Annotated in this window: 46 protein-coding genes (2 of these 46 cut by a window edge); 29 read left to right on the top strand and 17 right to left on the bottom strand. The window is 60.5% G+C overall.

Features of this window, described 5'->3' with window-relative positions; genetic code table 11:
* Positions 1–1,078, top strand: partial view of an FAD-dependent oxidoreductase gene (locus ABEB25_RS20215; protein ID WP_345738254.1) — the 3' portion only. 995 nt of this gene lie to the left of the window's left edge; only the last 1,078 of its 2,073 coding nucleotides appear in the window; its start codon lies beyond the left edge, outside the window; it ends in the stop codon at positions 1,076–1,078.
* A gap of 67 nt (positions 1,079–1,145) precedes the next feature.
* On the opposite strand, the gene ABEB25_RS20210 is transcribed toward ABEB25_RS20215, so the two are convergent.
* Complete coding sequence (locus ABEB25_RS20210) at positions 1,146–2,057, bottom strand: TlpA family protein disulfide reductase (RefSeq protein ID WP_345738253.1); 912 nt, start codon at positions 2,055–2,057, stop codon at positions 1,146–1,148.
* 66 nt (positions 2,058–2,123) lie between these two features.
* Between ABEB25_RS20210 and miaA the strand changes: the two genes are divergently transcribed.
* A complete protein-coding gene (gene miaA / locus ABEB25_RS20205) occupies positions 2,124–3,035 on the top strand; it encodes a tRNA (adenosine(37)-N6)-dimethylallyltransferase MiaA (protein WP_345738252.1) in 912 nt (303 codons plus the stop codon).
* Positions 2,990–4,090, top strand: a complete 1,101-nt coding sequence (gene aroB, locus ABEB25_RS20200) for a 3-dehydroquinate synthase (RefSeq protein ID WP_345738251.1) — start codon at positions 2,990–2,992, stop codon at positions 4,088–4,090. Before miaA ends, aroB begins: the two co-directional genes overlap by 46 nt.
* A gap of 15 nt (positions 4,091–4,105) precedes the next feature.
* Here the strand turns inward: aroB and ABEB25_RS20195 are convergent, their stop codons facing one another.
* The gene (locus ABEB25_RS20195) at positions 4,106–4,840 is read right to left on the bottom strand and encodes a hypothetical protein (protein ID WP_345738250.1); all 735 of its coding nucleotides are present in this window, start codon (positions 4,838–4,840) and stop codon (positions 4,106–4,108) included.
* A gap of 300 nt (positions 4,841–5,140) precedes the next feature.
* On the opposite strand from ABEB25_RS20195, the gene ABEB25_RS20190 reads away from it, so the two are divergent.
* From ABEB25_RS20190 to ABEB25_RS20175, 4 genes are all read left to right on the top strand, one after another.
* A complete protein-coding gene (locus ABEB25_RS20190; protein WP_345738249.1) occupies positions 5,141–6,514 on the top strand; it encodes a sigma-54-dependent transcriptional regulator in 1,374 nt (457 codons plus the stop codon).
* 160 nt (positions 6,515–6,674) lie between these two features.
* Positions 6,675–7,379: an outer membrane lipoprotein-sorting protein gene (locus ABEB25_RS20185; RefSeq protein WP_345738248.1), complete on the top strand. Its 705-nt coding sequence runs from the start codon at positions 6,675–6,677 to the stop codon at positions 7,377–7,379.
* Between the two features lie 118 nt (positions 7,380–7,497).
* Positions 7,498–10,221: a DEAD/DEAH box helicase gene (locus tag ABEB25_RS20180; RefSeq protein ID WP_345738247.1), complete on the top strand. Its 2,724-nt coding sequence runs from the start codon at positions 7,498–7,500 to the stop codon at positions 10,219–10,221.
* Positions 10,222–10,278: 57 nt separating this feature from the next.
* A complete protein-coding gene (locus tag ABEB25_RS20175; protein ID WP_345738246.1) occupies positions 10,279–10,515 on the top strand; it encodes a hypothetical protein in 237 nt (78 codons plus the stop codon).
* 96 nt (positions 10,516–10,611) lie between these two features.
* Here ABEB25_RS20175 and ABEB25_RS20170 read toward each other — a convergent pair whose 3' ends face one another.
* From ABEB25_RS20170 to ABEB25_RS20155, 4 genes are all read right to left on the bottom strand, one after another.
* Positions 10,612–13,305 (bottom strand): secretin N-terminal domain-containing protein, encoded by a 2,694-nt coding sequence (locus ABEB25_RS20170; RefSeq protein WP_345738245.1) that lies wholly within the window; start codon positions 13,303–13,305, stop codon positions 10,612–10,614.
* 99 nt (positions 13,306–13,404) lie between these two features.
* On the bottom strand, positions 13,405–14,055 hold the full coding sequence (locus tag ABEB25_RS20165; RefSeq protein WP_345738244.1) for a hypothetical protein: 651 nt from the start codon (positions 14,053–14,055) through the stop codon (positions 13,405–13,407).
* Between the two features lie 19 nt (positions 14,056–14,074).
* Positions 14,075–14,626 carry a hypothetical protein gene (locus tag ABEB25_RS20160; RefSeq protein WP_345738243.1) on the bottom strand — a complete coding sequence of 184 codons (552 nt, stop codon included), beginning with the start codon at positions 14,624–14,626 and terminating at the stop codon, positions 14,075–14,077.
* A gap of 24 nt (positions 14,627–14,650) precedes the next feature.
* Positions 14,651–15,865, bottom strand: coding sequence for a hypothetical protein (locus ABEB25_RS20155; RefSeq protein ID WP_345738242.1), 1,215 nt, complete (start codon positions 15,863–15,865; stop codon positions 14,651–14,653).
* A 236-nt stretch (positions 15,866–16,101) separates the two neighbouring features.
* Between ABEB25_RS20155 and ABEB25_RS20150 the strand changes: the two genes are divergently transcribed.
* Positions 16,102–17,256, top strand: coding sequence for a galactitol-1-phosphate 5-dehydrogenase (locus ABEB25_RS20150; RefSeq protein ID WP_345738241.1), 1,155 nt, complete (start codon positions 16,102–16,104; stop codon positions 17,254–17,256).
* 95 nt (positions 17,257–17,351) lie between these two features.
* Here ABEB25_RS20150 and ABEB25_RS20145 read toward each other — a convergent pair whose 3' ends face one another.
* Positions 17,352–20,594, bottom strand: coding sequence for an efflux RND transporter permease subunit (locus tag ABEB25_RS20145; RefSeq protein ID WP_345738240.1), 3,243 nt, complete (start codon positions 20,592–20,594; stop codon positions 17,352–17,354).
* Between the two features lie 193 nt (positions 20,595–20,787).
* Here ABEB25_RS20145 and ABEB25_RS20140 point away from each other — a divergent pair, with 193 nt between their 5' ends.
* Complete coding sequence (locus ABEB25_RS20140) at positions 20,788–21,627, top strand: NAD(P)-dependent oxidoreductase (protein WP_345738239.1); 840 nt, start codon at positions 20,788–20,790, stop codon at positions 21,625–21,627.
* Positions 21,628–21,632: 5 nt separating this feature from the next.
* Positions 21,633–22,514 carry a CAF17-like 4Fe-4S cluster assembly/insertion protein YgfZ gene (gene ygfZ, locus ABEB25_RS20135; RefSeq protein ID WP_345738238.1) on the top strand — a complete coding sequence of 294 codons (882 nt, stop codon included), beginning with the start codon at positions 21,633–21,635 and terminating at the stop codon, positions 22,512–22,514.
* A 37-nt stretch (positions 22,515–22,551) separates the two neighbouring features.
* On the opposite strand, the gene ABEB25_RS20130 is transcribed toward ygfZ, so the two are convergent.
* Positions 22,552–24,261 carry an exosortase/archaeosortase family protein gene (locus ABEB25_RS20130; protein WP_345738237.1) on the bottom strand — a complete coding sequence of 570 codons (1,710 nt, stop codon included), beginning with the start codon at positions 24,259–24,261 and terminating at the stop codon, positions 22,552–22,554.
* A gap of 101 nt (positions 24,262–24,362) precedes the next feature.
* Between ABEB25_RS20130 and ABEB25_RS20125 the strand changes: the two genes are divergently transcribed.
* Positions 24,363–25,430: a hypothetical protein gene (locus ABEB25_RS20125; RefSeq protein WP_345738236.1), complete on the top strand. Its 1,068-nt coding sequence runs from the start codon at positions 24,363–24,365 to the stop codon at positions 25,428–25,430.
* 208 nt (positions 25,431–25,638) lie between these two features.
* Entirely contained in the window at positions 25,639–26,487 is an 849-nt protein-coding gene (locus ABEB25_RS20120; protein ID WP_345738235.1) for a PEP-CTERM sorting domain-containing protein, read from the top strand.
* A 9-nt stretch (positions 26,488–26,496) separates the two neighbouring features.
* Here ABEB25_RS20120 and ABEB25_RS20115 read toward each other — a convergent pair whose 3' ends face one another.
* Entirely contained in the window at positions 26,497–27,177 is a 681-nt protein-coding gene (locus ABEB25_RS20115) for a hypothetical protein (RefSeq protein WP_345738234.1), read from the bottom strand.
* Positions 27,178–27,256: 79 nt separating this feature from the next.
* Between ABEB25_RS20115 and ABEB25_RS20110 the strand changes: the two genes are divergently transcribed.
* The 3 genes from ABEB25_RS20110 (at position 27,257) to ABEB25_RS20100 (ending at position 29,098) form a co-directional block, all read left to right on the top strand.
* Complete coding sequence (locus ABEB25_RS20110) at positions 27,257–27,796, top strand: hypothetical protein (protein ID WP_345738233.1); 540 nt, start codon at positions 27,257–27,259, stop codon at positions 27,794–27,796.
* A 14-nt stretch (positions 27,797–27,810) separates the two neighbouring features.
* Complete coding sequence (locus tag ABEB25_RS20105) at positions 27,811–28,731, top strand: energy transducer TonB (protein WP_345738232.1); 921 nt, start codon at positions 27,811–27,813, stop codon at positions 28,729–28,731.
* Positions 28,732–28,810: 79 nt separating this feature from the next.
* A complete protein-coding gene (locus ABEB25_RS20100) occupies positions 28,811–29,098 on the top strand; it encodes a GIY-YIG nuclease family protein (RefSeq protein WP_345738231.1) in 288 nt (95 codons plus the stop codon).
* Positions 29,099–29,123: 25 nt separating this feature from the next.
* Here the strand turns inward: ABEB25_RS20100 and ABEB25_RS20095 are convergent, their stop codons facing one another.
* Entirely contained in the window at positions 29,124–29,354 is a 231-nt protein-coding gene (locus tag ABEB25_RS20095) for an SWIB/MDM2 domain-containing protein (RefSeq protein WP_345738230.1), read from the bottom strand.
* Positions 29,355–29,578: 224 nt separating this feature from the next.
* Between ABEB25_RS20095 and ABEB25_RS20090 the strand changes: the two genes are divergently transcribed.
* The 5 genes from ABEB25_RS20090 to ABEB25_RS20070 all read left to right on the top strand — a co-directional run bounded on the left by ABEB25_RS20090 (position 29,579) and on the right by ABEB25_RS20070 (position 36,076).
* Positions 29,579–30,706 (top strand): prenyltransferase/squalene oxidase repeat-containing protein, encoded by a 1,128-nt coding sequence (locus ABEB25_RS20090; RefSeq protein WP_345738229.1) that lies wholly within the window; start codon positions 29,579–29,581, stop codon positions 30,704–30,706.
* Between the two features lie 124 nt (positions 30,707–30,830).
* Positions 30,831–31,325 (top strand): redoxin domain-containing protein, encoded by a 495-nt coding sequence (locus ABEB25_RS20085; protein WP_345738228.1) that lies wholly within the window; start codon positions 30,831–30,833, stop codon positions 31,323–31,325.
* A gap of 130 nt (positions 31,326–31,455) precedes the next feature.
* Positions 31,456–33,321, top strand: coding sequence for an ABC-F family ATP-binding cassette domain-containing protein (locus tag ABEB25_RS20080; protein WP_345738227.1), 1,866 nt, complete (start codon positions 31,456–31,458; stop codon positions 33,319–33,321).
* Between the two features lie 37 nt (positions 33,322–33,358).
* Positions 33,359–34,771, top strand: coding sequence for a Gfo/Idh/MocA family protein (locus tag ABEB25_RS20075; protein ID WP_345738226.1), 1,413 nt, complete (start codon positions 33,359–33,361; stop codon positions 34,769–34,771).
* Positions 34,772–34,825: 54 nt separating this feature from the next.
* A complete protein-coding gene (locus ABEB25_RS20070) occupies positions 34,826–36,076 on the top strand; it encodes a PQQ-binding-like beta-propeller repeat protein (protein WP_345738225.1) in 1,251 nt (416 codons plus the stop codon).
* 504 nt (positions 36,077–36,580) lie between these two features.
* Here the strand turns inward: ABEB25_RS20070 and ABEB25_RS20065 are convergent.
* Genes ABEB25_RS20065 through ABEB25_RS20055 form a run of 3 tightly spaced genes read right to left on the bottom strand, consistent with a single transcriptional unit; the run spans position 36,581 to position 39,186 of the window.
* Positions 36,581–37,123: a cob(I)yrinic acid a,c-diamide adenosyltransferase gene (locus ABEB25_RS20065; protein ID WP_345738224.1), complete on the bottom strand. Its 543-nt coding sequence runs from the start codon at positions 37,121–37,123 to the stop codon at positions 36,581–36,583.
* 34 nt (positions 37,124–37,157) lie between these two features.
* Positions 37,158–38,375 carry an FtsW/RodA/SpoVE family cell cycle protein gene (locus ABEB25_RS20060; protein ID WP_345738223.1) on the bottom strand — a complete coding sequence of 406 codons (1,218 nt, stop codon included), beginning with the start codon at positions 38,373–38,375 and terminating at the stop codon, positions 37,158–37,160.
* Positions 38,376–38,406: 31 nt separating this feature from the next.
* Positions 38,407–39,186, bottom strand: a complete 780-nt coding sequence (locus ABEB25_RS20055) for an ABC transporter ATP-binding protein (protein WP_345738222.1) — start codon at positions 39,184–39,186, stop codon at positions 38,407–38,409.
* 321 nt (positions 39,187–39,507) lie between these two features.
* Between ABEB25_RS20055 and nusA the strand changes: the two genes are divergently transcribed.
* The 3 genes from nusA to rbfA all read left to right on the top strand — a co-directional run bounded on the left by nusA (position 39,508) and on the right by rbfA (position 43,586).
* Entirely contained in the window at positions 39,508–40,761 is a 1,254-nt protein-coding gene (nusA, locus tag ABEB25_RS20050) for a transcription termination factor NusA (protein ID WP_345738221.1), read from the top strand.
* A gap of 79 nt (positions 40,762–40,840) precedes the next feature.
* Positions 40,841–43,105, top strand: coding sequence for a translation initiation factor IF-2 (gene infB, locus ABEB25_RS20045; protein WP_345738220.1), 2,265 nt, complete (start codon positions 40,841–40,843; stop codon positions 43,103–43,105).
* A gap of 100 nt (positions 43,106–43,205) precedes the next feature.
* Complete coding sequence (rbfA, locus tag ABEB25_RS20040) at positions 43,206–43,586, top strand: 30S ribosome-binding factor RbfA (protein WP_345738219.1); 381 nt, start codon at positions 43,206–43,208, stop codon at positions 43,584–43,586.
* A 60-nt stretch (positions 43,587–43,646) separates the two neighbouring features.
* Here rbfA and araD read toward each other — a convergent pair whose 3' ends face one another.
* Entirely contained in the window at positions 43,647–44,345 is a 699-nt protein-coding gene (gene araD, locus ABEB25_RS20035; RefSeq protein ID WP_345738218.1) for an L-ribulose-5-phosphate 4-epimerase AraD, read from the bottom strand.
* Positions 44,346–44,490: 145 nt separating this feature from the next.
* On the opposite strand from araD, the gene ABEB25_RS20030 reads away from it, so the two are divergent.
* A complete protein-coding gene (locus tag ABEB25_RS20030; protein WP_345738217.1) occupies positions 44,491–46,371 on the top strand; it encodes an ABC transporter ATP-binding protein in 1,881 nt (626 codons plus the stop codon).
* A 70-nt stretch (positions 46,372–46,441) separates the two neighbouring features.
* On the opposite strand, the gene ABEB25_RS20025 is transcribed toward ABEB25_RS20030, so the two are convergent.
* The 3 genes from ABEB25_RS20025 to rimO form a co-directional block, all read right to left on the bottom strand.
* Positions 46,442–47,611, bottom strand: coding sequence for a class I SAM-dependent rRNA methyltransferase (locus ABEB25_RS20025; protein ID WP_345738216.1), 1,170 nt, complete (start codon positions 47,609–47,611; stop codon positions 46,442–46,444).
* Positions 47,612–47,722: 111 nt separating this feature from the next.
* Entirely contained in the window at positions 47,723–49,219 is a 1,497-nt protein-coding gene (locus ABEB25_RS20020; RefSeq protein ID WP_345738215.1) for a hypothetical protein, read from the bottom strand.
* Between the two features lie 156 nt (positions 49,220–49,375).
* On the bottom strand, positions 49,376–50,728 hold the full coding sequence (gene rimO, locus ABEB25_RS20015; RefSeq protein ID WP_345738214.1) for a 30S ribosomal protein S12 methylthiotransferase RimO: 1,353 nt from the start codon (positions 50,726–50,728) through the stop codon (positions 49,376–49,378).
* Between the two features lie 143 nt (positions 50,729–50,871).
* Between rimO and ABEB25_RS20010 the strand changes: the two genes are divergently transcribed.
* The 5 genes from ABEB25_RS20010 to ABEB25_RS19990 form a co-directional block, all read left to right on the top strand.
* On the top strand, positions 50,872–51,774 hold the full coding sequence (locus ABEB25_RS20010; protein ID WP_345738213.1) for a hypothetical protein: 903 nt from the start codon (positions 50,872–50,874) through the stop codon (positions 51,772–51,774).
* Between the two features lie 19 nt (positions 51,775–51,793).
* Complete coding sequence (locus ABEB25_RS20005) at positions 51,794–52,282, top strand: hypothetical protein (RefSeq protein ID WP_345738212.1); 489 nt, start codon at positions 51,794–51,796, stop codon at positions 52,280–52,282.
* 111 nt (positions 52,283–52,393) lie between these two features.
* The gene (locus ABEB25_RS20000; RefSeq protein ID WP_345738211.1) at positions 52,394–54,907 is read left to right on the top strand and encodes a protein kinase domain-containing protein; all 2,514 of its coding nucleotides are present in this window, start codon (positions 52,394–52,396) and stop codon (positions 54,905–54,907) included.
* 63 nt (positions 54,908–54,970) lie between these two features.
* Entirely contained in the window at positions 54,971–56,506 is a 1,536-nt protein-coding gene (gene malQ, locus ABEB25_RS19995; RefSeq protein ID WP_345738210.1) for a 4-alpha-glucanotransferase, read from the top strand.
* 39 nt (positions 56,507–56,545) lie between these two features.
* Positions 56,546–57,671, top strand: partial view of a right-handed parallel beta-helix repeat-containing protein gene (locus ABEB25_RS19990; RefSeq protein WP_345738209.1) — the 5' portion only. Its footprint extends 260 nt past the window's final position; the window shows 1,126 of its 1,386 coding nt (coding positions 1–1,126); its start codon is at positions 56,546–56,548; its stop codon lies beyond the right edge, outside the window.

Raw genomic sequence — 57,671 nt, 5'->3', positions numbered from 1 at the left:
CTATCCAGAGGCGGATTATGAAACTCGCGCCAAGATCTGGAAGGCGCATGAAGACTGGCAGAAAGGGCTGATGTGGACCTATGCGCATCACCCGCGTGTGCCGAAGCACATTCAGGAAGCGTTTCAAAAGCTGGGCCTGGCCAAGGATGAGTTCACCGACAATAACAACTTCCCCCGCCAGCTCTATGTGCGTGAGGCCCGCCGCATGATCGGCGACTACGTGATGACCGAGAAGAACTGCAAGCGCCTGGAGATCGTACAGGACAGCATCGGCATGGGTGCCTACAACATGGACTCGCACAACATTCAGCGTTATGTCACGAAGGAAGGCTTTGTGCGCAATGAAGGCGATGTGCAGGTGCGCAGCCGCCCTTACCCCATCAGCTACCGCAGCATCCGCCCGAAGGCTGAAGAATGCACCAACCTGCTGGTCCCGATCTGCCTCAGCGCTAGCCACATTTCCTATGGCAGCATCCGCATGGAACCTGTGTTCATGGTCACCGGCCAGAGTGCTGCCACTGCGGCGGTGCATGCCATCGAGCAGGGCACGAGCGTCCAGGGAATTGACTATGAGAAGCTGAAGGCACGCCTGCTGCAGGATGGCCAGATGCTGGACTTTGAATCTCCGCCGATCCCTGAAGTCACCACCATTAAAAAAGACAGCCTTAAAGGCATCGTGGTGGATGATGCTGAGGCCGACCTCACCGGTTTTGACTCTGAAGGCAGCAGCACTCCTGGTTATGTCGAGCACGGCTATCGCCACGACAGCAATGAGAACAAAGGCAAGGCCCGCGCCCGCTTCACCCCGGCCCTGCCCAAGGCAGGCAGCTACGAGGTCTTCATCTGCTACAGCGCCCTCAGCAACCGTGCGGACAATGTGCCCGTGACGATTCACCATGCCGGTGGCGATGCCAAGATCGTGGTGAACCAGAAGAAGCTGCCTTCCGGCAAAAACGGCTTTCACCGCCTGGGCGCCTTCAAGTTTGAAGAAGGCAAATCAGGCTGGGTGGAAATCACCAACGAAGGGACCAAGGGCCACGTGGTGGTGGACGCCGTGCAGTGGCTGCCTGCGAAGTGAGCGGTAACCAACTTTAAATAAAAAGGGGGCCTGTGGATTCCACAGGCCCCCTTCTTTATGCCCTCGTTTACGGGGCTTTGATGTCCGGGTTGATCTTTTGCAGCGCCACCCAGAGCGCGGGGTCCTGAGGGTGGCCGTTGAAGAGGACCTGGCCACCTGGGGCGATGAGGATCATGCGCGGGATGCTTTCGATCTCGAGCTGCTTGGTGAAGGGGCGCTCGGCGGGCTCGATGAGCCAGGGGAAGGTGATTTCCTGTTCCTCGCGTACCTTGGCCGTGACGGCGGGGGCATTCTGATCATCCTTGTTCATGCCCGCGACGACGATGCCATGCTTGGAAAGGAGCTCGGCTTTCTTTTTCAGCTCGGGCATCAGCTTCATGCACGGTCCGCACCAGGAGGCCCAGAAATCCACGAGCAGGGCCTTCTTGTCACCGAGTTGGTCGGCCAGGGTGGTGGCCTCGCCATCGTGAGTGTTGATGACGAGGCTTAGGTCCACCTTCATGTTGGCCATCTTGGCTTCCAGGCGCTGTTTTTGGATGACCTGGGTGAAGATCTGGGCCTGGCCTGGATTCAGCCAGATGGCCTCGAGGATATTGGTCTTAAAGGCTCCGTCGTCCTTCTTGTTCTGAGCGATGATGGCCTTCGTGTAAGAGATGAAGGAGCGGATCTCATCGGCGGTTTTAAAACCGGAGGACTGGGTGGCATCGAAGTTCCCGGCGAGCACTTCCAGCTCGGGCAGCATTTTTTCCAGCCAGGCAGCGTCCTGGTTGCGCAGGCCCCAGACGAGCCGGGCCTCGATGATCTGCTGTCGGGCGATGCCGGCCATGCCCGCCTTTTTGGCCGTTTCTTCGAACTGGGCTTTGGTGGCCTGCGGATCAAAGAGGCGCTGCATCATTTCCTGGGGGCTGCTCGCCGCCTCCTGGGCAGACAAAGGGGCGCAGAGAAGGGCGGTGAAAAGAAGGGGGCGCAGGGGTTTCATGGACAGGAGAGATTACGTCAGTTAGGTGCAGATATGTCGAGCCGGTTTTCGCTTCCTTTCTTTCTCGTGGGCCCCACTGCCAGCGGGAAGTCGGCGCTGGCCGTGGCCCTGGCGGAAGAAATCGGCGGTGAGATTGTGAACGCGGATGCCTTCCAGCTTTATCAGGGGATGGATCTGCTCACGGCAAAACCTGCCCCGGAGGACCTTCGGCGCGTGCCTCATCACCTGTATGGAGTCCTGCCGCTGATGGAGGCCTGTGATGCGCAGCGCTATCGGGAGATGGCGTTGCCCGTGATTGCCGAAATCACCTCACGGGGCAGGGTGCCCATCATCGTCGGGGGCTCTGGCCTGTACCTCAAGGCGCTGTCTCATGGGCTGGCGCCGCTGCCGCCGACGGACCCGGAAGTGAGGGCCAGGGTGGCCGCCATGACGGCGGAGGAGGCGCGGGAACTGCTGCTGAAGCTAGACCCGCAGGCAGCGGACAATGTGCCGCTGGCAAATCCGCGCTACGTCAGCCGCGCCCTGGAAATCTGCCTGCAGACAGGCCAGCCGCAGTCCGCCCTGCGCCAGACCTTTGCACAAACCGAACCCGCAGGCTGCGGTGTGGTGCTGACCTGGGAGCGGGAGGTCCTGTATGCCCGCATCAATGCGCGGGTGCATACCATGCTGGCCGCCGGGCTGCTGGCGGAGGTGGCCGCACTGCCGCCCCTGGGCCTGACGGCGGAAAAGGCCATCGGGCTCCGCGAAATGCAGGCGCATCTGCGGGGCGAGCTGGCCCTGGATGGCGCGGTGGAGGCCATGCAGCAGGCCACACGCCGCTATGCCAAACGGCAGGCCACCTGGTTCCGCCGCGAGACGTGGCTGCAAACGATTTGCCTGGATGCGCAGTCCACGGTAGAGTCCGTGCTCAACCCCATCCTTGCTTCCTTTCCATGTCTGAAGTCCCCGCCGCCATCCAGTCCGTCGCCGTCAACCTAGGCTCGCGCAGCTACACGGTGCAGGTGGGGCGCGGCTTGCTGGCGGGCATCGGCCAGGAGGTGGCCACCCGGCTGCCGGAACGGAAAAGCTGCGCCGTCATCACCGACTCTAACGTGGCCCCGCTGTATGCAGAAACGGTGCTGGAAAGCCTGCGTGCCGCTGGCAAGACGGCCCATCTCATCACGGTGCCTGCCGGGGAGGCGAGCAAGTCGCTCATCAGCGCGCAGACCGTGTGCGGTGAAATGGTGCGGGCCGGGCTGGACCGGAAAAGTTTCGTCATCGCCCTGGGTGGCGGAGTCATCGGGGATCTGGGCGGCTTTTGCGCCAGCATTTTTCAGCGCGGCATTCCCTATGTGCAGGTGCCCACCACGGTGCTCAGCCAGGTGGACAGCAGCGTGGGGGGGAAGACGGGCGTGAACCTACCCGATGCCAAAAATATGGTGGGGGCCTTTCATCAGCCTGTGCATGTGATCGCCGATGTGGCGACGCTGGATTCCCTGCATAAGCGCGAGTGGAACGAGGGCTTTGCCGAGATCATCAAACACGCCTGCATCCGCGATGCCGCGATGATGGACCTCATCGAAGCCGTGGCGAAAGGGCAGGGGGATATGGCCGAACTGATCCGCCAGAACATCGCCATCAAGGCCGCGATTGTGGAGGCCGATGAGTTTGAAGCGAAAGGCCTGCGCGCCTTGCTAAATTACGGACACACCCTGGGGCACGCCATCGAGGCCGCCGCAGGCTACGGCACCCTGCTGCATGGGGAGGCCATCTCGCTCGGGCTGCGGGCGGCGGGCTGGCTGTCCGTGCAGAAAGCAGGGCTGCCGCCGAGTGACCATGAGCGCATGATCGCCCTTCTGCATTTGTTTGAGCTGCCCACCCGCCTGCCGGAAGGTTTCGATACGGCGGAACTCCTGCGCATCACCCGCATGGACAAGAAGTTCGAAACGGGCAAGATCCGTTTTGTCCTGCTGCCTCGCCTGGGCGATGCCTTTGTGAGTAGCGATGTGACGGAGCAGGACCTAATGCAGGCCCTGGACGAAGTTCGCCGTTAATGGACCAAAGGCGGGCTAGGCCTGCTGCTTGCTCCGGGTCTTGCGGGGAGCATTGGCGCGGGGGCGAAGGCGTAGCCGGGTAGCTGCCAGGGTCTGCTGAAGGGAGATGTTTTTCCTTTCGGCCTCGGCCAGCTTTTGTTCCAGTGCGGCCAGCTTGCCGTCATCCAGGGCAGGCAGGGCTTCAGAGATGTCTGGGGCCGGGGCAATGGGGGATTCAAGCTCAGGCGTTTCCGGGGCAGGGGGGCTTGCCGCTACTTCGGGACCGCCGAGATCTGGCATGGGGCTCACGGGGGCGACAGGCGCTGTCAGGCCACCATCATTGCCACTTGCCGGTGGGCGGGGGCTGCCCAGCAGAGATTCCAGATGCAGGATGCGGGCCTTAGCGGAGGGCAGCTCGATGCACATGTCCTTGGCCAGTGCCAGGGCGGTTTGTAGTTCGTACTCGCGCCGGGTGGATTGGGCCAGGAGGTCGTTGAAGCGTCTTTCCTCCACCCCTAGCTGGTCGCTGGCCATGTGGCGGAAGAGGTCAAACTGGCGCTGCATTTCCACTCGCCAGGCATTGGATTCCTGGCGCACGGTCAAGAGGTCCTTTTGCTGCAGGACGATCTGCTTTTCCAAGGCATCCTTGTTTTTCAGCAGACGTTCTTCCACGCGGCGGAGCAGCCATAGCCGGACCATGGCGGCCACGAAAAGCCCTGCCATCAAAGAAATGGCAAGGATGTAGATCTGTTTTTCAGCGAGGCTCAGCATTGGGGTCCGATGCAAGCAGTTGCCAAACCAAGAGGCAACACTTCAATGCCTGAATCGCAATAATTTCTGCTAAAGACACGTCATCCTTTGAAAGTCAGGAGCTTCTAATCGTCTGACATGAGTCTGAGTCGAAATCTGAGTTGGAATGCAGAGGGTTCACCCTTAGGTTGCTCTCTCGACTTCAAGGTGTTACACTCTTCCTTACATTTTTACTATGTGAACGGAAACGCCGTTGACGGAAACAGGCTGCTCATTTAGCATATTTAATAATCAAAATTGACTCTCAATTTTTAACTAATTATGGCCAAACTGGTAATCATTGATGACGAAGCAGCCATCTTGGAGCTGATGAGCAAGCTTTGCCGTGCGGCAGGCCACACGGTTTTCGGGTGCACCACTGGCATTGACGGCATGGCGGCCATCCGTAGCCAGCAGCCTGATCTTGTCATTGTGGATTTGCGGATTGGCGATGTCAATGGGTTGGATCTGGTGAGCATGTGCAAGGAGCAGTTCCCCAGCACGGCGGTCATCATGGTGACGGGTCATGGCACGGTAGAAACAGCCGTGGAGGCCATGCGCCTGGGCGCCTTTGATTATCTCACTAAGCCTTTTGATCTCGGGGATCTGATTAAAACGGTAAACCAGGCTTTAAATCGGAACAATGTTTCTACAGCGGTCACTAACTCCATTTTGGGCAGCTCCGCCACCGTGCGAAGCGCAGCATCCTCAAAATTGATCGGCCACAGCGAAGCGATCCAGCGCATCTTTGAGATTGTGCGCCGGGTGGCAGACAATGACAGTCCCGTACTCCTGGAGGGGGAATTTGGCGTAGGGAAACACATGGTCGCCCGGGCTTTGCACGAAGCCAGCCGCCGAGGCGCAGCCCCTTACAAAGAACTGCAGTGCAGCGCCATGCCAGAAGAGGCGCTGGAGTCGGAGCTTTTTGGCCACACCAACGGTCAGGGCGGCATTTTCAGCCGGGCTAGCGGCGGCACCGTCCACTTGGCGGAAGTGCATGTGCTGCCTGCCCGCATCCAGGCGCAGTTGAACACCTTTTTGGACGAAATGCAGGCCCGCCGCAGCGCGTGGAGCAACAGCAACGGTTCCGATTTCCGCCTCGTGGTCAGCACGACCATCTGTCTGGAAGAGGCCTCGAAAAAGGGCACCTTCCGCGAGGACCTGTATTACAAGCTCTCCGTGGTTCCGCTGAAGATTCCGCCGCTGCGCGAACGCCGCGAGGACATCAAGCCCCTGGTGGATCATTTCCTCAAAGAACTCACAGACCGCACCGATTCACGCGCCAAGACCATGGATGCGTATGCGCTGGAGTTCCTGGAGAAGTATCCGTGGCCCGGCAACATCTCCGAACTGCGCAATGCGGTGGAGCGTGCCTGCGCCTTTGCTGAAAACGACCGCATCCGCCCGGCAGACCTGCCAACGAAGGTGACGCAGCAGATCGAGGTGCCCACCACCTCCTCCGCAGGTGGCATCACCCAGTTGCCTATCGGCTCCACTCTTGATGATTTCATCCGTGGCCAGGAGCGCCTTTTCATCCAGGAGACGCTGAAGTACAACAACGGCTCGCGCGAAAAGACCGCCTCCATGCTTGGGGTTAGCATCGCCACGCTCTATCGCAAGATGGGGCTGAATGTGGACCGCAAGACCACGGCGTAGGGCACGGCCCTGATAAAAGAAAGCGGCCTGGGGCATCGGTCACCTCCTCTTTGGGGTGGATCAAAAGGAGTGCATGGGTTTCCATGCCATCCAGCCTTTATGCCTGCTGCGATTTGACAATTGAATGAAAGCCCTGGCTTCAGGGTCTATGGATTATCTCATGAAACGCCGTCTTTTTCTTGCTTCCCTTGCCTTCGCCTCCACCGCCTTTGCCCAGGAGAAGCCCACCCCCACTGCTGAGGAAATCCTCGGCCTGGTGCGCCGTAGTTACGCCATGCAGGACCACAGGATGACCGGCAAGCTGCGCGATGATGACACGGGCAAGGAAGAGCCGCTGGAGTTGACGCTGACGAAGTCGGTGATGCGCTTCCGTTTTGCCAGCGAGCCACCAGAAATCATTCACCTGGATCTCACCACCACACCGGCCACTCTCTGGCAGGTGAAGTCGGGAGGCAGCAGCCAGGTGCCTCTGAGAAATGGGGCCGATCCGGTGCGCGGCATGGACTTTAACTACGAAGACCTTTCCCAGCGCTTTCTCTACTGGAAGAACGTGAAGCTGATGGATGCCAATGCCCGCCTCACCACCGCCCGCATCAAATGCTGGCTCGTCCGCGTGACGGCACCGGATGTCAGCGGCCCGTATTACACGGTGGACCTCTGGGTGCACCAGGACAGCGGCGGGGTGGCCAAGATGGAGGCCTACAACAAGGGCGGCAAGCTGGTGAAGCGCTTTGAAGTCTCCAAAGTCTGGAAAGTCGGCGGTGCCACTGCCCTGCGCGAGATGCGTGTGCAGTCCTTCAATCCTCTGAACGGTGACCGCAAAGGCATGACCTACATGACGATGGACAAGCCGGAGAAGCAGTAAGGCGAAACGAATTTCAAAGAGCCTGCCCGTGATTCAGCGGGCAGGCTTTTTTTGTGCGCGGTTCTTTTCGGAAAAGAACTTGGCAGGGCTGCTGTGCACGCTATTTCAGACGGTCCGCGTGCCTGACTCGTTTCCTTTCCCCCAGCTCTGGTCTCAAGTGCGCCGCAAATCCTGGATGTGGCTTTTCAAGCGGCAGCAGATCGAGGCGGCGACGAAGTGGGTGCGGTTCCATGCGAAGGTGAATGCGGTGGCCATCGTCAGTGCGCAGGAGCTGGAAATGGCCGGTGCCGTGGGCCGCAGCGACCTCACGCATGAGGAGGCCCGCCTGCGCCTGAAGCTAGCGGCGAACGGGGATCTGCATCTCACGACGGAGTGCAGCTGCCATGCGGGATCGCTGTGCGAACATGCCGCCGCCCTCATGCTCCTGTGCGAGGTGGAGGCCGGTCGCCAGCACATCGAAAAGATCGCCCGACCCGGCAGCAGCACCGTGGGGGCCCAGGCACCGGGGGGCACGGCCAGTGGGGCGGATGATGCGGTGCAGGTGGACAATGACAAACCGCGCCCGCAACTGCGCCTGCGCCGCCTCACGGTGGTGCGGCCCCAGATGAAAATCGGCCGTAGCCAGCCCATTCAGGAGCGCATCAGCATCGGCGTGGCAGAGCTCTTCGTTAGCTATGAGGGCTGTGCAGAGACGTTCCAGCTTCCGGGTCGCCAGTCGGGGGCACGTTGGCGGGGGGAGGATGGCCGCACCTGGGCGCTGACGAGGAATGTACGGGTGGAGCGCCTGCTGCTGACGGACCTCGTGCGGTCCCGGTTGATGCCCCTGATGCAGGCGATCCCGGACGCCAGTGCGGAGGAGTCCCTGGTGCCGTTTTTCACCATGTGCGACCGGGATCAGGCACTGCATTGGTCGCAGTTTTTGCGGGATGAGGTGCCGCTTTTGCAGGCCGAAGGCTGGGAGGTCGTGATAGCCCCCGATTTTGGTTTCAGCATCCATGAAGCCGGGGAAGAAGCCTGGTTTACGGATGTGGAGGATGAGGCTGGCAATCATGACAGCTTCTCCCTGGATCTGGGGGTGAATGTGCAGGGCGAGCGCATCTCCCTGGTGCCGCTGCTGGTGGACTGCATCGACCGCGGCCTGACGACGGCGGAGCTGGAAGCGAACCTGGACGAGCTGTACCTCATCGCCCTTCCTGGGGCTGGCAATCCGGTGCTGGCCGTGCCGGCGCGGCGTCTGCTGGTGCTGCTGCGGTTTCTGGATGAGTTGCTGGCCACCCGGGCTGCGCGCAAGGGCGGGCGGCTGCATTTGGACAAGCTGCGGGCGGCTCAGCTAGCCAGTCTGGATGGGTTGCCCATCCGGGTGCCAGCCGAACTGGCCGCGCTGAAGGACCGCCTTCAAGGCTTCACCGAAATGTCGCAGGTGGCGCTCCCGGTGGGCCTGCGGGCTGCGCTGCGGCCTTACCAGCATGAGGGGCTGAGCTGGCTGCAGTTCCTGCGTGAATTTGGCCTGCATGGGGTGTTGGCGGATGACATGGGGCTGGGCAAGACTTTGCAGACTCTGGCTCACCTGCTGCTGGAAAAGGAGGCGGGCCGCATGGACCGGCCCTGCCTCATCCTGGCCCCCACCTCTGTGCTGCGAAACTGGGCGCGGGAGGCGGCCAAGTTTGCCCCGGACCTGCGGGTGCTGCTGCTGCATGGGGATGACCGCCGCAGCGACTTCCGCCGCATCAGCCGTTATGATCTGGTCATCACTTCTTATCCTTTGCTGGTGCGGGATGCGGATTACCTCCGTCCCGTAGAGTGGCACGTCGTCGCGCTGGATGAGGCGCAGCACATCAAGAACCCGAAGAGCAAGGTGGCCCAGGTGTGCAGCACGCTGAAAAGCCGCCATCGGCTTTGCCTCACGGGCACGCCCATCGAAAATCATTTGGGCGAGCTCTGGAGCCTCTTCCAGTTCCTCATGCCGGGCATCCTGGGCGATGCGGATTTCTTCCGCAGCTACTACCGCACCCCGATTGAAAAGGAGGGCGATGCCGAGCGCCAAAAGCAACTGGCCGCCAGGCTCCAGCCCCTGCTGCTGCGCCGAACCAAAAGTGCGGTAGCCAAGGACCTGCCGCCGAAGACCGAGATCCTGCACACCATCGAGCTGGGTAAGGCGCAGACGGACCTGTATGAGACCATCCGCGCGGCCATGGACCAGCGGGTGAAGGAGGCCATCTCCGCCCAGGGGCTGGACCGCAGCCAGATCATCGTCCTGGATGCGCTGCTGAAACTCCGCCAGGTGTGCTGCCATCCGCAGCTCCTAAAAATGGAGGCCGCGCAAAAGATGGCCGAATCGGCCAAGACCGCCTACCTCATGGAGGATTTGCTGCCGGAGCTCATTGATGAAGGGCACAAGGTGCTCATCTTTTCCCAGTTCACCCAGATGCTGGCCATCATTGAGGAGCAGCTCAAAGCGGCGCGCATTTCGTTTGTGAAACTGACGGGCGACACCCAGGACCGCGAGACGCCCATCCGTCGTTTCCAGGCAGGGCAGGTGTCCGTTTTCCTCATCAGCCTGAAGGCAGGCGGGGCCGGGCTGAACCTGACCACGGCGGATACCGTCATCCACTACGATCCCTGGTGGAACCCGGCTGCGGAGGCCCAGGCGAGCGACCGTGCACATCGCATTGGCCAGACCAAGCCGGTCTTCATCCACAAGCTGATTTGCCAGGGAACCATTGAGGAGCGCATCGTGGAAATGCAGAAAAGCAAGGCTGCCCTCATTGAGGGATTGCTGACAGGGCGCACGGAGAAGCTGCGCCTGACCCAGGAGGACATTCAGCGGCTGCTGGAGGCCTGATCCGGTCCCCAAGTTTTTTGCTGGTCGTTTTCACGCCCTTTGGTTAAAAAGGCCGGGATGATTGAAATCGAAGTTTATGCCCGAGGCCTCCGCGCGGAGTCCCGACTGCTGGAGTTGCGCGGCCAGATGGACCTTTTCCCTCAAGTCCGTTACAAGGTGGATGCCCACCACGACCTCGTTTATTTCGAGATGGATGAGGCCGGTACCGTCACCCTGAGCCAGCTCATGGAGGTCTTCACCAACATCAGTCTCGAGCCCCGTCTGGTAGGGCAGGTGCCAGAGGCGCTGCAGTGAGGTGCCGCAGGGCATGCCGCCTAACAAAAAGTGTCCCTCACGCATACGCCTGAGGGACACGGGATGAAGGGAGGCAGGGCCTGCTGCGGGCAGGGGCTAGCGCCGTACGCCGGGTGGCGGTGTCACGGCCTTGGGCGTGCTGCTGCGGCGGAACATGCGGGAGAAAAAGCCCTGCTTCTGCTGTGCTGCGCTCTCCAGTTGTTCCACCTCTTTGGCTTCGCTGATACGAGGGGCCTGGACGTCCACATTTTCCGGGAAGCGCTCGGCGGCATCGGCGCCGACCTGGGTGCGGAAGTCTTCGCGCAGGGAGGTGTTGCGCAGGGAAAGGTTGTCCGTCACCACCTTGGGCTGGATGAAGATGATGAGCTCGCTGCGGGAGTTGCTGTCCTTGTTGTCCTTGAAGAGATTGCCCACGCCAGGGATGCGGCTGAGGAAGGGCACGCCGTTGGTGTCCTTTTTGTTCTGCTCGGAAATGAGGCCGCCGAGGACGATGGTGTTGCCATCAGGCACGGTGACGGTGGTGACGATCTGCTCCGTGCCGATGATGGGGATGTCGTTAGGCTCCACGCGCTGCGTGCCGATGACGGTGTCATTGACCTGGGCGATGGTGAGGGAGACTTCGCCATCTTCGTTGATCAGCGGCACGACTTCCAGCTTCAGCACCACGTCCCGGTACTCGATGGTCGTGGTGACATTGTTGCCATTGTTGTTATTGCCGTTCGTGCTGGTGAGGGTCTGCGAGGGCACGGGGATGAGCTGCCCGGAGGTGATGGAGGCCTTCTTGTTGTTGAGGGCAAAGACGCTGGGGCGGGAGAGCACCTTGAAGCGGTTGGTGGTCTCCAGCGCGGTCACAAAGATCTCCAGGCTGTCGCCCACGGAGCCGTAGAGATTCAGTCCCTGGGCAGGGCCAAAGGCATTGGTGATGGCGTTGTTGCGGAGGTCACCGACAGCGTTGGTAAGGGCATCGCGGGTGAAGACGCTGCCGGCGCTGAAATTCGTGCCATCCTTGTTGTTAAGCGCGCTCAGGTAATCAATGCCGAATTCAAAGCCGTCACCGAGGGTGAGCTGGCCGATGACGGTGGAAAGGTACACCTGGGAAGGTTTGCGGTCCAGCTTGTCCAGCAGGCCGTTGACCTTATCGATGGCCTCCTTGCGGCCCATGACGAGGATGGAGTTTGCCATTGGGTCCGCCACCACGCGGGTCTTGCCCACCAGCACGGAGATGGGGGCATTGTCTTCAGTGGGGGCCTGGATGAGGTCTGCACGGGAGGAACCGGCGGAGGTGGCGGTGGCCGTATCGTCTGAGGTGGAGCCGCTGGTGGCCAGGACCTGGCCGCCACGGGTGCCGGTGGTGGTTCTGCCGGTGAGGAGCTGGCTGCTGCTGCTGGCCAGGGGCTGCGTGCGCTGCTGCTGGATGGTGCCGCCACCGGGAAGCTGGACAGTGCCGCCGGTGTTCGTATCTTGAAGGAGATCCGTGATGGCGCTGAGCACGTCCACCGCAGCGGCATACTTCAGTTTGCGTTCATACGGCTCATCCACTTGCAGGGGTTTGTCGAATTCGGCAATCAAGCTGGCGATGTAGGTGTAGTCTTCTGGGGAAGAGACGACGAGGATCTGATTGAGCCGGGTGTCTGCCACCACTTGGGCGCTGGGCATGGGGGCCTTGGCCCCGCCCTGCACCACCTGGCCATTGATGATCATGGGCTGCTGGGAGCGGTTGTTGTTGCTGTTGTTATTGTTGTCATCGCGCCGCTCTTCGCGGTTGCGGCCATCGCTGGCGGCATTGCCACGGATGGTGTTCACGCCTTTGGTTTCCTTTTCCTGGGCCTGCGCTGTCAGCGTGGCCTGGATGATCTGGGCAATGGTGGCCGCCTCAGCATATTCGACAGGGATGAACTTGGTGACCAGGGAGGAGCCGGTATCGCCCACGTCAATCGCCTCGCGGATGCTGATGAGCTGCTTGATGACGGTGCTGCTTTCCGTGAGCAGGAGGCCGGGCGGCATGAGCACCGGAGTGATGCGGCCATAGACGCTGAGACCAACGTGACCGGAGAGCATGGTGGCTGCTTCTTCGGGGTCCAGGTAATCCAGCTTCATGAAGTAGGAGATGATGGTTTCCCCATCCGGCAATTCCTTGGCGGAGGTGTAAAAGCGCACACCGTGGGAGAACTGCACCGCATTGGCGCTCTGATTGCGCGCAGGCAGGATGCGGGCGCTTTTGCCATCGGGCTCCATGACGATGGCATAACCATTGGTTAGCAGGGTGGCCTCGATGAGTTTCACCGCTTCTTCCTTGCTCACGGAGCGGGGCGTGGCCAGGCTGACGGGGGCGCCGTCGTTGAAGATGTTGGTGTCCTTCACCAGGGTGATGTTGGTCAGCAGCTCATAGATGCTGAGCATGTCCGCCACGGGGTTGTTGGGGAACTGGAGGACGTATCGGTCCCCCTCCATGCGGATGGTCTGGGCCAGGGTGCTCTGGATGTTTTCACCGCCAGGGCCGCCTGCACCTGCAGGGCCGCCCGTGGTGCCGCCAAAGCCGCCTTCACCGGGACGACGACGACCGCCAAAACGACCACTGCCGGGGCCAAAGCCGCCTTCGCCAGGAGGGCCAGGCGGGCGTGCGCCCTCGGGCGGTGCCACCGGGGCATCGCTGCCTGCGGGTGGCGGCGTGGTGGGTGCGGGAGTCGGCAGAGGTGCAGGGTCGGCATCCTGGGCGCTGAGGGTGCCTGTGATGAGCAGCAGGGCGCTCAATGACCGGAGGGAGTGGGGACGGAGCCGGGAGAGGAACATGAAGAAAGTTTGGGGCTGGGGCAAAGGTGGATGCGGAAGGGGGCTAGGCCTGGGGCGCGGGCATGCGGCACATGAGGTTAGGCGGGAAGGGGGGCGGGGTTACTTGCGGCCCTTGTCCTCTTTTTCGATGTCCTCAAAGGTCTTGCGCATGATGTTGCGCTTCTCCTCATCAGGCGCGTTGCGGAATTTCTCATCACTGAATTTGGATCGCATGGCGTCGCGCAGTTTTTCACGGGCTTTTTCGGAAAGGGATTCGTAGCGTTTGCGGTCCTCCTCGGACGGGCCACGCGAGCTGCCCCGGAAGCGTTCGCCACCGGAGGAGGAGCCACGGTCAGAACGTTGCTCGGGCGATTTGGCATCGGCCTTCATGTCCTTGGCGGTGAGGGCGGCGTAACGCACGCTGACGACCTCCCCGCCGATGCTGATGCGGGCCTGGCTGCGGGTGATGTCCGGGGCGGGCAGGGCCTCCTGCAGCGTCCAGCCCTGGAAGTTCGGCTCGGAGCCGACGATGAAGGACTGTTTGCTCTCCATGTTAAACACCGTGACCACGGGCTTGCCATCAATGTAGGCGATGCCGGTGAGCACGAGGTTGTCCGACATGTTCACCATCCGTGTGAAAGGGGAGGTGGTGATGACGGAGGAAAGGGTGGCGGGATCAAAGGCCTGCGGCAGGTCCGGGTCCGGCTCGGCAGCTAGCAGGGCCGCAGAGGGCAGCAGCACAGAGAGGCGGAGCAGATGGGAAGTCTTCATGAGCTGTGAGGAGGCGGGTTTACAGACCGATTTCAGGCTTGAACCACCGGGCGAGCGTGAGGTTGCAGACGACTTGTGGCGTCTTTTCGCGTGAGCGGGTGTCTATTTCCACCTCCAATTGGCGCACGGCCTGGAACTTCTCGGGCGATTGTAGAGTGGCCAGCCACCGGAGGATGGTGATCTGATCTCCCCGCAGGCGTACGGAGACGGTGACCTCGCGATAGTTTTCGTTAGGCGCAGCCAGCGGCGGAAGGGTGGGCTGTTCGGTCGTAAAGCCGTACTCCAGGGCTTGGTTTTGCAGGTCTTCCAGAAGCTGCCCTTGCGCGCGGCCCAGGCTTTCCGTGGCGGGCATCTTTTCCAGCAGCCAGCCCCGGCGCTTTTCCCAAAACTCCCGATCGGCCATCCAGGTGTCGTTTTCACTCTTTTGGGTCTGCAATGTGGCGATCTTTTTCAGGGCCACGCTGCGCCGCCCCAGGAAGGTATTCACCAGGATGGCGAAGACCATGAAGACCAGCACGCCCACACAGGCGAGCAGCAGGTTCTTTTCACGCGATGTCAGTTTTTGGGCCATTCGGTCAAAGGGGGATGGGGGCGGTTACTGCAACTTGCCCTGCGCACGGAACTGGGCGGCCTTTTCGCGCACGGTGGGCTGGGGTTTGGTCCATTTATAAAGGCCCAGCGTCTTGTGCTTTTGCAGGTCTTCGACAAACTGGAAGGCCATCTGGGCATCCCGGGCCTCGCCCCGGATGTCGATCTCGGTGTCCTTGATTTCGTACTCGCGGATGACGATGCCGCTGGGGGGCATGAGTTTGGTGATCTCTGCCAGGAGGACCATGGGGTAGCGTTTCGGCTCGATGGCCGGGGCCAGGGCCTTCCAGCGTTCGACGGTTTTCTTCACCTGGCTGGCTGGTTCCGCCGTGGCCTCCACCGCCGCTTCCAGCTCGGCAGCCGTGCGTTCCTGCAGACGCAGGTAGGCAAAGGCGCAGAAGGCGAGGGCGACGAAAAGCAGGGAGCCGAGGATGCCAAAGCGGGTCAGTTTGCCCCGGCGGGCGGCATTGTTCTGGGCCTGGCGCACGGTGAGGGGCAGCAGGCGCGGCCAGGTGCGGGTGTCCAGGTCCGCATTGGGCGGCAGGTGGGGCAGGATCTTGGCGGGCAGATCCGTGAGGCTGGTGAGCTGCTCCGCCTGCCCGCGCTCCCAGGAAGTTCCCACCAGGGTGATGCCGGTGATGCCGCCCACGCCGAGGTCCTGTTCCAGCGCCAGCCGGGAGAGCTGGATCTCCTGCGCGATTTCCTCTGCCGGGGCGGTGGCCGGGGCGAAAAGGTGGCTGTGGTAAAGTTTGCCCTGATAGTTGGCCGCCAGGACGAGGGAGCCGTGCTCCTCGGTGATGATGAGGCTGCCGTTGGGCAGCGTCAGCAGGCGCAGGGCGGCGGTGTAGTCGGAGGCCTGGGGCAGGGCCAGATCCTGGGGGAAGGGCTCGGCCAAAATGTCCACGCTCACGGTGGCCACGGAGGCGTTTTGGGTGAGCAGGTGCCAGCGGAAATTGCGCTGCGCACCGCCCTCCAGCTTCAGCCCTTTGCGGTCGAGCTGGGTGATGATGATCTGCTCCAGGATCTCGTGGTCGGCATTGGGCAGCACGAGGCCGACGGTGCGGCAGGCGGTGGCGGGCAGGCCCACCATCAGCGGTTTTCCCTGGCTGGAGACGGAGGCCGGAGTCTCCACGGCCTCACCGCCGCTGGTGCTCCGGGGTTTCCAAACACGCCAGGTGGCATCAGGGGAAGGGAGCAGGAGGGTGGTGGCGGCAAACGACATGCAGTGGGGCTTTAACGTGCGAAGCGGCGAGGAGTTGCGGGGAAAGTCAGCGGCAGCGCGATTCCTGACCACGGGCCATTCCGCCAGGGGCCGGGAGGCGTGGCAAGGATGAAAATGAGGCGGGGGCCCTGTTTAATGCGGCAGGGGCCAGCGGGATGGGGCAGCCGGGGGCAAAAAGGAATCTGCCCTTGCCGTCCGGCCTGGGCTTTTCATCATGAGGGCAGACCCAATCACCCATGAAAGCCCTCGTCCTCACCGCCCCTTGCGAATTCAATTATGACACCAGCTTCCCTGATCCTGCCCCGAATGCAGGGGAAGTGCTGGTGAAGATCAAGGCCTGCGGCATCTGCGGCAGTGACATCCACGGCATGGACGGCCGCAGTGGCCGCCGCCAGATGCCCATCGTCATGGGGCATGAGGCCGCCGGGGAAATCACGGAAGTGGGCGCTGGCGTGACCGACTGGAAAGTGGGCGACCGCGTGACCTTCGACTCCACCGAATACTGCGGCGAGTGCGAGGAGTGCCAGGCGGGTTACGTCAATCTTTGCCCGGACCGCAAGGTGCTGGGCGTGTCCCCTGGCAGCTACCGCCGTCACGGCTGCTTTGCCGAAAAGATCGTCCTGCCTACCCGCATCCTGTACCGCATCCCGGAATCGCTTTCGTTTGAAAAGGCCGCCTTTGCGGAGCCTGTGGCCATCGCCCTGCACGCGGTGAATCTGGCGGATGGCATCGAAGTCGGCGAGGCCTTTGCCGAAGAGTGTGAAGAAGGCGACTGCGGGAGCTGCGGCGAAGGCTGCGGACATGACCATGCGGCTGGCGAAGGCCACGACCACGGTGCTGAAGAAATCCGGGGCGGTATCGCCGTCGTTGTCGGTGCCGGTCTCATTGGCTTGCTGGTCATCCAGGCCCTCAAGGCCCGTGGCTGGGAGCGCGTGATCGCGGTGGATCTGGACGACAAGCGCCTGGAACTTTCCAAGACCCTGGGGGCCGACGATGCCTTCAACGCCAAGCAAGAAAACCTGGCCATGCACCTGCGCGAAATCACCGGCGGTGATGGTGCCGATGCCAGCTTTGAAGTCGTGGGTGCCGGGGCCCCGGTGGACCTCGCCGTGCGCTGCGTGCGCAAAGGCGGCCAGGTTATCCTGGTGGGCAATCTGCAGGCCTCCATCCCGTTCCCGCTTCAGGAAGTCGTCACCCGCCAGATCACCCTGCGCGGCTCCTGCTCCTGCGCTGGCGAATATCCGGAAGCCATCCGCCGCATCGAAGACGGCAGCATCCAGGTGGAGCCCCTGCTGAGCGCTGTGGCCCCGCTGGAAGAAGGCGCAGGCTGGTTCAAGCGTCTCTATGACAACAAGGAAGGCCTGCTGAAAGTCGTGCTGAAGCCGGAGTAAGCCGCTCCGGTGGCTTACCGTATGGACGGCGCCGATTCATTACTTGTGGTTATGCTGCGCCGTCGCATAACCGGGTGCCGTCCGTAATCCTACCATTAAGCAGACGGCGCGCCCAGTGGCATGGCGACGGGCTGGGGCTTGCGGCCTAGGATGCGATTCACGATACGGCCCAGATCATCCACGGCCAGGTAGCACAAGGGGACGAGGAAGAGGGTGATCACGGTGGCAAAGAGGCTGCCGTAACCCATGGACACGGAAACGGGGGTGAGGAACTGGGCACTGGTGGCCTGGGCAGCACGGTTGTCACCGAAGATGGCGGTGAGAATGTGGCTGATGCCGGGAGGCGAGTTTTCAATGAGGTTGCCGAATTCAAACATCAGCGGCATGAGGCCCACGAAGGTGGTGATCTGGGTGAGGAAGATGGCACGGAAGCGACTTCGCCCGCCCTCCTGCACGGCATATTTCAGGTCGCCCGTCTCATCCCGGAGCTGGTTGATACGGTCCACCAGCACGAGGGTGTCATTCACGATCACGCCGGTGACGGCCAGCATGCCGCAGACGCTCATGCTGCTGACGGGCATGCCATGGAAAAGATGGCCGATCACCGCCCCCACAATGCCGAAGGGCACCACCAGCATGACGATGAATGGCTGGGTGTAGCTTTTGAAGGGGATGGCCATCATCGCATACATGCCCAGGGTGATGATGCCCAGCGCCCAAAGCCCCGCATCGGCCCCCTCTCGCTGGGCGCGTGCTTCGCCCTCAAAGCTCCACTGGATGTGGGGATGAGTGGCCATCAGGTCACGAACGAAAACCTCCACGTCTGCGCGCACCTTGGCAGGGTCGGTGGTGGATTTGTTAACGTCGGCGGTGATGTTCATCGCGCGGCGGCGGTCCACCCGCCGGATGCTGGTGAAGCTCTTACCCACCTTCGCTTCGGCCACGCGAGAAAAGGGAATCTCCAGGCCGGTGGCGGTGCGCACGCGCATGGTCTCCAGGGTCGCCAGGTTTTTGCGGTCGTTCTTCGGGTAACGCAGCATCACCTTCACTTCATTGCGGCCACGCTGGATGCGTTGCACCTCGTTGCCGTAAAAGGCCTGGCGCACCTGCTGGGCCAGATCGCTCACCGTTACGCCAAAGGACTGTGCCTCGGGTTTGAGCCGGAGCTGGATTTCATTGCGGCCGCTGTCCAGCGAGTCGGTGATGTCAAACACACCTGCATAGGTGGCGAGGTGGGCTTTGATCTTGTCGGAAATGTCCAGCAACTCGTCCGGATCGGTGCCGGTCAACTGGAGGTCCACAGGATCACCACTGCGGATGATTTCGGCCCGGAAATTCAGTTCCTCCGCGCCCACGATGTTGCCGATCCGCTTTCGCCAGTCGGCAGCCATGTCCACGGTGTTCACCTTCAGGCTGCGCTCTTCGGGGCCGTAGGTTTCGATGTTGATCTCCCCGACGTGGGAGCTGCCCGTGCTACCGCCGCTACCCCAGGTGAGGCGCGTGGTGCCGGTGGTGGCCAGGATGGCACGGATGACGGGCTTGCCGTCCGGGCCCACGTACTCCTTTTTCATCTGCTCCGCGATTTCATACATCCGCTGGATGTGGCCGTCCGTGACCTCAAAGGGGGTGCCGTCCAGCATGGTCAGCTTGGCCTCGATGCGCTCACTCTGGACACGCGGGAAAAAGATCCACAGGATGCGGCCGCTGAAAAAGAAACCGCAGAGGATGACGAGACCGCCAAAGAAAGCCGCCAGGGCGGTGTAGCGGTGATGCACACACCAGCGCAGGGCAGGCCGGTAAAAAGTGTCCACAAACTTCCGCAAGGTGCGCTCCGACCAGCGGTGCACCGGCCCCAGGATGTCTGAGGCCCCGCTGAGACCCGGCACCGGATGCGCCAGGTGGGAGGGTAGGATGATCTTCGTCTCCACCAGCGCGATCAGCATCACCAGGATGAAGACGATGGCGATGGGCTTGAACATCATCAGGAAATCGCTGGCCCCGAAGGCCATGGGCAGGAAAGCGATGACGGTGGTGAGCACGCCAAAGGTAATGGGCACCGCCATCTCCTTGGTCCCCTGCACCGCCGCATCCATTGCGGACATGCCGCGCTGTCGCAGGGTGTCCACATGCTCAGAAATGACGATGGCGTCATCCACCACGATGCCCAGGACGAGGATGAAACCGAAGAGCGAGGACAGATTGATGGCGATGTCAAAATACGGCATCAGCGCGATGGCCCCCATGAAGCTGGCCACCATGCCCACGGCCACCCAAAACACCGCATCCAGCCGCAGGAAAAGGCCCACGCAGAGGAAGACCAGAATGAGGCTGCTCTGAGCATTCTGGATCAGCAGGCTGATGCGTCCTTTGACGATCTTGGAGCGGTCATTCCAGAATTCGATCTGCACGCCGTCCGGCATCCGCTTCTGGGCCGTGGTGATGTATTCCTTCACCGACTCGGCGATGTTGATGGCGTTTTGGCCGCCCTCGCGCATCACGTTCACCACCACGCAGCGTTTGCCATTCAGCCGGGCCAGCAGCGGGTTTTCGTTAAAGCCATCCTGAATGACGGCGATCTCGCCCAGCGTCAGCTTGGTGCCGTCCGGACGGGTGAGGATGACCACCCGGGCATAGTCCTCCCCGGTGTAGGCGCGGCCACGGGTGCGAATGGAAACATCGCCCGCCTCGGTCTGCACCACACCCGCCGGCAGGTCCAGCGCACTGCCACGGATGGCCTGGCTGACGCGCTCCAGGTTCAGGCCATATTTACGCAGGGTGGCCTCCGGGATCTCGATCCCAATCTCGTAAGGCCGCACGCCGGAAAGACCCGCGTGGGTGATGCCCGGCAAGGCGGAGATCTCATCGCGGATCTGTTCCCCCAGGCGGCGCAGATCGGCCTCGGCCATGTCCGCCGCCACGGCCACGGTGATGACGGAGTGGAAGTTGTCATCGAGCTGGATGGTGGGCTTCTCCGCCAGCTCCGGCAGATTGGGAATGGCATCCACACGGATCTTGATATCGTCCAGCACCTCGCGGGGATCCTTGCCTTCCTCCACCTCGATCACGACAGTGCCGCCGCTGGAGGAAGCCGTGGAATTGATGTGCTTGATGCTGCCCACCTGCTGGATGGCCTCCTCGATCTTCAGCACGATGCTTTCCTCCACCTCCTCAGGTGCGGAGGCAGGATAAGGCACAGTCACGGAAATCATGCGCGAGGGCATGTCCGGAAAGACCTCCAGCGGGATGCGGTCGGAAGCGAGAGTCCAGATGCCGGCGATGATCGCCCCCAGCATGAGGAGATTGGCAGCGACATGGTTGCGGGCAAACCAGGAGATCATGAAAAAGAGGAGAAGATGAAGAACAAACGATGAGCCGAGCGCCCAGGTTGCCCGAAGCCGACAGCGGGAGCCAGAATAAAGAAAGCTCCCAGTGCGCAAGTTTATCCGCCGTGGCAAGACCGATTCACAGCACCCGGCCAAGCCAGGGCTTGCAGACAGGCGTAACCCAGCGAAGCATCTCACTCCCTCTTTTATGAACCAACCCTCCTCCGTCGGCGTTCTCGGCCTTGGCATCATCGGCAGCCGCGTGGCTGAAAATCTGCGCCAGGCAGGCCACACGGTGTCGGTGTGGAGCCACACCGCCCGCAACGTCCCCGGTGCCCTGCCCTCCCCGCAGGCCGTGGCGGGGGCCGCCCAGGTCATCCAAATTTTCGTCCGCGATAGCGAGGCCCTCCTGCAGGCGATGCATGACATGCAGCCTGCGCTGACTCATGAGCACGTGATCCTGAATCACGCCACCGTCAGTAAAGCCGCGACGCTGGAAGCCGCCGCCCTCTGTGCCGCCAGCGGGGCCGCCTTTCTGGATGCGCCCTTCACGGGCAGCAAGATGGCCGCGCAGAATGGCAAGCTGGTCTATTACATCGGCGGCTCCACCGAGGTGCTGGAGCGCGTGCGCCCCATCCTGGAGGCTTCTTCCACCAAGATCCTGCCCCTGGGCGAAACGGGTGATGCGATGGTGCTGAAAATCGTCACCAACCTCGTGACCGCCATCACCGTGAAGGCGCTGTCTGAGGCCGCCGCCATCACCCACAGCCAGGGCATCCCGCTGGCGAACCTGCTGACCGCCCTGGAAAACAATGCGAACTACTCCGGCCTCATCGGCATGAAGCTGCCGACGATCATCAGCGGGAATTTCGACGCCCATTTCTCCCTGCGCAACATGCTGAAGGATGCCGACTTTGCCCGCGAACTGGCGGCCCAGGGTGGCCTCGCCGCACCGGCCTTGGAATGCACCGCCGAGGCCATGCGCCAAGGCGTGAGCCAGGGAAAAGGCGACCTGGATTTCTCCGTCATCGGCCAAATCGAATCCTAATCCCCATGACCGCAGAACTTTACCAAACCACCCTCGCCCAAGGTGCCTGGGTGAATCTTTCCTGCCGGGCCAAATGGCGTCTCTCTGGCGCTGACCGCGTGCGCTATCTCAATGGCCAGGTGACGAATGACGTGCGCACGGCCCGCAGCAGCGCGGCCCTCTACGCTTGCGTGACCAATCTCAAGGGCAAGATCGAGGCGGACATCTTCATCCATGCCGACCCGGATGGCGAAAGCCTGCTGCTGGACGCCGATGCCAGCCTGCGCGAATCCCTGGGCATGCGGCTGGAGCGCTACATCATCGCGGATGATGCCGTGCTGGAGGATGTAACGGACGAATGGCAGATCTGGCACCGCATCGCGCCATTGGAAGCTGCCGATGTAGCCGCGCCACTGGAAGGCCACCGCCTAACCAATGAAGTGCGTTTCCACCTCCCAGGCTGGGACCTCTGGCTGCCCGCCGCCAGCCCCGCGCCGACGATGGCACGCCTGAGTGATGCGGAGGCCGAGACGCTGCGCATCCTGCAGCAGGTGCCCGCTTTCCCGCAGGAACTGAACGCCGACACCTTCCCCCAGGAGGCCGGTTTGGAAACCTGCGCCATGAGCTTCACCAAAGGCTGCTACATCGGCCAGGAGATCCTTTCCCGCATCAAGACCACCGGCAAGATGCCGCGCCAGCTCATCGCCTGGAGCAGCGCCGAGGCAGTGGCACCGGGGGAAAACGTGCTGAATGAGGAAGGCAAAGAAGTGGGCCAGATCACCAGTGTGGCCTGGGATCCGGTGCGTGGAATTCACGCGGGCTTGGGCTATGTGCGGCAGTCCGCCCTGGATGCAGGCATTTGGAAAACGGCTGCCGGACAGACGGTGACAAGGACGGCGCTGGCCTGAGAGGATTGGCCCTTCCAAGGTCAGCCCAGGTGCGGATTCACTCCTTCGGGGCAGCTTCCAGCAGGGGCGGCACAAACTCGCGCATGAAGGTCTTCATGTCTTCCAGGGCATTGAGCTCCGCATAGGGGTCCATGCTGCCAAGGGGCTGATTTTTCAGAGGAGCAAAGAAGGACAGGAGGGCCCAGCGGTGGTCAATGTTGCGCAGCAGGGCATCCGCATAGGAGTAGCCCACGTGCTCATCATAGGAAGAGGCCGTGCGGCCCTGGGAGCCCTGATACCAATACACATTCAGGGCACGGGTGCGCTCCACCTGCCCGGCCTCGTTTTGCACGTCGCGGTGCATGGAAAGCAGCGTGGCCTTCACCGGGGCGGCCAGGCCGCAGTCGAACTCGATGAAGCTCTTGCCATTGATCACCCAGCCCTGGCCCGGCAGGCAGATCTGCGGCTCATGGAGGGAACGTTTCAACGCCCCGCTGAGGACGACGGAGGCCAGCACGGCGCGGTCGCTCTTGAAATAGAACCGTCGCCCGATCTCCACGCCTTCGTTCAGCGTCTGCCGCTCGATGGCCTGCATGGGCATCTCCTGGCTTTCGTAGGCCCCCAGACGCTCCGGCAAGGCCAGGCTGACCGGTGGTGCCCCCACCCGGTAGGTGGTATCGGTCACCGCACAAAAAGCCAGCCCGCCCAGGCAGATCAGCACGGAGACACCCAATGGCAGCCAGGGGCTTTTGGGCGTGATGAGACTGGCGGAGGTAGCCGCAGGTGCAGCCACCTGTGCCGCCGCCCTGGCGCGTTTGGCCTCGCGTTTTTCCAAGAAGGTGGCTAGGGCGAACATGCCCGCCAGCGCTACGCCGAAAACGGCAAACCCGGCCAGGGTGTGGAAGCCGCTCATCTCCTGCTGCCCGGCGATGTTGCGGCCCACGGCGAATTCCACGCCCAGCCATTTGCTGCCCAGGGTGAGCAGGATCATACGGACAAAATTGCCCAGGACCGCGAGGGGGATGGCGCTGGCAAAGAGGACCGCCCGTGCCGACCACGTCTTTAGCATCAGCCAGCCGTAAAGGGCGCTGATCATCAGCAGGGAAAACAGGGAACGAATGCCGCTGCAGGGCTCCTCCACATCCAGCTTGAACTCCGCCCCCTGGGCCAGACCGCGCGCGGCATCGGCGGCAGAGTGCAGGCTCGTGCCATCGCGCACCACATCCACGCCCATCAGATTGAGAAAACCGGAGGAGGCCTTGGCCGTCAAAATGCGCAGAGGAAAGGCCAGCCGGGACTCCAGCGGCACCATGGGCCACATGAAAACCAAGAATGCCCAGGGAAAGATGAGCCACTTCATCCAGTGCCAGCCGCCCAGCATGAGGATGAGGCCCATGGTCACCATCTGCACCGCCAAAAATCCTGGGTAGCCCGTATCCACCTTATACCCGGCCCAGTAAACGACCATGCCCAACACCAGCAGCGGTGCGCCCAGCCAGGAGCCCCGCAGGGGCAGCCGCCGCAGGTCCCCCTGCATGCGCCAGATCAGCCAGACGACGATGGGCGGCACAAAAAGGCAATACCACCATTCCGAGTCTGCATTCGCCTTGTTCACGATCCCCATGACGATGCTGGACCGCGAGGCAAACTCCCAGTGCTGGTAAGGCCACAGCACGGTGAGCAAAAGGACCAGCAAACCACCCACGGACCACACGATGGTGGCCTGGCGAGAGTCAGCAGCAGCAGGCAATGGGGGGGGCAGGCTCATCTCAGGGACTGTAGGCAGAAACCATGCCTGCCACAGGGGTAGACATCTGTCCACGTTCGCAGGCTGGAATTTATTTGAAATTAGGCTTAAGTCTCCTCGACATGGCCGATACTCCCCCCTCCTCCCCGGCGCGGAAGCCCCTGCTCAAGGACGCACCGCCTGCCCCTGAAGCCGCGACTTCCCCTCCGCGCGCGCCGCTTTCCACCCAGCGCAAGAAGCCCGAGCCGGCCAAACCCGCCGCCCCCACGGCCTGGAAGCCCGCTATCATTCTCGGCCTCGTCCAACTGGCCGCCCTGGGCGGTCTCGCCTTCTGGGGCAGCAGCCTCCTCCGCACTCAATCCACCGGCCAGGAGGGCAGCAGCAGCCCTGCCGCCAGCGTGACGGCCCCCTTGAAAGTCTCGCTGGATCAGGCCAATGCCCAGATTGCCGCCCTACAGCGCCAACTGGATGCCCAGGGTGAGGAGCGCGCCAAGACCCAGGACCGCCTCCAGGAAATGGCCGACCGAATGGCCCTCGTCATCCAGCAGTCCTCCTTTGTGCCATCGGCAGACAGCGCTCGCGTTTCCGATCAGGATGCCGCCCAGGTGGCCGCCATGATGCCCAGCGTCACCCCGGCCACCGGCGAGCTCATCCTCATCAAGGAGCGGAACCGCCTCACCGGCTATGCCGACAAAGCCATCGCCACCGGCAGCCGGGAGTCCCTGGAGGCTCTGGTGAAAGCGATGATGGACCCGGCCATGAAAAACATGGTCCACGCCGCCCAGGCCGAGTTCAAGCGCGTGCAGGCCTACTACGACATGGGCATCAGCATTGATCCTGGCTACACCCTGCCCGTGCGCGAGCTGTTCAAGGACACGCCCATTACCCGCGAGGCCGATGTCACCCCCGCCCAGCTTCACGGCCTGATGACCGATGCCAAACAGCCCTGGGAAACCCGCCTGCGCGCCGCCTACCTACTGCGCGCCAGCACCGAGGCAGATACCAACGCCCTGCTGCTGAAAGTGCTGAAGGAAGACCCCATGCTGGATGTGGCCAAGCAGGCCCAAATCACCTTTGAAAACCGCGTGGGCCGCAAATTCCGCCTGTTCGATATCCCTGCCATCGAGGCCTGGTGGCAGGCCCAGGGGGGCGACAAACCCGCCGTGAAAATGATCGAGCCCGGCAAATAGGTCGCCTTCAGCCAGCCTCTTAGGCCAAACATGGCCAAATAAAGATATTCCTGATCTTACGGTCAGGAGCCCTGTTTGGCTTGAAGCCATGCAGGGAGGGATTTAGCCTATCAGTCCCCCCGACTTGCCAGATTTACCGTCAGGCGGCTGACCAACCACAGCCGTCTGGCGGCTGGCTTTTCTATTTTCAGGGGGCCGCCTGCCCACCATGAAACCCCGCACCTTTCACGTCCCGGCGTTGTGCCCGCTCCTCGCCGTCCTGGCCCTGGTGGCCACCTTCCAGGCCCCAGCCGCAGTTCTGTTGCAAGACAGCTTTGACAACGGCATCAAGGCCACGCCCGACACCACCAGCATCGGCAACTGGACCAACTTCAGCGATGCCGCCGTGACCGAAACAGGCGGTCTGCTGACGGTGACGACCACCAGCAGCGGGGTTTCAAACTCCTCCAACTTTTCCACCGCCGTCCGCCCGGAGCTGAATCCCTTCACCTCCACCATCCAGTTTTCCGTCACGGACTTTGACCTCACCGGCACCGGGGACTACGCCGCCGATAACAATGGCCGCTTCCGCATCGGCCTTACCTCCACCCTCGGCTCCTTCTTCGGGGCGAATGATGCCTTTGCCCTGGAGATCAACAGCGGCGGCCACGGCTTCCGGCTCGGGGCCAAGGCGGACAACACCTCCGGCGATCCCAGCGGTGCAGCCGCCTCCGGCACCGCCTTTGCCACGCCCATCACCGCCTTTGATTTCATCTTCACCAGCACCACCTGGGACCTCGTTCTTTACTCGGGTGAAACCACTCTCTATGACCAATCCGGCACCTGGTCCCTGGGCGATGCGGCCAACTGGGGCACCGGCACGGCCAACACCGGCTCCTCCTCCCTGCTGATGGCCGTCCAGAACACCAACGCCACCGGCACGCCCACCGGCTTCAAGTCCTTCTCCATCGGTAGCATCGAGGTCAGCGCCACCGTCGTCCCCGAGCCCTCACGGGCCCTGCTGCTGGGCCTCGCCGGCCTTGGCCTCCTGCTGAAAAGACCTCGCCGCGAGGCTTGATCCCGCCCATTAGGCGATGGGGGGCAGCGGTGGCGGTGCAGGCTCCGCTGGGGCTGGCTTGGAAGAACTGCGCAACAGGAAAAAAGCCCCCAGGACTCCGATGCCCAGCAGGGTGCCGCTACCTATTAGGTCCGGCTTTTTGCCATCGCTGATGATGATGTAGTCTGGGGTCAGGTACAGATCCAGTTTATCGAGTTTTTCCCGAGTCTTCGAACTGGATTCGATGCCGAACTTCATCAGGCCTGACACCTCGCGGACAGGATACAGCGAAGCCACCAGTTCCGGAGTCATCGCCGAGGGATCCTTGATCGCATTCACGCGGTTCATCGTGGTCGTCATCAGGTCAATGAGCGCCTTGTCCTTGGAGGCGAGCAGCACATGGGCCACGATCTCTTCGCGGTTGCCTGCGGGCTCCACCGCGATGTAAACCTCATCAATTTCACCACTCCCAGCCTTCTTAACATAGGCGCTGTTGAGCAGGTTCAGTTGGGTGCCCGTGAGGCTCACCCACTCCGCCGAAGGCCGCTGGTCCAGGTACTCCTTGAAACTCATCTTCAGGGGCTCACGATTCTTGACCGCCGTGTAAACACCCTGCCCGCCGCCCCAAAGGAGACCGATCACAATGATGGGGCCCAGGCAGCCCAGCTTGATAAATCCCCGACGCATGGCTCCCAACCGAGTGTTTTTCATAAAGGCGTGACTTCAGCCTAATTCCTCATTTACAGGCAAGGATATTCTGATCTGATTTCCTCAAAAAACTCCCCCTGCCATGGATACCCTTGCCAATGCTCCCGCTTCATCTGCTCAAGAAATCTGGAGCCAGCAGGAGGTGGATGCCTACCTGGATCGGCCACTGATGTCCGGCAAAGAAGTCTTCCCTGGCACGCGTGGGCTTTTGCTCCGCGACATCGAACAGGACATCCTCAAAGGCGGTCGGTTTGTGATCCATCACTACTGTGTTTCTCTGGCTGTCGTCACCTTCACCCGCAGCAGTTCAGTTCTTTATCTGCGCTCCTGGGAGTCTGGCCTCGGACGTGCCTGCCGTTTCAGCCTCATCTCGCTACTCTTCGGCTGGTGGGGTGTGCCTTTTGGCCTGATCATGACCCCTTACACGCTGTGGAAAAACGGACGCGGAGGCAGCGATGTCACCCGGGATTTGCTCCATCAGGTGCTAGGCCCAGCTCGCACGCAGAGCCTGCTGGCAAAGGCCGCTCCTCGCCAGATTTCCCCCTGGCACTGGCTCCTATTCATCGTTTCCCTGGCCCTGCCAGTCGGGCTTATCTATGCCTTCATACAGTCCCTGGACTGATCCCGCTCCCCCCCATGAAAATCTGGTTCCCCCTTTTCGGCCTGCTGGCCTGCACCCTGCCACTCAGCGCGGCAGACAAGCCCGACGTCTATCTTTCCATCAAAGCCAAACGCCACCTGTTGGATGATGAGGCCCACAAGCTTTTGGGAACGAAATATACCATCCATGAGCTCAAAGATACCCCCGACTACACCCCGCCCAAGGCCAAAGCCGGGCGGCTCCCAGCTCTAGCCCACACACCCGAAGGCAAGCCCCTGGGTGGGGAAGCTGTGGTGCTGTATGTCGTCACCCCTGAAGGGCTGGCCCAGGACCCCCAGTTTGCCCAATGCAGCGATGACCGCCTGAAACCTTTCATTGAGAAGGTCATGAAGGAATGGCGGCTCCAACCCGCCCAGTGGAAGGGAAAGACCATTTCCACCATCTCATCGCAGGAGTTTTCTTTTGCCAGCACCCCCACTGAATTCACCCCCCAAATTCTGGAACCTCTGGGCGGCAAAATCGCGCGCCCCAAGGGCTGGCACTACACGGAAAGCCACAACGACACCTCCTTTACCTGGATCCTTTCCAAGGAAGATGCCAAAGACCGCCCCTACACCACCGGCCTCCGCATCCAGGCCATCTCCCGGGTTCAGGAACTCAGCGGCAAGAGCGGCGAAACCTTCGTCAAAGAGTTTATCGCCGGCAAAAAGAAAGCTGCCGACCGCGTCATCGGAGTCTGCGAGGAGAAGAGCCAGGGACCCTTCACACGGATCTGCCTGGAGACGGAAGAAGGTCCGTACCGCATCATGTATTCACTCTTCTGGGGCACGGAAAATCTGGACATGGTCGTTGTCTCCATCGCTGGCACCACCCCGGAACTGTGGGAGACCTATGCGCCAGCCTTCAATCGGATGAATGCCTTTAAGCTGATTGACTTGAAGCACTTGAAAAAATGATGGCGTGACCTCCGCAGAGGTTGTCCTGAAAAGGAAAGAGGCCCGCGCAGGTCCCTGGCTATAAACCTCCCATTGTTCAATGCCCGACCCGCTCCCTCCAGCCGAACCCAAGCCCTGGTGCCTGTATGTGCTGCGCTGCCGGGATGGCAGCCTGTATTGCGGCATCACCAATGATCTGCATCGGAGGCTGGACATGCACCGCGAAGGCAAGGGGGCGAAATACACACGGGGCAGGGGGCCTTTGTGGCTGCTGGGCTCCTGGGTGCATGGGGACATGCCTGCGGCGCTGAAGGCGGAGCGCGTCTTCAAGGCCCTGCGCCGCGCCCAAAAAGAAAAATGGCTGGAGGCGAACCTCCAGCCATCTTGAAAAAAGACAGTTTTGTCTGCGCAGCTTACTTCACATGACCGGAGATCAGCTTGGTCATCTCGAACATGGTCACCTGCTCTTTACCACCGAAGACGGCCTTCAGGGCTGCGTCTGCGTTGATCAGAGTCTTTTTCTTTTCGTCCTGGAGACCTTTGGCCTTGATGTAGTCCCAAACTTTTTTGGTCAGTTCGCCACGGGAAAGGGGAGTGGAACCAACGACAGCAGCGAGGACTTCATCCGGCTGGACGGGTTTCATCAGGGCTGGGTTGGGTTTGCGTGGTGTGGTAGATGCTGTTTTAGCCATTTCTCTTTTTCGCAGACGTCGCCAGAGAAGTCAATACGTCTGATTGTAGGGATTTGAGCCGGGGTGACCTGGGGCAGAAGTGCAAAAATCCGGGTGAACCCGTGAAGATTCCGCGCCAGATGCGTTATGCACAGTCTGTGTTCGCTACCGCCTGTGCCCCGTCCCATTTTTGTTCTATGCCCTCCCTAGCCGCCAAAATCCTCGGTTTCCTCCTGGTGCTGACCGTGTGGAGCCCCCCCTCCAGGGGCCTGGCGCAGGCCCCCCGCCCGGAAATTATCTCCCCCCAGGTGAAGGCGGCGGTGGATCGCGGATTGGCCTGGCTGCTCAAGCAGCAGCAGCCCGCAGGCTATTTTTCCGAGCAGAAAACCGACAAAAAAATCCAGCGGGGGGACATCCCCAGCCACAGCGCGGCGATGACTTCACTGGCCATCATGGGGCTGGCCTCCGTGGGCCACCTCCCCGGCGATCCCACCCCGGAGGGCCTGGCCGCCCAGCGGGCGCTGAAATATGTGGTGGATCATGTGGAGCCCGATGAACAGGGCTACCTGGGCCGCAGCGACCGCAGCCGCATGTACGGCCACGGCATCATGACCCTGATGCTCACGGAAATGCTGGGCATGTCCCCGGATGCGGAGACGGACAAAAAAGTGCGCTCCATGACCGAAAAAGCCATCAAGCTGATCATCCGCGCCCAGCAGGTCCCCAAAAGCGACGCTAACAAGGGCGGCTGGCGCTATGAACCGGCCAGCAGCGACAGCGACATCAGCGTCAGCGTCTGGCAACTCATGTCCCTGCGTGCCGCGAAAAACAGCGGCATCGAAGTGCCCAAAGAAGCCATTGATAACGGCATCGCCTACATCAAGCGCAGCTACCGGGCGGAGCGTGACAGCAACGGCAACCTCAAGCAACTCGAGGCCGCCTTCAGCTACGAGCCCTATGGGGGGCGGCAGACCTTCTCCACCACTTCCGCTGGCCTGCTGTCCCTCCAAGTGGCCGGGCAGTACAACATTCCCGAAGTACTGGGTTCTTCGAACTGGCTGCTAAAATTCCCGCCGGAGGTCAATGAGCCGTGGTTCTACTACGGCTGCTATTATTACGCCCAGGGCATGTATCAGCGCGGGGGCGACCACGCCGCCACCGCCCGGCAGAAGACCGAGCAGATGCTGGTGGGAGCCCAAAGCCCCGAAGGCGCCTGGTTCCCGCGCAACGGCAATGAAAAATCCGCCGGCCCCGTGTACGCCACCTCCCTGGCCCTCCTCAGCCTCAGCGTCTATCACCACTTCCTGCCGATTTATCAGAAGTAGCCCGAAGTCTCTACGGCCCTCGGTTTGAGATACCGGAGCTTCCCCGCTTGACCTTGCGCTGCTGCCGCGTTCCTATGCGCCGCACCGGGTTCCGGTGCGCTGAATTCAACTCATCCTTATCACCATGGCACTCTCTGTCGGCTCTTCCGCCCCTGATTTCACCGTCACCACCCTCGGCGCCAATGGCCCTGAGCTTTTCAAGCTGTCCGAAAACATCGGCGCTTCCAACATCCTCCTTCTGTTCGTGCCGATGGCCTTCACAGGCGTTTGCACCACTGAGTTCTGCGAGCTGTCGAAAGGCATCAATGCTTACACCTCCCTGAATGCCAAAGTCATCGGCATCAGCGGTGACAATCCCTTCGCTCAGAAAGCCTGGGCCGAGAAGGAAGGCATCACCCTGCAACTCCTCAGCGATTACGATCACAAGATCACCGAAGCCTATGGCGTCGCTTATGAAAGCTTCCTCCCTGCCAAAAACCTGATCATGGGCGGTGTGCCAAAGCGTTCCGCCTTCATCATCGACAAGGCTGGCGTGGTCCAGTATGCCGAAGTTCTGGAAAGCCCCGGCGATCTGCCAAACTTCACCGCCATCCAGGCGAAGCTGAAGGAACTGGCCTAATTTTCAGATCCTGTGTTTGTGGAGGGGGAGCCTGTGAGGGCTCCCTCTTTTTTGTGGGAATGCGGCCCGCACCACGGCCTCCCTCCCCACTTGACTCCCGGCCCCCGAGAGGGCACAGAGTGCGCCCCCCATGCTCTCCGTTTCCAATGTCAGCAAGACCTATGCAGGCCGCACCCTCTTCAGCGGTGTGTCTTTTCACATCAATCGGGGTGAAAAGATCGGCCTCATTGGCCCCAATGGAGCTGGCAAGTCCACCTTGTTTTCCCTCCTGCTGCGCGAGACCACGCCCGACGACGGCCTGGTGACGATGGAAAAGAACTTGGACTTCGGTTTCCTGCCTCAGGAAAGCGCGCCTATTGATGACGTTACGGTTCTGGAATTGGCCACCAGCCACGTCCATGAGCACAGCCGCTGGGAGGCCGAACCAAAGGCCAAGCGCATCCTCAAAGGCTTGGCCTTCCGCGAGACGGACTTTGATCGCAATGCCCGCACCCTCAGCGGTGGCTGGGTGATGCGCGCGCATTTGGCCCGCCTGCTGGTGCAGGAGCCGGATCTGCTGCTGCTGGATGAGCCGACCAACCACCTGGACCTGGAATCCCTGATCTGGTTCCAAGAATACCTGCAGGGGTATCCGGGCGCGATCCTGATGATTTCACATGACCGTGAATTCCTCAACGCCCTCACCGGGGCCATCCTGGAAATCGCCCACAGCAAGGTGAACCGCTATCGCGGCAACTACGATGCGTACCTCCTCGAAAAGGTGGCGCGTGAGGAGCAGATGAAGGGCGCGTTTGAAAACCAGCAGAAGGAAATCGCCAAGCTCCAACAATGGGCGGACCGTTTCAAAGCCAAGGCCAACTTTGCCTCCCGTGCCCAGGACAAGCTGAAGATGATCGACCGCATGGAGAAGCTGGATGGCCCGGCGGCAGCGGCGAAAACGGTGAAGTTCCGTTTCCCCCAGCCTCCCCGCAGTGGCCAGCGTGTGCTGACCCTGAAGGGGCTCGACTTTGCTTATGGAGAGACGCCGGTTTACGCCGGGCTGGATCTCGAAGTGGAGCGTGGCGAGCGCATCGTCCTGGTGGGGCCGAACGGTGCTGGCAAATCTACTTTGCTGAAATTGCTCGCAGGGGCTTTGACCCCGCAGGCGGGCAAGCGCGAGCTGGGCCACAATGTGAAAATGGGTTACTTTGCCCAGTATCGTGGCGATGTGCTGAACATGAAGCACACGGTGCTGCAGTCCGCCATGGACCTGCCCAGTCGCCCGGGTGAAAACATGTGCCGCACCTTGTTAGGCTCTTTCCTTTTCCACGGTGACGATGTTTTCAAACCTGTGGGTGTGCTGAGTGGGGGCGAGAAATCCCGCCTTGCCCTGGTGCGCCTGCTTCTGGACCCGCCGAATCTGCTGCTCATGGATGAGCCGACGACGCATTTGGACATGGGCAGCATTGATGCGCTCATTGGCGCCCTTGAGGACTATGAAGGCACCCTCGTCTTCATCAGCCATGACGTGCACTTCATCCGTGGCATGGCGAAAGGCGTGATTCACATCGCAGGTGGTGTGCTCACCCCGTATGCGGGGGACTACCAGTATTTCCTGGATAAAACGAAGGCCACCTCTGCCCGCGAAGCCCTGACCGCCAGCCTGACGAACAGCCAGCCCGGTGCCTGGGACGCTCCCAAAAAGGCTTATGCCCCGCCAAAGTCGAAAGAGCAAAAGCGTCTGGAGGCAGAAGCCCGGAACAATCGCGCCAAAGGCAGAAAGGACCTGGAGAAAAACGTCTCCCGCATCGAGGAAGAACTCGCTGCGCTGGACAAACGCAAGATGGAGCTGGTTGAGATGCTTCAGGACGGAGCCGTCTATTCCGACGCCGTTAAATTCAAAGCCCTGAGCAAGGAGCTGGAAGAGATCGAGCCTCGGGTCGCCACCAAAACCACGGCTTGGGAAAAGGCCGCAGGTGAACTGGAAGCCCTGATTGCGAAAGAGGCCGCGGGTTGATCCGCAAGACCTGGGGCGGAACGGGCGTTCCTTCGCCATGCCTCGCCCACTTTCCTCTCGTCGCCAGTTTTTGACTCAAAGCTCACTCGCGGCCGGAGCGGCCTTTGGGTTCCCAGCGATCGTCAGTTCACGGTCGCCCAATGCCAAGGTGAACCTCGCCTTCATCGGAGTCGGGGGACGCGGTGCGGCCAATATCCAGGCTCTCGTTGGCACTTCCCTGTATCCGTCGAAAGCCAAAAATGCCAAGACGGACTCCCCTCCACCCGCTCCTCAAGAGCCCACGGAAAACGTCGTGGCCATCTGCGATGTCAATGGCATGAACCTGGACATGGCGGCCAGTGCATTCCCAAAGGCGAAGGCATATCGCGACTTCCGCAAACTTTACGAAGGTTCCAAAGACTTCGATGCCGTCGTCGTCAGCACCACCGAGCACACCCACGCCTACGCCACGCTGCCAGCCCTGCTCATGGGCAAGCCCGTCTATTGTGAAAAGCCGCTGACTCGCGATGTGGCCGAGGCACGCCTCATCACCGAAGCGGCAGCCAAGGCCGGAGTCGCCACCCAGATGGGGACGCAGATCCATGGCCTGCCTAACTACCGACGTGTGGTCGAATTGATCCAGAGTGGAGCCATCGGCAAGGTCACCGACGCCCACGTCTGTGTCTCCCGCGCCTGGGGCCTGCAAACCAAGGAAGAGGCCGAGGCGAACAAGGATATCGTCTTTGTGACCGAGCGCCCAAGAGAAGAGCAGACTCCCCCGCCTTATCTCGATTGGGATCTCTGGCTGGGCCCCGCTCCGTATCGCCCCTACAACGAAATCTATTTCCCTGGGCCCAAGTGGTATCGCTGGTGGGACTTCGGCAACGGTACCATGTCAGACCTCGGCAGCCATTGGAATGACCTGCCTTTCTGGGCACTGAATCTGGATGCGCCGCTGAGCGTGGAGGCCTTCGGTCCTGAGCCGCACTCTGAGATTGCTCCGGCCTCCATGTCTGCCACTTATGAATACGCAGCGCGTGGCCCGCGTGCCGCCTGCAAGGTCCACTGGCACCAGGGAAGCGCCAAACCAGAAGTGTGGAAAAACGATCCCTTCATCAGCAAGTGGAACAGCGGCGTCCTCTTCATCGGCGATAAGGGCATGCTGCTGTCTGACTACAACAAACACGTCCTGCTGCCTGAGGCCGACTTTAAGGACTTCCAGCCTCCGGCACCTTTCATCCCGGACTCTCCCGGCCAGCACATCGAGTGGCTGAATGCGATCAAGAACGGCAGCCCGACCGCCAGCCCCTTCAGCTATGCAGGCCCCCTCAGCGAGGCCAACCATCTGGGCAACGTCGCCTTCCGCTCCGGCGGCAAGATCCTCTGGGATGCCAAGGCGATGAAGATCACCAACAACGAAGCCGCCAACCGCTTCCTCAGCCGCACTCCGCGTGCAGGATGGAAACTTTAAGGTGGTTATCCTTCGGCGAATCAACGACTGAGTCCCTCATCTGCTACCTTCCCCATGCGTCTCCTTCTCCCTCTCCTGGCTGTCACTTCCATCGCTGCTGCTGAAGACTGGCCCGAATTTCGCGGGCCCACTCACCAGGGCCAGACTTTGACCAAGGGCCTGCCCACGGAATGGAGTCCCTCCGTGAACAAGAACATCCTTTGGAAGGCCCCGGTTCCGGGTGTGGGGTGGTCCTCTCCTGTGGTGATCGGGGACCGCGTTTATCTCACCACCGCCGTCATTCAGGGCGGGGTGGAAAAGCCGGATGCGGAGCGCAGCCTGCGGGCCCTTTGCCTCCAGGCGGCGGATGGCAAGGTGGTGTGGGATCAGGAAATCTTCATCCAGCCTAAGGACGCTCCGGCCGTGCATAAAAAGAACAGCCATGCCAGCCCCACGCCTGTCTATGAAGAGGGTAAATTGTACGTCCACTTTGGCCATCAGGGCAGTGCTTGCCTGAATGCGGCGGATGGCAGCGTGGTCTGGAAAACCCAGTCTTTTGGCTACAAGCCAGTGCATGGCAATGGCGGCAGCCCCGTCATCGAAGGTGGCTTGTTCATCTTCAATGCCGATGCCGAAACTGATCCCGCCGTGATCGCCTTGGATAAAACCACCGGTGCCCAAGTCTGGAAATTTGCCCGCGTCAGCGATGCCAAAAATAAGTTCTCCTTCAGCACGCCTCTGGTGATCGAAGTCAATGGCCAGCGCCAACTCATCAGCGCAGGCAGCGGGGTGGTGAATGCCCTGGATCCGCTGACGGGCACGGAAATCTGGAAGGCGCGTTATGACCAGGGCTACTCCGTCGTTCCGCGCCCTTTGTTTGCCAATGGCATGATCTACATCGGCACGGGTTATAACAAACCCATGGCCCTCGCCATTCGTGCCGATGGCAAAGGGGATGTCACCGACACTCACATCGCCTGGAAGATCGAGAAGTTCGTCCCGCACAATCCCAGCATGGTTATCGTGGGGGAGGAGATCTACTTCGTGGCCGACAACGGCGTGCTCACCTGCGCCGATGCCAAGACGGGCACCGTTCATTACCAGGAGCGCTGCACCGGCCCCATCAGCGCCTCCATCCTGCATGCCGATGGCAAGCTCTACCTCCAGGATGAAAAGGGCCTCGGCGTGATTGTCCAGCCCGGCAAGACCTTCCGCATCCTGGCAAAGAACGACCTCGCCGAACGCTCCCTGGCCTCCTACGCGGTGATCGAAGATGACTTCCTCATTCGCACGGAAAGCCACCTGTGGCGCATCGGGACGAAGTAGTCCCCAAGAGTAGCCTGCACAGTCCTCTGTGCAGAAAGCGACCTCGAAGCCCCATCTCCGTCCACGAGCTCAGTCAGCGGTCCGCTCTCATCACGGGTACCTCTGAACCGCATCCACCTTGCATACCGCACAGGGACTGTGCGGGCTACCTTTGACGGTGCCCGAAAGTAGCCTGCACAGTCCTCTGTGCAGACAGCAGCCTCGAAGCCCCATCCCCGTCCACAAGCTCAGTCAGCGGTCCACTCTCATCACGAGTACCTCTGAACCGCATCCACCTTGCTTACCGCACAGGGACTGTGCGGGCTACCTTTGACGGTGCCCGAAAGTAGCCTGCACAGTCCTCTGTGCAGACAGCAGCCTCGAAGCTCCATCCCCGTCCACAAGCTCAGTCAGCGGTCCGCTCTCATCACGAGTACCTCTGAACCGCATCCACCTTGCTTACCGCACAGGGACTGTGCGGGCTACCTTTGACTGTGTCCAAGCGCCGCCTGCACAGTCTTCGAGTCAGTTTGCCTGCCGTTCTTCCCAGCGAGCCAGCAGCCACAGCACATCGGCCAGTCGGTTTAGAAAACGGACCACCTCTTGGTTCGGCACTTCCTGGTCGGTGCCCAAGAGGTCCACCACATGCCTCTCGGCACGGCGGCAGGCGGTGCGGGCGAGGTCGGCATAAGCACCGCTCATCACCCCGGCTTCACCGGGCAGGGCCCAGCCTTTGAATTGCAGGGCACCGCCTGCTTCCAGCTTGGCCACCCATTCATCCAGCCAAAGAACGTGAGCTGTTTCGAAAGGCTTGTGCGTGGCCGCATATTTGGCCTCTAGCCCAGGGGGCGTAGCCAGTTCCCCCATCAGGCTGATGAGCAGGGGCTGTACCTTTTCCATGATCTCCCGGGTCTCTGGCTTCAGAGCTGCGATGCGCACGGGGCCAAGTGCGGCGTTCAGTTCATCCACCGCCCCGAGGGCGTGGACACGAGGGTGGGACTTGGAGGTGCGCTGGCCAAAGAGGAGATCGGTCTCCCCCTGGTCGCCTCGACGGGTGGCAATGGACATGGGCTGGATTTACGCCTGGGAGGATGGGGCTGCCTCAATCTTCATCATCATCGTCGCGGATTTCACGCCCGCCGACGGTCTTCTTCCTCACAGGGGAAATGTTTCGGTGCACCCAGACGCTCTGCATCATGCCCACGAGGAAAAGCGTGACGATCATGAAGGTGCCCCCGTAGCTGATAAAGGGCAGGGGAAGACCAATCACCGGCAGCATGCCCAGGTTCATGCCCGCATTTTGGAAAGTGTGTGCAAAGAACATGGCCACCACGCCTACGACCAGCAGCCTTCCAACTTGGTCTCTGGAATAAAAGGCCATGAAGATACCTTGTATCAATAGCAGTGCAATGCCCGTCAGTAACAATACGGCCCCGCGGAAGCCGAATTCCTCGCAAATCACCCCAAAGATGAAGTCGCTGTGTGCCTCGGTGGAGGGAAAGAACTGCCGGTGGATGGTTCCATGGTCAGGTACTTTTTCAGACATGGGGCCTTTGCCTTCAAATCCGGCCGATGCCACAGCGATCTGCACAAATGTCGGCACCCAGCCGTCTCCCCGGGTGTCTACCTTGTCCATCTGGTTGGTGATCATGTACCAGGTGGTGTCGATACGTGCCTGCTGGTATGGCTTTAGTACAAAGAAATAGACGATGGGGATGATGCACAAGGCCCCCAGGATGAGGGTAATCATGTAACGGAAAGGAATGCTGCCCACCAGCATCATGGAGAGGAAAACTGGTCCCCATACCAAGCCGGAACCCAAATCCTCTTTAATGACCATGGCCGCAGGAATACCTGCCACGATGCCCGCCACAATCAGCCGCAACCACGGGCGTCTGAAGACTGGCCACATGCGCGGAAGCTCGCCAAAGACCACGGCCAGCATCACAATGCCGGACATGATGGCAAACTGAGAAGGCTGGACATTTTGCCCAGCGATGGTGACCCAGGCTAGGTTTCCTTTCACCTCCACTCCGTAAAGTTGCAGATAAACGAGGCCGCCTAGACCTGCCAGATACATGGGCACACAGGCCCAGCGGACCCATTTGTAGTCGATCAACGCCGCCCCTAGCAAGAAGGGTAGCCCTAGGCCAATCCAGCGCATCTGGTCCTTCCATTTGAGGTGCAGCTTGAGCACCCCGGAGTCATCCCGGAAGTATGAGGCATTGTAAATGGCGTACACGCCGAAGGCGAGCAGGCCCAGCATCGTCAGGATCAAGATCCAGTTGATGCCGAGGAACTTTTTGAAAAGGGGTGTCATTGAGGTTGGGGAAGGGGGCCTTTCTGCGCGATCAGGCAGGAATCGAGGCCAAAAGTTTGCGGGTGTACTCGTGCTGCGGGCGTTCGCAGAGGTCATCGGCGGGGCCGCTTTCCACAACTTGGCCCCGGTTCATCACGATGATGTCATCGCTCATGTGCCGCACAACGGCCAGATCATGGGCAATAAAAAGGTAGGTGAGTTTAAATTCGTCCTGCAGATCCTTCAGCAAATTGAGGACACTGGCCTGGACGCTGACGTCCAGGGCGCTCACGGGCTCGTCACAGATGAGAAACTTGGGCTGAACGGCCAGCGCCCGTGCAATGCCGATGCGCTGCCGCTGGCCACCGCTGAATTCGTGGGGATATCTTTGCAGGGAGTCCTCGGGCAGGCCCACTCGGTGCAGCAGCGCGGCGGAGACATCCCGGCGCTGTTTGGCCGTCATGTCCTTAAAATGGATGGTCAGTGGCTCCGCGAGGATGGACTCGATGGTCATGCGCGGGTTAAGGGAGCCGATGGGATCCTGGAAAATCATCTGGATCTCCTTGCGCAGCGGGCGGAAGTCCGCCTCCGGCATGCCAAAGATCTCGCGGTCTTTATAACAGGCGCTGCCGCCTGTAGGCTGGATCAGCTTCAACAGCGCACGGGAGACGGTGGACTTACCGCTGCCACTCTCACCCACGAGGCCCAGGGTCTTGCCCTCATGGACCTCAAAGCTCACTCCATCCACGGCTTTGACGACGTCACGCTTGCCCAGCCAGCCCGAGCGGATCGGGAAATGAACTTGCAGGTTTTCGACTCGGAGGAGGGCCATAAGCCGCCGAGTTTACCACAGCCCAGAGAGGTGCCAAATGATGGCTGGAGGAAATATGCGGCCAGAAGCCGCGCTTTTTGCGAAAACATCGGCGAATGAACTTTCCCGTGCGGCAGTCGGCCTCCATTCCCTTACTCGGGTAAGCTCCAAATTCTGCCCATGCCCCCTCCTCATTTCACCGAGGACAAGTCTCTCGGATTTTCGGCTTGCCGAAATGCCTGTCTGAATTACAATCTCGCTTCCTTTCCGGGACAAGGCACTGTTTTTTGGCAAGAGTGGGGTCTTCCCCGCTCTTTTTTGTCTGGATAGGTCACCATTTTTATGATCAGCGAACTTAAAGCACTATTCGATTACTACGAGAAAGAGAAGGGGATTGACCGTCAGAAGATGGTTGAAGCTCTCTCCCAGGCTCTTCTCGCTGCCTCGAAGAAGAGCATCGGTCCGGCACGTGAGCTGCGCATTGATATCGATCCTGAGAAAGGGACGATCAAGGCGTGGGCCAAGCTGCTGGCCGTCGAAACCGTTTCCAATCCCTGGGAAGAGCTTCCGCTGGCCAAGGCCCGGATGATCAAAAAGGATGCCCAGCTCGGTGATGAAATCGACCTGGAAGTCACCCCGAAGAACATGGGGCGCATCGCTGCACAGACGGCGAAGCAGACCATGCTCCAGCGTCTCCGCATGGCGGAGAAGGAGAACCTTTACGACGAATTCAAGGACCGTACGGGCGACGTCGTCAACGGCACCATCCGTCGTTTTGACAAGTCCGACGTGATCGTGGACCTCGGCAAGTTTGAAGGCTCCATGCCTTCGAAGGAGCGCGTCTCCACCGAAGACTACACCCCCGGCGACCGCATGCGCTTCTACGTGAAGGCAGTCGAGCGTGAAGGTGCCCGCGGCCCTGAGATCGTGCTCAGCCGCGCCCATGTGAACTTTGTGCGCCGTCTCTTCGAATTCGAAGTCAGCGAGATCGGTGACCGCACCGTGGAAATCGCCAGCATCGCCCGTGAGGCCGGCTACCGCACCAAGGTCGCCGTGCACAGCGGTGATGACAAGGTGGATCCCGTGGGTGCCTGCGTGGGCCTGCGTGGTGCCCGCGTGAAAAACATCGTGCGCGAACTGAACAATGAGAAGGTGGACATCATCCGCTGGAAGGCCGACCCGGCTGAGTTCGTTCGCGAGGCGCTGAAGCCCATCAAGGTCCTTTCCATCCAAGTTTCCCCAGACAAAAAGGCTGCCCGCCTCACTGTCAGCGAAGAAGACCTGTCCAAAGCCATCGGCCGTCGCGGCCAGAACGCCCGTCTCACCTCCCGCCTCGTCGGCATGGAGCTGAGCATCGAGCGCGACGAGCATGCGGCTGAAGTCTTCGAAGGCCAGATGGATACCGCCGCCCATGAACTAGAGCGCGCGCTCGGCATCAATCTTGAAACTGCGCGTAAACTGGCCAATGGTGGCCTGGGTGCGCTCGAGACCCTCTTGCAAGTGGATGTCGAGGACATTGCCGATGCCCTCGGCGGTGACCAGCAGCTCGCCCAACAGGTGCATGCCCTCGTTGCATCTTACACTCCGGGAGCGTAGCTTATGAGCCACGCTTTCTTCAATTCCTTAATTCTCACCCCGACAGCCCGCCCCGCCGTTCGAAAGACCAACGTTTCTCATGCCAAGCCGATCCTCTTCATCCAAACCTGCCAAAGCCACTCCCGACAGCACTGCTGAGGAGAAAGCAACGGCTGAGAGCACGCCCCCCAAGAAAGTGGCGGCCAAAAAAGTGCTCTCATTGATTGAGGAGGACGAGAAACCAAAGAGCCGTGGCCCCCGGCGTGAGGCCACCCCTCTGCCAGCCCTGGGTGCCAAACCGGCCCCGGCACCTGCGAGGCCAGTCTCCAAAATTGCGGAGGCTCCGAAGAAGACGCTGGATGACCATAAGCGCGAGGCCCTGAACCTTTTCGAAGAGGACGAAAAGCCCAAGGTTCGCCGTCGTCCGCCAGAACAGCCCACCTCCTTGCCGCCGATCTCCATGATCCGCGAGCCCGGCCCGGTGCAGGCCATGCCACCACCACCCTCCCTGCCGACTGTGGTCGCGCCCAAGGTGGAAGAACCGGTGATTCCAGAATTTGAAATCAATGAGGCGGGTGAAAAGATCATCCATCTGAAGCCGCCGATCATCGTCAAAGAATTGGCCGAGCGCATGAGCCTCCGTCCGTTCAAGATCATCGCGGATCTCATTGCCCTGAAGGTCTTCGTCGCCAATGCGGACAAGGCGATCGACATTGAAGTCGCCGAAAAAGTTTGTGAGAAGCACGGCTTCCGCCTTGAGCGCGAGAAGCGCGAAAAAGGTGCCGGTGTCCACAAAGTGGAAGAAGTCATCGTTGAGCCGACCGCCCAGATTGTCGAGGAAGTCGAAGAGGAGAAGCTGGAGCTTCGCGCTCCGATCATCACTTTCATGGGTCACGTTGACCATGGCAAGACCTCCCTTCTCGATGCCATCCGCAAGACCCAGGTCACCCATGGTGAGGCTGGCGGCATCACCCAGCACATCGGTGCCTACAGCGTCTTCCACGATGGCAAGCCGATCACTTTCATTGACACTCCCGGTCACGCCGCGTTCTCCGGCATGCGTGCCCGTGGCGCACACGTCACCGACATCGTAGTACTCATCATTGCTGCGGATGACGGCATCATGCCGCAGACCCGTGAAGCTCTTAATCACGCTAAAGCGGCCGATGTGACCATCATGGTCGCCATCAACAAGTGTGACCTGCCTGCGGCAGACGTCATGCGTGTGAAGGGCCAGCTGCAGGAGATTGGTCTCGCACCTGTTGACTGGGGTGGCGACACCGAAGTCATGGAAGTGTCCGCCAAGTCCGGCCTGGGCATTGACAGCCTGCTTGAGACGATGGCCCTCCAGGCTGAAGTTCTGGAACTCAAGGCTGATCCGAAGGCTCCAGCCCGCGCGACCGTCATCGAATCTTCCATGGTCGAGGGCAAAGGCCCTGTGGCCACCGTTATCGTCCGTCAGGGCACCCTCAAAGTGGGTCAGCCTTTCATCTGCGGTCCGCATTGGGGCAAGTCCCGTGCTCTCATCAATGACCGCGGCCAGCCGATCAAGGAAGTCCGTCCCGGCATGCCGGTCGAACTCGTCGGCTTCAGCGACATGCCTCACGTGGGTGATGAAGTCGTGGTGATGGACAGTGAACGTTCCGTGAAGAAGCTCAGCATCGAGCGTCTGGAAGAACTGCGCCAGAAGAAGCTGACGGTCACCCGTCGCTCCACTCTGGAGTCTCTCTTCAACAGCATCGACGAAGGCAACAAGAAGACCCTCAAGATCGTCCTCAAGACCGATGTGCAGGGCTCTGTGGAAGCCATCGTCAAGTGCCTGGGCGAGATCACCAGCGACAAGATCAACCAGAAGATCCTCCACTCCGATGTGGGTCCGATCACCGAGTCCGATGTGCTCCTCGCCTCCGGGTCCGACGCCGTCATCATCGGCTTCAACACGAAGGTCGAAAACAAGGCTCTCAGCGTGGCCAAGCGCGAAGGCGTGCAGATCAAGCTTTACTCCATCATCTACGAACTCATCGACCAGGTGAAGGATTCCATGACGGGCATGCTCGACCCGCTCACCCGCGAGAAGGTGCTGGGCCATGCCAAGGTGAAGCAGGTCTTCAAGGTCAACCGCGGTTACGTCGGCGGTTCCATCGTCACCGATGGCCGTATCGACCGCAAGCAGCGCGCCCGCGTGCTGCGCAATGGCCAGGCCGTCTATGACGGTGGTTTTGAAACCCTGCGTCGTTTCCACGACGAAGTTCCTGAAGTCCGCAACGGCCTCGAGTGCGGTATCAAGCTCACAGGCTTCAGCGATTACGAAGAGAACGACGTCATCGAGTGTTACGAACTCGAGAAGTTTGCCCAGACTCTGTGATGGTTTTGGGTTCGGGGTTCAATGTGCGGAGTTTGGGCAGTGATGCCTGGCTCCGTTCTGGACCCAGTCACCCTGCACCCTGAACCTTTTAATTTTCGATATGTCCCAACGAGTCTTACGCGTCAGCGAACTGGTGAAAAGAGAGCTCAGCATGGTGCTGGAGCGTCACTATCGCATGGATAACGCCATCCTCACGGTCCATGACGTGCGTGCCACGCCAGACCTAAAGCAGGCCTTTGCCTACATTGGTATCATCACCACCAGCGGCAATCAGGAGGCCATCATTGAAAAGCTCAATAAGGCTCGTGGAGCCATCCAGCGTGAGGTGCATAAGCGGGTCATCATGAAGAATTCCCCGCAGATTTTCTTCCGCCTGGATAACTCAGTTGAGCGTGGGGTCAAGATTCTCAACGCCATCGACAACCTCCCACCTCCGGCGGATCCACTGCCCGAAGGCGAGGAAGAGCCAGAGATGAAGTAAGAGATGACCGGGTACCGATGCCTCCGTTGAAAACGGGTGGTTTCGGCCCATGCTCTCGCATTACTTCTGCCCGTAGTAAGCACCAGGCCCGTGTTTGCGCAGATGGTGCTTGTCCAGGATGTGAGACGGGATGGGAGCCAAGGCTGGATTGATGGCCAGTGATTGCAGGGCCATGTGGGCGCACATTTCCAGGGCGATGCTGTTGTTCAGCGAGTCCATGGCATTCTTGCCGAAGGTAAAAGGAGCGTGATGCAGTTGCAGCACCGCAGGCATCTCCATGGGGCTGAGGTTCAGTTCACGCAGACGCTCCACGATGGCCACGCCTGTGTAATGCTCGTAGTCGCTGGCCACTTCATCTGGCGTCAGGGCGCGGACCAGGGGAACGGTGCCATAAAAGTGATCCGCATGGGTCGTCCCATAGCAGGGCAGTTCGCGGCCAGCCTGAGAAAACACTGTGGCATGCAGGCTGTGAGTGTGGGTCACACCGCCGATTTCAGGAAATTCGCGGTATAAGTGCAGGTGCGTTTTGGTATCCGAGGACGGGCGCAGCTTGCCTTCGATGATGTTGCCCTCGAGATCCATGACTACGATCTCCTCAGGGGTCAGTGCCCCGTAGTCCACCCCGCTGGGTTTGATGGCCCACAGGCCGGAGGCGCGATCTATGCCGGAGACATTGCCCCAGGTCAGCCTCACTAGGCCGCTGGGTTCCAGCGCACGGTTGGCGGCACAGACTTGGGCTTTGAGTTCGGAGAGTGTCATGGGAGAGAGAACTTTGGGTTGGAAGAGGCTGCTTTTCAAGAGCGGGGATCTGCGTTTGGCAAGGATGAACTTCATCTCGACGCTACCCCTGTCCCGTGGTAGGCGTCTCACCCGCCGGTGCTGCTGGCGGTTGTTTTACATCCACATGGCTGAAGCCCCTTTTTCGAAGAATCCTTCTCAGATGACCGATGCTGAGATCGCGCAGTTAAAGATGCCGTATGGGCGCATCCTGCAATACCTGAAACCCTGGATGGGACGTTTCATCGTCGGCATCCTGATTGGCATCGTCGCAGCTGCGTTCAATGGGGTGTTGATCGTGGGGTTCCAGGTCATTTTCCAATTGGTCCTGGATGGCAAGGGCAAGACTCTGGGGCAGCCGCTGAACCTCCCGATCCTAGGCCAGGTGAACATCGCCGAGATGCTGGGTCTGGCCTCCGATACACCCGTGGGGCTGACGGGGGTCATACTCGCCTGTGCCTGCATCCCGGTGCTGATGTTTTTAAACGGCTTTTTGGAGTACCTGAACAAGTACTGCCTGGCCTGGGTGGGAAACAAAATGCTCTTTCACATGCGCAGCGATGTCTTCCGCAGCATCCTGCGGCAGTCGCCTGCCTTTTTCAGCCATGCCAAGGCAGGTGAGCTGATGCAGACCGTGTTTAACCAGTCGCGGGTGGCGCAGACGAACGCCGTCCAACTGGTGCAGCTGCTGACCAACCGGCCGCTGACCATCATCACCATTCTGTGGGTGCTGTTTTCCCAAGACTGGTTTTTCACCCTCATGTCGCTGGTGATTTTTCCCCTCTGCCTCGCGCCGATTATCGCGATCGGCCGCAAGGTGCGCAAGGCCGGGTCCCGTGAAGAAAAGGAAGTGGGCGCGATGATGACCACCATGCATGAATCCTTCACCGGCATCCGTCTGGTGAAAGGCTATGCACGCGAAGAGTATGAAGTGGAACGATTTGACCGCGCGAATGCAGAGATGTGCAAGAACATGCTGCGCTGGACCCAGGCGATGGAATTGATCGGACCGATTGTGGAGGCCGTCGCCTCCGTTGGCATCGCTGCAGGGCTCGTGTATTTCTGGATCGAGAATCGCGGTGCCAGTGAGCTGATTGTGCTGGTCATGGCCCTGACCAAAATCTACCCGCCGGCGAAGGAACTCAGCAAGGTGAACCTCCTGATGCAAAAGACGGTCTTTGCCGTGAACAAGGTGGTGCATCTTCTGGACCGCCCTGCCGATATCCAAGACCTGCCCGATGCCCCTCAGCTGCCTCGCATCAAAGGGGCCGTGACGTTTGAAAACGTGGCCTTCACCTATGGGAAGATTGACGGCACGAAGCTGGACAAAGCCGCCATCACCGGGGTGACGCTGGATCTGGCCCCTGGCAAGTTTTACGCCCTCGTCGGTCCCAGCGGGGCCGGGAAGAGCACGCTCTTTTCCCTGCTGCTTCGATTCTATGACCCAGACTCGGGACGGGTGCTGCTTGATGGCAAGGATATCCGCACCGTCACGCAGGACAGCGTGCGCGGAAACATCGGCCTCGTCAGCCAGGACACCTTCCTCTTCCACGACACCATCCGCGAAAACATCCGCTACGGTCGTCTGGATGCAACGGAGGAGGAGATCATTGCTGCCGCGAAAAAAGCCCATGCCCACGAGTTCATCCTGGCGCAGCAGGGTGGTTACCAGGCCATCGTGGGGGATTCAGGCTGCAACCTGTCAGGCGGACAAAAGCAGCGTCTCTCCATCGCCCGCGCCATCTTGCGCAATGCGCCGATTTTGCTTCTGGATGAAGCCACCAGCGCGCTGGATACGGAGACGGAAAAGATCATCCAGGAGGCCATCCATGTCCTTTCTGAGGGCAAGACGGTCATCGCCATCGCGCACCGTCTTTCCACCATCATGCAGGCAGACCAGATCGTGGTGATGCAAGATGGCAAAGTCGCCGATGTGGGCAATCACGAGGAACTGCTGAAGAGCAGCGAGCTGTATCAGAAGCTCTATTCCCTGCAGTTTCACGAGTAGCGCGGAACCAAAAAAAATCGCAGGCCCATGAGACCTGCGATTGATGGACGAAAGCAAACAATCGCTTGGTTTACCAAGCGGCGACCACCTCGTAGGCATAGCCCACCAGATACTCGGTCTCCGGGATGGTGGCCAAGATCGGGTGATCCGGGCGCTGGCTGTACATCGCGACGCGGCGTAGAGTTTTGCGGGCATCCACAGCGGCGTCTTCGATGCTGGCGTGGAATTCGCCTGTGCTCACGTGATGGCTGCAACTGTAGGTGGCCATGATGCCACCGGGCTGCAGCATTTTCAGCGCACGAAGATGGATCTCTTTGTAACCGCGCATGGCGTCCTTCACATTGGCCTTGGTCTTCGTGAAGGAGGGCGGATCGAGGATGATGAGGTCGTAAGTCGCCCCGCTGGATTCCTGCTGCTTGAGGAAGTCGAAGCAGTTCGCTGCGATGAAGGTGACTTTGGCGCCGGAGATTTCGGCGTTCTTTTTGGCCAGTTCGGTGGCGCTTTCGCTGATGTCCACCGCAGTGACTTCGGTGGCCCCGGCCAGGGCGCAGGCCTGGGCAAAGCCGCCCTGGTTGCTGAAGCAATCCAGCACCCGGCGGCCTTTGGCCAGCTTGGCGGCGTGCTGGTAGTTGTCGAGCTGGTCGAGATACAGGCCAGTCTTTTGGCCTTCAATCAGGTCCGCATGAAAGGCGCTGCCTTCATGGCGGACAACAAAAGGTTCTGGCGTTTCGCCATAAACCACGCCTTTCACCTGCTCCAGCCCCTCGGCTTTGCGGACACCGCCTTCGTTGCGCTGGACGATGCCCTTGGGCGAGAAAATCTGCACCAGGGCCTGGATGATGAGATCCTGCCGCATGGCCATCGCCAGGGTCAGTGTTTGCAGGACGAGGTAGTCGCCATAGCGGTCCACCACCACGCCTGGCAGGCCATCGGATTCGCTCCACACCACGCGGCAGAGGCTGGTATCCACCCCGGCATCGGTGCGTACTTTGAGGGCCCGTTCGATACGGCGAATGAAAAAGTCCAGGTCCAGATCCTGTCGGCGATAGGAAAACAGCCGAGCGCTGATCTGCGACTGCGGATTGTAAATGGCGCTGCCCATCGGCTTGCCACGGGCGTCCTGCAACTGCACCACGTCTCCAGGCTTGGGCTCGCCGAAGCGGCCTTTGATCTCGGTGGCATAGACCCAGACGTGACCGTGAAAAATGCGTGCGCGTGGCTGGATGGAAAGTGTGGGCATGGGCGGGGAAGGGAACCCGTTACATGCAGCGGGATGGGGCCGAGGGCAACCAGGAACGCGGTCAGCCTTTGAAGCCTCCGCTTTGTCCGCAGGTCAGATTTGTCAGAGTGCTCAGTCGAAAGCCGATTTCCACATCTTGAAAACGGGTGTGTCGGGGGCAATTTCAAAGGGGACATCGCCGTTCTTAAATTCGCTCAGGCGCTTGCTTCCTTCCATGCCGAGGGGACTCATGGCAAAGACGGGGAGGATGGGGGTGCCATCCGCACGCAGGACGTATTTTTTCTTTTTGTTTTGGATCAGGAGCAGTCCACCCACCCGGCCTCCAGGGCGCTCGCCGATGACGATGTCAATCCGTGCGGGGCTGTTCAGCTTGAACCAACGGCCCACATAGGCATGGCGATTGCCGGAGATGAGGGGGCCTCCGAAATCCTGGCGGATTTCAGGGTCGCGTTTTTTCTCCCCGTGATCGTTGATTGGGTACCAGGAGGCATCAATGACGGGCTTGTTATTGATGTAAACGAGGAGGGCATCATCAAAGAAGCCGACAAAACGATAGTCTCCCGGCTCCGGTGCCTGGATGGAGGTGGTGTAGTGGACGAACCAAGCGCGAGGCTCCACTTCCTGTTCCACCGCAAAGGCCTTGGGGCCTTCATTTGCCGACATGTTCGGGATGGCGAGAAAGGTGAAGCTCATCTGCTGGGACGCCTTGTAAAATCCCTTCATGGCTTCGGGAGCAAACTTTTTGTTAGCCGCGTTGTTGATGATCTCCGCATAGGCCGCCTCGGAATCGGTGTATCCGGTGACCTTGCGGTCAGGGGTCTGTTTCAGGTCATAAAACGTCCCCGGCATGCCTTCACCGCCCAGCTTGCCAAAAAAAGTCATGCCTGAAAACCCCTTCACGGCACCGCTTCCAAAGCCACTGCCGAAGCCTCCGCCAGCCCCGGCTGTGCCGAATCCGCCGCTGCCGATCTTTCCTGCTCCGATGAAGCTGCTGGCGTCAGGAAGGTCCACTAGGCTCAGTGGAGCATCCGGCAGGGTGATTTCCGCCGTCAGGGACTTGCTCACCAGTTTTTGCATCGGCAGAGCCTTGTTCAGCGACGAGCGCTTTTTTTGCTGCACTTGGTGCTGCATTTCGCTGGAGGCCTGTGCCCCTTGCTGGGTGCCGCCGCCGGGGAGGAAATCCACCCGCTTTTCCATGCCCTGACTCACAACGACGACAAGACCTGCGGCGAACAGCAGCCCGATATGGATCAGCAGACTGGCCGTCAATGATCCGCCGCCGATTTTCCTCCAGGCCAGCAGCCAGCCTGGCATCTGTTTGCCAGCAAACGAACCTGTGCTCGGCGGGCGGATAGGGCTGGGCAGCTCTGGCAGCGCCTCCACCACGATGGGTGTTTCTTCCGCATGGATAGGCTGTGAGTCTGAGGATGAAGGCGTGGCCCTGCCGGCTGTCGCCTGAGGCGGGGTGTGCATCTCCCAGGCTGGCTGGACTGGGTAGCCCAGGTTTGATGCATAGGCGGCACCTCCGCCGGACGGGGGGAAAGGTCTGGGCGACGAAGGTGCCGTAGGAGGCTGCGGCAGCTCGCCGGGCTGGATTGGGTCGGGCATTGCCCGCAGAATGAAATCAAAGCCTCAGGCCTGACTACCATCTTCTCTGGGAGACTGGCCTTGAGGATAAGCTTTGCCCTGAATCTGTGACCAACGTGCAAAAGATGGTCAAAATACCATCCGTTTTCTGGCAGGCTCCGCTCTTCAGCGTAAGCCTCAGCCAGCCACGAGATCGTAGCCGCGCCAGTCTTTGATGGTGACATCGGCAAAGCTGCCGACGGGAAGTTTTTTGTCCACGAAGACGGTGGTGTCAATGTCCGGGGCGTCCATCTCACTGCGGGCCACGCCGGGTTCTTCGACGAGTACGCGAAGGGTGCGTCCGACCTGCTGGCGATTCACCTGCTCGACGCTACGCTGGATGGCGCGCATGGCTTCGTTCCACCGGGCCTTGCGGGTCATGTGATGGATCTGGCCGTCCATTTTGGCGGCGCGTGTATCTTCTTCGCGGGAGTAGTTGAAGACGCCAGCGCGCTCGAACTTCTCATCTTCGATGAACTGGATCAGTTCGTTGAAATCGGCATCGGTTTCGCCGGGGAAGCCGACGATGAAGGTGGTGCGGATGGCGATGTCCGGGATGCCTGCGCGGATGCGCTTGATGAGGTTGCGGATGTAGGCACCGTCAGTCTCGCGCTTCATCAGGGTGAGCATGTTGTCGCTGATGTGCTGCAGCGGCATGTCAATGTAGCGGGCCACCTTCGGGCTTTCGGCGATGGCGGCGATGAGGTCATCACTCCAGTGCGCAGGGTGGGTATAGAGAAGGCGGATCCAGAAATCACCTGGGATGGCATTGATCTCACGGATGAGGGTGGAGAGGGAGTGGCCTTTGGTGGAGTCCACCTCGCTGCGGGGTTTCGGGCGTTCGCCTTCCCACTTGTCCATGCCAAAGTAAGTGGTGTCCTGGGAGATGAGATTGATCTCTTTCACGCCGCTTTCGATGAGCTGGCGGGCTTCCTTGACCACGCTTTCCTGGGTGCGGCTGCGGTGGCGGCCACGGATGCGGGGGATGATGCAGAAGGAGCAGGTGTGGTTGCAGCCTTCGGCAATCTTGATGTAAGCGAAGTGCTTCGGCGTGAGGCGGAAGCGGGGCGTGTCATAGTCCGGGATGTACTGCGGACCTTTGGTGACTAGGTTTTCCTGCTGCTCCTGGCCCATGAGGCGCTGGATGATAGGGGCGACTTCGGTGATCTGGTCCAGGCCGATGAAGGCATCCACATCGGGCATCAGGGTCGGCAGCTCTTCGCGGAAACGCTGGGACAGGCAGCCAGCGACGATGATCTTCTGCTTTTTGCGCTTCTGCTGTTCCTCGCGGGCATCCACGGCTTCGTGGATGGCACCCACGCTTTCCTTCTTGGCCATGTCAATGAAGGAGCAGGTATTGATGATGAGCACATCGGCCAGGTCTGCCTCCGGGGTCATGGTCATGCCTGCCTGCTGGAGGTGGCCGACCATGATTTCGGAGTCAATGAGGTTCTTGGCGCAACCGAGGGAAACGAGACCGACTTTGATCATAGGGGCGCGGAGAATACGGGTAAAAAGGCCCGAGGAAAGGAGAAGATGGGCTTTCCAGGGGAAAATGACAGGGCACTTGTTTCAAAACAAGGTCTAGCAATCGCTGGAAATAGGTGTAGCGCCCACGTATATCTTCAACAGCCATGTCTCCCGCCCGTCCATTCTCTGCCCGCGCCTGTCTTGTGGGCGTGTTTACCGCCCTCACTCTGGTGGGAGGCTGGGCACAGACACCCGCGCCTGAGGCACCGCCCAAGCCGCCCGTTCCACCTCTGCCTGGGCAGGAGGGCCAGCGCATGGCCATCCCGGACGATCTCCTAGGAGATGAGCATGTGCGGGAGGAATTTGGCGTGAACCAGTTCACGACGCCGAGCATCCGCAAACTGTTCGAAATGCTGGATGGCCTGGGCAAGCTGTCCTACGATGCGCTGAAGCGGCCCATTTCCCGCCAGACGCCCTCGGACCGCGTGCTCGTCTCCTTGGGCCTGGGCACGCTGATCGCGGATGGATTTCTCATCGTCCAATGCGAGAAAGTGGAGGCCATGGAAGATGTGGGCCGTGCACTGATCAAGTACGCGAAAGTCCTGGGCACGGGCAGCCGCATGAACCGCCACACGCAGAGCCTTTTCGAGCACAGCATCGAAGGTCACTGGGACAAGCTGCGCACGGAGCTGGCGCTGACCCAGGCGGACGTGGAGGCCGAAATGGTCCAGCTACGGGATGTGGACATCGCCCACCTCGTGAGCCTGGGCGGCTGGTTGCGTGCCTTCGAAATCGCCACCCGCAGTGTTTATGACAATTACACGCCGGAGAAAAGCCTGCGCCTGCTGCGCAAGGACATCGCCGAGTACTACCTGGCCAGCCTGGAGCACCTGGGGCCGCGCCTGCAAAACAATGAATCGCTGAAGACCCTGCGTGAAGGTTTCCAGAAACTGATCCCGCTGATGGATCTGCCTGCGGATAAACCACTGACGCTAGAGCAAGTGAAGGCCCTGAGTGACCAAGCCGCGAAGCTGTGTGCTTTGGTCACGGGTGCTATGAAGAGCTGATCTGCCCAACCCCCCTCTCATGTCGCAACTTTCCCCCGAACAACTGGCCCAAGTCGAAATCTGGGCTGCTGATGGTGCCAATCTCAATCAGGTGCAAGACCGTCTGAAAACGGAGTTTGGCATCACCCTGACTTACCTGGATGCCCGGCTGCTGATGCTGGATGTGGGGGTGCGCATCAAGGACAAACCGCGTGAGGTGGCAAAACCTGCGGAGCCAGCCCCGGCTGCTGTGGAGGAGCCAGCGGAACTGGAATCCTGGGAACAGGGACTGGAACCACCGGCCTTGCCGGGCGGAAGCCTCCAGATGAGTGCGGACCAGATTGCCATTCCAGGGGCGCTCATCAGCGGTAAGGTGACTTTCAGCGATGGTGTGCAGGCCTCTTGGTTTTTGGATCAAATGGGGCGACTGGGGCTCAATGGATCGCCACAGGGATACAAGCCGCCCGCAGCAGATGTGCCGCAGTTCCAGCAGCAGCTAGACCTGATGTTGCAGAAGGCCGGTTTGTAAAAGGCCCGGCCCACCTTTCTGGGATCGGGAGCGTGGCAGGAAGAAGGGAGCCGGGGTGCGTCTTATCTTGACGGATCGCGGCATTAAAGGTTTTCTTGGTTCTGAACGGCTATGAGTCCCGCTAACCCCCAGGCTACGACCTCAGCAGACTGCCTGATCCCGCCCACGCACAATGCGCTGGCGATGTTGGATCTGGCTCTCGAGGATTCGTTTGACCCGATGGCGGAAGCTCAGGTGGAGCAAGCGGGGGATGTGATCGGCAACTACACCCTGGTCAAACGCATCGGGGAAGGTGGCTTTGGCATCGTCTGGCAGGCGGATCAAACGAAGCCGATCCGGCGGACCGTGGCCATCAAGGTGATCCGGCCCGGGATGGATTCTTTGGCGGTGCTGTCGCGGTTCCGCGCGGAAAGACGCGCGCTGGAGCGGATGTCGCATCCCAACATTGCGGTGGTTTTGGATGCAGGGACGACTCCGCTGGGGCGGCCTTACTTTGTCATGGAGTTGGTGAAGGGACGGCCCATCACTTCGTACTGCGAAGAGGCGGGGTTGGATTTCCGGCAGCGCATCAGCCTGTTTTTGGATGTTTGCCGGGCCGTGCAGCATGCCCATCAGCGGGCGGTTTTGCATCGGGATCTGAAGCCCTCCAATGTGCTGGTGGGCGAGGGGGATACGGGCCCTGTCGCCAAGATCATTGATTTTGGCATTGCCAAAGCCCTCACGGATGAGGGTATCGGGGGCGAAAGCATCGCCTACACCGTGCGTGGCATGGTGATGGGCACGCCCGAATACATGGCCCCAGAGCAGGCGGCGCTGGGGGCTGAGGTGGTGGACGTGCGGGTGGATGTTTACTCGCTGGGGGCCATCCTTTATCAGCTCCTCACCGGAGTGCCGCCGCTGGAATCCGACACGCCTGACAAGAAGACATCCCTCACGGCCATGCTCCAGCGCATCTATGAGGTGGAGCCATTGCGGCCCAGCCTGCGTGCACGGCAGCGTCTAGCGGCAGGCAAGCATTCTCCCTCGCAACCAGAGGCCTTGGAAGGCGACCTGAACTGGATCATCCTCAAGGCATTGGAGAAAAATCCTGAGCAGCGTTATGAATCGGCAAATGCCCTGGCGGATGACCTGCGTCGGCACCTGGATGATGAGCCCGTGAGCGCCGGGCCGCCGGAGAACTGGTACCTGTTTAAGAAATTGGTGCGGCGGAACCGTACCGCCTTCGCCCTGGGGACCATTCTCGGGGTGAATCTCATCATCGTGGCAGCGGTCAGCACCTACGCCTTCATGCAGGAATCGGCGGCACGTGCCAATGCGGAGCACCTGCGTGTCCTGGCCGAAACGCAGTCGAAGAAAGCCCATGCGCTCAACAGCTTTCTTAGCCAACTGCTGGGGCAGGCAGGCGAGTTTGTGGCCAAGGGTAAAAATCCTGAGGCGTTGCGTCTGGCTGTGAACGAGAGTGTGAAGGAGGTGGAAAACCTCCATGCAGAGCCTGAATTGCAAATTGATCTGTTGGGCCAGTTGACCGCTATATTCATGGCGATGGGGGATTATCGCAGTGCCTTGCCGCTTTGCCAGCAACAGTACAAGCTGGCGCTGGGGCTGTATGGGGAATTGGATCCTCGTACTCTGGCAGCGCGGCTGCTGATGGCGCGGTCCTATTCGGATACGGGAGATAAGCCGGAAGCTCTGAGGCATTATCACGAGATCGGCCTGCAATGGAAGGCGATGGGGCCTGCCTATACGGAAAAGCGCTTTGAAGTGGCCCGCTATCATGCTCGGGAGCTGGCACGACAAGGTCGTGGCAAAGAAGGGCAGGCACTGGTGCAAGAATTCATGGATGCGAATCCGGGCGATTTGCAAAAGCAGGCGTCCAACCTGCTTTTCATGGCCGACCTTCAGCTCGGCATGGGGGATTACGCAAAGGCGGAGGAAACCGCTAAGAAACTGATGGGATTGTATGGCACGGCGGAGACACCGGCCTTTGCCAATGGCCGTGGACTGGCCCTGCGCACGCTGTCACGGATCAAGGCCAAACAAGGGAACTACGCGGCTGCGGCACAGGCATTGGAGGAAAGCATCCGGCTTTCTGCGGCCCAGCAGGGGGCGGAATTCTATTCGCTGGTGGGGCGCTGGATTGAAGTGGCCCGGCATTACATAAAGACTGACCGGATGCAGGATGCCTTCCGGGCTACGGACGAGGCCATTTTGATCGCGCGCGGACAGGGAAATGATCAGTTGCTGCCCAGGGCTCTGCGTGGCGCAGCCGAGATCCGTGAAGAGGCGGGACACCTCCAGGCCGCTCTAGCTTTTCGCCGGGAGTGTATGGAGATGGAGCGACTGTATAACACGGACCGGGGCAAGTGGATCTACGAGCTGTCCCAGATCGTGCGTCTGGAGGCGCTGCTGGGATTGCAGGATGACCTAAAACGCGATGCCGCGCTGCTGTGGAGCCATTCCCAGACGGAGCCAGCGGTGACGAGCGACCCGCCCTTCCTGCGCTCCATCTGCAGCATCCTCATCAATGCCTGTGAGAAGTGGCAAAAGGTGACGGGCGAGGTGGCCTTCCAGCAGGAAATCCTGCAATGGAAGACCATCACGGCCGAGGGCGTGGTGCAAAAGTAAGTCAGGCCCGGTTTGTGCTAGAGGTTGATTGAAGCCCTCCTCGGCTGTCTTATCCCACCAACCATGTTTTCCATTCCGCGCTCCAGTGGTATCCTCCTGCATCCGACCTCGCTTCCGGGAAGGTTTGGTATCGGTGAAATCGGTCCGGAAGCCCACCGTTGGCTGGATTCCCTGCATCGCATGGGGCAGAAACTGTGGCAGATGCTGCCTCTGGGGCCCACGGGTTTTGGGGCATCCCCGTACCAGAGCCTGTCCAGCTTTGCCGGCAATCCGCTGATGATCAGCTTTGACTCCCTGCGCAATGACGGGGTGCTGACCCCGCAGGATCTGGCCATGATCCCGGCCTTTCCCGATCATAAGGTGAACTTCATCGCGGCGGAAGAGGTGCGCACGGCTTTCCTGAAACTGGCCTGCCAGAGGTTCCTCCGCCAGTGTGAGTCCAGCCCGCTGCTGGAACGCGCATTTGAGGCCTTCTGCGAGCGCGAGGCCGACTGGCTGGATGACTACGCCCTCTTCATCGCCCTCAAGGCGGAATGTGGTGGACGTCCCTGGAATGAGTGGCCGGTGGAACTGGCCATGCGCCAACCAGAAGCCATGAACGATGCGCTGGTGCGGCTGGATGAGGCGCTGGAGGAGGTGAAGGCCCAGCAGTTCTTCTTTTTCCGCCAGTGGCAAAAACTGCATGCCCGCGCCCAGGAACTGGGCATCCGCCTCATTGGTGACATTCCCATTTTCACTGCCCATGACAGCGCAGATGTGTGGGCTAGGCCGGACTTGTTTGAACTGGATGAACGGGGGAATCCCATCGTCGTTGCCGGCGTGCCGCCGGACTACTTCAGTGCTACAGGCCAACGTTGGGGAAACCCTTTGTACAAATGGAGCGCGCATGAAGCCGAGGGCTTTGCTTGGTGGAAATCGCGCCTGCGCAAGACTTTGGAGATGGTGGACATCGTTCGCATCGACCACTTTCGTGGTTTCGCTGCCTACTGGGAGATTCCGGCTGCGGAGCCTACGGCGGTGAATGGCCGTTGGGTGGGGGCCCCAGGTGATGCGTTGTTTGAGGCGCTGAAAGGCGAGATGGGGGACGATGTGCCCGTTATTGCCGAGGACCTAGGCATCATCACTCCTGATGTGACGGAACTGCGTCTGCGCCATGGTTTCCCAGGCATGAAGGTGATGCAGTTCGCCTTTGGGGCGGACAGTCTTTCCGAAGACTACGTGCCAGAGAATTACCCCGATGAGTCGGTGGCCTACACGGGCACCCATGACAACGATACAGTGCTGGGCCTGTTTAACAGCGGTGAGGGAGAAGACACGACGCGCTCGGCGGAACAGATTCAGGCAGAGCGTCGTACCATCCTTGGTTATACCAAGACGGACGGCACCGAGCTGCACTGGGACTTCATCCGGGCTGTCTGGGGATCGCAGGCCCGCATGGCCATCGCGCCCTTGCAGGACCTTCTGGGCCTGGGCAGTGAATCGCGCATGAATACTCCCGGCAAGATGGGCGATTTCTGGAGCTGGCGCTTCACCTGGGATCAGTTCACTTCAGAAATCGAAGAACGCATGAAGGACATCACCTCCGGTGCGGGCAGGTAAGGCCATTTTTGGCTGATGGATCTTGGTCTTTGGCAGAGTATGAAGAAGGCGGCCTACGCCTTTTTCATGAAGCCTGTCTTTCTCCTGACTTATCTGCTCTTTTGTGCCTCCGTGTCTGCTATACAGGTGGACCCGGTGAATGGTCACGATGCGAATGACGGTGTGTCTGCACCGGTGAAAACGATCGCGCGTGGCGTGAAGCTGGCGCAGCCCGGAGATACCGTTCACCTCACCCAAGCTACTTATCATGAAAGCGTAGTCCTGGCCGCTAAACGAGGCCTGCCAGGCAAGCCGGTGACGGTGGATGGCCACGGCTCAGTCATCGAGGGAAGTGAACCAGTGCAGGCCGTGGACTGGGAGTCTCTGGGAGATGGCCTGTTCCGAAAAGTGAAGCTCATGCCACACATGGATCCAGCCATCCTGGGTCGCTGGTTTTTCCTTTGGAATGGACGTATGAACCACATGGGACGCACTTCGAAAGGTCCCAGTCTGCCTCTGAAAAAAGTGGCCGATCTGCTGCCCGACGAGTGGACGTATGTGCAGGAGGAGGACGCCTTTTATGTGAAGCTGCCTGCGGGGCAGGGACTGGATGCAGCGAACCTCCGCTACCCTCTGCGCAGCAGCGGTGTGGCGCTATCTGGCAACGGGGCGCATCTGGTGGTGCGCAATCTCACCTGCACGCATGTGTATAACGACGGCTTTAACATCCATGGCGACCAGGTGGACACCGTGTTTGAAAACATCGCCGCGATTGATTGTGGGGACGATGGCTTCAGCGCCCACGAAGCAGCCGAGTGCCGCGTGGACGGCTTTGTGAGCATGGGCAACTCTACCGGACTTTGCGACACCGTTTCCAGCGTGACCCACTTCGAGAATGTCTTCATCAGCGGCTGCCTGGGGTATGACATCTTTTTCATCGGCGACTCCCCGCACAGCATGGAAAATGTGCTGGTGGAAAGCAGTGCTGCCTACCCGCTGTCTGTGGCCCAGCATGTGGACCGCCCTCAGAAAGGGCTGAGTCGCGTGACGCTGAAGAATGTGCTGATCCGTCGTGCGCCGGGAAAAGCGGGCGATGTCAAAATCACACGAAACAGCCTGCTGGTGGCAGAGAACTGCACCTTTGAGGGGCTCAACATGACGGTGACTCCAGGTGGCGAAATGAACC

Source organism: Prosthecobacter algae (assembly GCF_039542385.1).
GTDB lineage: Bacteria > Verrucomicrobiota > Verrucomicrobiia > Verrucomicrobiales > Verrucomicrobiaceae > Prosthecobacter > Prosthecobacter algae.
Note: the sequence above shows the minus strand (reverse complement) of the source record. Positions and strands in the feature narration are given on the sequence as shown.

What these genes read in the sequence shown, in the direction of transcription:
- nusA (WP_345738221.1), top strand. Translation starts at nt 39,508, where the DNA reads ATGATCAGCGAACTTAAAGCACTATTCGATTACTACGAGAAAGAGAAG.
- ABEB25_RS20190 (WP_345738249.1), top strand. Translation starts at nt 5,141, where the DNA reads ATGGCCAAACTGGTAATCATTGATGACGAAGCAGCCATCTTGGAGCTG.
- ABEB25_RS20070 (WP_345738225.1), top strand. Translation starts at nt 34,826, where the DNA reads ATGCGTCTCCTTCTCCCTCTCCTGGCTGTCACTTCCATCGCTGCTGCT.
- ABEB25_RS20095 (WP_345738230.1), bottom strand. Translation starts at nt 29,354, where the DNA reads ATGAAACCCGTCCAGCCGGATGAAGTCCTCGCTGCTGTCGTTGGTTCC.
- ABEB25_RS20005 (WP_345738212.1), top strand. Translation starts at nt 51,794, where the DNA reads ATGTCGCAACTTTCCCCCGAACAACTGGCCCAAGTCGAAATCTGGGCT.
- ABEB25_RS20085 (WP_345738228.1), top strand. Translation starts at nt 30,831, where the DNA reads ATGGCACTCTCTGTCGGCTCTTCCGCCCCTGATTTCACCGTCACCACC.
- ABEB25_RS20000 (WP_345738211.1), top strand. Translation starts at nt 52,394, where the DNA reads ATGAGTCCCGCTAACCCCCAGGCTACGACCTCAGCAGACTGCCTGATC.
- ABEB25_RS20125 (WP_345738236.1), top strand. Translation starts at nt 24,363, where the DNA reads ATGGCCGATACTCCCCCCTCCTCCCCGGCGCGGAAGCCCCTGCTCAAG.
- ygfZ (WP_345738238.1), top strand. Translation starts at nt 21,633, where the DNA reads ATGACCGCAGAACTTTACCAAACCACCCTCGCCCAAGGTGCCTGGGTG.
- ABEB25_RS20165 (WP_345738244.1), bottom strand. Translation starts at nt 14,055, where the DNA reads ATGAAGACTTCCCATCTGCTCCGCCTCTCTGTGCTGCTGCCCTCTGCG.
- rimO (WP_345738214.1), bottom strand. Translation starts at nt 50,728, where the DNA reads ATGATCAAAGTCGGTCTCGTTTCCCTCGGTTGCGCCAAGAACCTCATT.
- ABEB25_RS20185 (WP_345738248.1), top strand. Translation starts at nt 6,675, where the DNA reads ATGAAACGCCGTCTTTTTCTTGCTTCCCTTGCCTTCGCCTCCACCGCC.
- ABEB25_RS20170 (WP_345738245.1), bottom strand. Translation starts at nt 13,305, where the DNA reads ATGTTCCTCTCCCGGCTCCGTCCCCACTCCCTCCGGTCATTGAGCGCC.
- infB (WP_345738220.1), top strand. Translation starts at nt 40,841, where the DNA reads ATGCCAAGCCGATCCTCTTCATCCAAACCTGCCAAAGCCACTCCCGAC.
- ABEB25_RS20100 (WP_345738231.1), top strand. Translation starts at nt 28,811, where the DNA reads ATGCCCGACCCGCTCCCTCCAGCCGAACCCAAGCCCTGGTGCCTGTAT.
- ABEB25_RS20110 (WP_345738233.1), top strand. Translation starts at nt 27,257, where the DNA reads ATGGATACCCTTGCCAATGCTCCCGCTTCATCTGCTCAAGAAATCTGG.
- ABEB25_RS20060 (WP_345738223.1), bottom strand. Translation starts at nt 38,375, where the DNA reads ATGACACCCCTTTTCAAAAAGTTCCTCGGCATCAACTGGATCTTGATC.
- ABEB25_RS20020 (WP_345738215.1), bottom strand. Translation starts at nt 49,219, where the DNA reads ATGCCCGACCCAATCCAGCCCGGCGAGCTGCCGCAGCCTCCTACGGCA.
- ABEB25_RS20075 (WP_345738226.1), top strand. Translation starts at nt 33,359, where the DNA reads ATGCCTCGCCCACTTTCCTCTCGTCGCCAGTTTTTGACTCAAAGCTCA.
- ABEB25_RS20140 (WP_345738239.1), top strand. Translation starts at nt 20,788, where the DNA reads ATGAACCAACCCTCCTCCGTCGGCGTTCTCGGCCTTGGCATCATCGGC.
- ABEB25_RS20210 (WP_345738253.1), bottom strand. Translation starts at nt 2,057, where the DNA reads ATGAAACCCCTGCGCCCCCTTCTTTTCACCGCCCTTCTCTGCGCCCCT.
- ABEB25_RS20115 (WP_345738234.1), bottom strand. Translation starts at nt 27,177, where the DNA reads ATGAAAAACACTCGGTTGGGAGCCATGCGTCGGGGATTTATCAAGCTG.
- ABEB25_RS20145 (WP_345738240.1), bottom strand. Translation starts at nt 20,594, where the DNA reads ATGATCTCCTGGTTTGCCCGCAACCATGTCGCTGCCAATCTCCTCATG.
- ABEB25_RS20090 (WP_345738229.1), top strand. Translation starts at nt 29,579, where the DNA reads ATGCCCTCCCTAGCCGCCAAAATCCTCGGTTTCCTCCTGGTGCTGACC.
- malQ (WP_345738210.1), top strand. Translation starts at nt 54,971, where the DNA reads ATGTTTTCCATTCCGCGCTCCAGTGGTATCCTCCTGCATCCGACCTCG.
- ABEB25_RS20130 (WP_345738237.1), bottom strand. Translation starts at nt 24,261, where the DNA reads ATGAGCCTGCCCCCCCCATTGCCTGCTGCTGCTGACTCTCGCCAGGCC.
- ABEB25_RS20025 (WP_345738216.1), bottom strand. Translation starts at nt 47,611, where the DNA reads ATGCCCACACTTTCCATCCAGCCACGCGCACGCATTTTTCACGGTCAC.
- araD (WP_345738218.1), bottom strand. Translation starts at nt 44,345, where the DNA reads ATGACACTCTCCGAACTCAAAGCCCAAGTCTGTGCCGCCAACCGTGCG.
- aroB (WP_345738251.1), top strand. Translation starts at nt 2,990, where the DNA reads ATGTCTGAAGTCCCCGCCGCCATCCAGTCCGTCGCCGTCAACCTAGGC.
- rbfA (WP_345738219.1), top strand. Translation starts at nt 43,206, where the DNA reads ATGTCCCAACGAGTCTTACGCGTCAGCGAACTGGTGAAAAGAGAGCTC.
- ABEB25_RS20155 (WP_345738242.1), bottom strand. Translation starts at nt 15,865, where the DNA reads ATGTCGTTTGCCGCCACCACCCTCCTGCTCCCTTCCCCTGATGCCACC.
- ABEB25_RS20160 (WP_345738243.1), bottom strand. Translation starts at nt 14,626, where the DNA reads ATGGCCCAAAAACTGACATCGCGTGAAAAGAACCTGCTGCTCGCCTGT.
- ABEB25_RS20080 (WP_345738227.1), top strand. Translation starts at nt 31,456, where the DNA reads ATGCTCTCCGTTTCCAATGTCAGCAAGACCTATGCAGGCCGCACCCTC.
- ABEB25_RS20120 (WP_345738235.1), top strand. Translation starts at nt 25,639, where the DNA reads ATGAAACCCCGCACCTTTCACGTCCCGGCGTTGTGCCCGCTCCTCGCC.
- ABEB25_RS20150 (WP_345738241.1), top strand. Translation starts at nt 16,102, where the DNA reads ATGAAAGCCCTCGTCCTCACCGCCCCTTGCGAATTCAATTATGACACC.
- ABEB25_RS20030 (WP_345738217.1), top strand. Translation starts at nt 44,491, where the DNA reads ATGGCTGAAGCCCCTTTTTCGAAGAATCCTTCTCAGATGACCGATGCT.
- ABEB25_RS20195 (WP_345738250.1), bottom strand. Translation starts at nt 4,840, where the DNA reads ATGCTGAGCCTCGCTGAAAAACAGATCTACATCCTTGCCATTTCTTTG.
- ABEB25_RS20010 (WP_345738213.1), top strand. Translation starts at nt 50,872, where the DNA reads ATGTCTCCCGCCCGTCCATTCTCTGCCCGCGCCTGTCTTGTGGGCGTG.
- ABEB25_RS20105 (WP_345738232.1), top strand. Translation starts at nt 27,811, where the DNA reads ATGAAAATCTGGTTCCCCCTTTTCGGCCTGCTGGCCTGCACCCTGCCA.
- ABEB25_RS20175 (WP_345738246.1), top strand. Translation starts at nt 10,279, where the DNA reads ATGATTGAAATCGAAGTTTATGCCCGAGGCCTCCGCGCGGAGTCCCGA.
- ABEB25_RS20055 (WP_345738222.1), bottom strand. Translation starts at nt 39,186, where the DNA reads ATGGCCCTCCTCCGAGTCGAAAACCTGCAAGTTCATTTCCCGATCCGC.
- ABEB25_RS20065 (WP_345738224.1), bottom strand. Translation starts at nt 37,123, where the DNA reads ATGTCCATTGCCACCCGTCGAGGCGACCAGGGGGAGACCGATCTCCTC.